Consider the following 57,671-nt stretch of genomic DNA (forward strand, 5'->3'; position numbering starts at 1 on the left):
TGCCCGGCACTGCCGGCAGTGGCGCATCAACTTGGCGCCACCTTCAAGTCGATCCTGAAGAGCCATCATCTCCATTGCCGTTGGGCCGCGCTGCCCGATGAGTCCGTAGTGGGTACCGTGCGCCGGGTCCGAAATCAGAGGCATCACGTTGTGCAGAAACGCGCCCCGCTCCCTGACCATTTTGTTCACCTCAAACAGGTGCTGGTCGTTCACTCCAGGAATCATCACCGAGTTGATTTTGGTGAGGATGCCGCGCGCGCTCAGCATCTCCAGGCCCAGCATCTGCCGCGCGTGCAAGATTCGAGCGGCTTCGATGCCGAAGTAGCGGCGATTTTCATAAAAGATCCATGGATAGATCTTCGCGCCGACTTCCGGGTCGACCATGTTGATGGTGACCGTCACGTGATCAACATTCATTTCGGCAAGCTCGGCGACATGGTCCGGCAGCACGAGCCCATTAGTGGAGACGCACAGCTTTATGTCGGGGATTTCCCTGATGACGCGGTCGAGCGTTGCCTTCGTTTTCTCCCAATCGTAACAGGCATCCCCCGGCCCAGCGATGCCAAGAACCGAAAGCTGCGGAACTTTGTTGGCAACGGCGATGACCTTGCGTAGCGCTTGGTCGGGCGTCAACTTCTCAGACACAACACCAGGCCGGCTCTCGTTGGCGCAATCGTATTTGCGATTGCAATAGTTGCACTGGACATTGCAAGCCGGCGCGACCGCCACATGCATACGCGCGAAATAATGATGCGCTTCCTCCGAAAAGCAGGGGTGATCCTTGATCCTTTCCCAAATAGCCGGATCCCCTTCGCCCGGGCTGGTCGGCGACGAGCCGTAGGAGGACGATGCGCAGCCACCGGATTTCGCGGCTGCCAGAAAACCCTCGGATGTCGTGCTAGTCGGCCCCTCAATCGAAACTGTCGGTGAGGACATCAAACGGCTCCGTTGCTGGTAACGTCGCGGTTCAAGGTGCAAGAGCCATACCAACTGAAAAAAGCGGCTTCAGTTCACTATTCGGGTCGATATCGCATTGTGTCAGGCCGGCGCGACACAATTTTGTCCTGCTTGCGACAGTGCAAGTCCAAATCCGTTCAGAAGCACGAAGCACTCCTTGTCGCGCACAGGGCGCGCAAGACCACTGGCCTGACGATTGGCTCATCAGGCTCTTAGAATTTCCTTCACCTCGATACTATGCCGGCGTATCGCCTAGCCGACTTGTCGCAGCTTGAGGCCGAGAATTCGAGCCGCATTAGCCTGAACCCAGCCGGCCTTCTCCATTGTGTCGATCAGCCGTCACGCTCCGTCCGCCGCGGTCTCAGCCCCCGTCCGGCCGTATCGTTAGAATCGCAAGTGGCTATCTCGTGTTCAGGGGGCGCCGATGCGCCGAACCGGCATCGTGCTGGCCCGTGAGAGCTCGTCGATGACATTGCCACGTTCCGAAAGATTGGTTCCTTCCAGAGGAGAACGCCAAGCACGCAGTTCTCCGGCTCGGACGTTGCCGGGGAAATAGCATTGCGAGATCAGCTCAACTGCCGACGGCGCAAAGCCATGGTTCTCCATATTTCAAGGGTAAGCGCTGTGTCCTTCCAGGAGGACCCGCGATCTGTGGGCCTGCCGATTCTGAGGTGGATCGGAGATCGGCTTGTGTCTGAACTTGAACTTACGATTGACCCTGAGCGGCAGCCTCGGCGTTTTCGAGGGTGATCAACGGCGCTGTTGGTCGGCGGCATTGGTCGATGGACGACAAGGCACGGAGTCATTCCGAGACCCTGGAGCCGACGCGGTGATCTCGGAGGTTGCCCGGCGCTACGGGCTGCGGCCGCGGCGGAACGCTCGCAAGCTTGCGACGTCGGCAGGACAGGCCACTCCCGCCTAGTGGTTTCGGTGGCGCCACCGGAACGACCCGTTGGGCCTATCCGTGCACCAGAGCTCAAGGCCACGGCCTGAGAATCGGCCGCCGCTCACCCTACTTGGTTCCTCAGCCGACTGCGCTAAGAAGGAGAGCAACTTCCGTCGGCGCGAGGATCATTGCGTCGTGGCCAGTGGCGAGTTCCTGCCACGCCCAGCCATCCTGCTTCGCGACCCATTCTCGCGCTCCCGCCATCGGCGGGTGGAGTGGATTAGTGCAGACGACATAGGTTCGGGGTCTGCCGTTGCCGAGCGGGTGCTCGAGCTTAAGTCCGCTTTCGTAGGTGCCTGCCGGATGCGGTGTTATCCGGCGCCGCACCCAGTCCGTGAGCGAGTGTCCCTCGGGAATGCCGAATGCTGTTGGCGGCGGAGTCGGCATGAAGATACCCCGTCCTTCCTCCGCAACCAATTTTCGACGGGCCGCGACGATGTCGGGGGGCATGGTGCTGAATACACTTTGACCGCTCTCGACGATGGCGCTGTCGAGATAAACGAGATGGCTGATATGGTCGGGTATCCGGTCGGCGGCGCCGGTGATGCTGATGCCGCCTAGACTGTGACCGACAAGGATCACATCGCTCAGCTCTTCCGTCACAATGTGGTTGACGATGTCGGTCACGAATGTGTCGGGCGTGATGTCCTTGCACAGCAAACGTGCGCGTTCGCCGACACCTGGTCGGCGTGGTCACGTGGCATCCCATCTTGCGAAGATTGGCAGCCACGTCCCGCCAACACCATCCGCCATGCCAGGCACCATGCACTAGCACATACGTCTTTGCCATGGGTTGTGCCGTTCCACTTGCTCACCGGCCGTTGTGGCTGCCATCCGGCACGATGGCCGGGCGTTGTCCCAAAGGGGCTCGACCACGTGACCGGTGGTAAGTCCGGCGCACAGGGCAGCGCCGTGGCCTGAGGACACCGCTAACGAGTCAAGGAAATTTGAATTGCGAAAGGCCAATATTCACTAGCTCTTTGCAAGTGGATGGAGAGGCTCATGGTGTGCCGCAGTTGCTCGCTGCCGGCATGCTCTTGGCACGGTCCGGCTGATCATCCGAACTTGAACAGGACACCAAAGCCGCCGCGCGGATAGTTCCACTCGATGTCGCCGCCTTTCTCGCACAATATCCGGCAGGTGCCGCATTCCATGCAGCCGTCGGCGGTGATCTCGACTTGACCCTTGTCATTCAACTCATAGCATTTCGCCGGACAGACGTAGGTCAACGCAAGCAAGTTCGCGCTTGGCTTGTCGTGCGGTCGCACTATAATATGGGGGCGGCCGGAATCGACCAGATAGCGGTTCTGGTAAAGTTTGTCCTCGACACGAACCTTCGTCACTGCGATCGTCATCTTGTACCCTCTTCAGCGCCATGCCAATGCCAGGCGGACCGCGTCGCTGACCAACCCCCAGCGCGAGCGCGCGTTGATGAAGGCGGCCGTGGTGTTCTTTTCCTTCTCGATCTTCGGCGTGCCGTCGACACGCATGAAGTTCTGAGCGGCATGCGACATCAGCCGCGGATAGCTGTCAAAAAAGTTGCTGGAATTGGTGTGGAGCAAGGCTGGCATGTCCTTGTATTTCTTAAGATCCTTGATCACAAAGGAGTCATCCAGCATCGTCTTGTAGAGCGCAAGGTTCGCTTTGGTCATAGGACCGTTGCGGCTTTTGACTTTGATGATCGCCTCAGCCGCGACACGACCCGAGGTCATGGCAAGGTTCGAACCCTCACGGTGAATGGCATTGTTCAGTTGCGCTGCGTCGCCGACGATGACCCAACCGTCGCCGAAGAGCTGCGGAATGGCCTTGTAACCACCTTCGGGGATAAGATGGGCGGCATATTCTTTCACCTCCGAGCCAGCGATCAGCGGCCGGATCGAAGGATGGTTTTTCATCGCATCCAGGAGGGCGGACGGGCTCTCCATCGTCGCGGCGAAATCCGAGACCAGGCAGCCGATGCCGAGTGATATCGACTCCTTGTTGGTGTAAAGGAAGCCGAGCCCGGCCATGCTGCGAGAGATCGTGCCCACGGCCTCGATTACGCAGCCTTCATCGCCCTTGACCCCGAACCGCTGGCCAATGACCTCTTCGGGCAAGAAATGCATTTCCTTGACGGCAAGCGCCACGGTCTCCGGCTTCGGCATCTCGCGCAGGCCTGCGCGAGTGCCAAGCAATCCCGACACCCCTTCTGCGAGAACGACCACATTCGCGAAGACCACTCCGCCAGCCCGGTCTGTGCGGACGCCGATCACCTTGCCATTGCCATCACGGACGAGTTCCGTCGCGGTCGTCTCACACAGGACCGTCGCGCCAGCCTCGCGCACCTTGCGGGAAAACCATTTGTCGAACTGGGCGCGAATGATCGTGTAGCGGTTGGGTTTCGCCTCATTGAAGTCGTCCGACCGGTAATGAATTCCGGTGTGAGACGTGTCGTCCAACACCCAAAGTCGCTGTTCGACCAGGTGCCGCTCGAGGGGCGCATCATCCCGGAAGTCCGGGATGATCTTCTCCAGCATGTTCGCGTACATTATGGCACCCTGGACGTTCTTAGAGCCCGGATATTCCCCGCGCTCCAACTGCAGTACCTTCAGCCCCTGGCTTGCCAAAGTGTAAGCAGCTGCGTTTCCAGACATGCCGGCTCCGACCACTATGGCATCGAATTGTTCAATCATGTCCTCTCCCTCAACTCGCAAGCTTGTCTCGACTGTGCGGCGACAGCCGCCGGGTGAAGGCTTCCGTCAGTGCGGGCAGGAAGCGGATTGCATCCGTGACGATCCCGAGGTGGGCGAACTCGAAAATCGGCGCGTTCGGATCGGTGTTGATCGCGACGATGAGATCGGCCCCCTCGACCCCAACTCGGTGCTGGATGGCGCCGGAAATTCCGGCCGCGATGTAAAGCTTCGGTCGAATGGTCTTGCCAGTTTGTCCAATCTGTCGATCAGCCGGCATCCAGCCCTTCTGGACCAAGGGGCGCGAACAGCCATGCTCGGCGCCGATCGCTCGGGCAAGATTCTTCACAAGCTGAAGGTTCTCCGCCGCTCCGAGACCGAGGCCTCCCGCAACCACGACATCCGCATAGGCAAGATTTGCCATTGCCGACTGGTTATCCGGTAGGAAGCCGAGGACTTTGGTGACGATATCGTCCTCAACGAGCGACAGCTTGTGCCGCATGACACGCCCGACCGGCTTATCCACCCGTTGCGGCATAGGCATGACCCTTGGTCGCACCGTCGCCATTTGCGGCCGGTAATTTAGTGTATAGATCGTACACAACAATGAGCCACCAAAAGTCGGACGGGTCGCGGCGAGTGAACCGTCGGAATCTACATCAAGTTCGGTGCAGTCGGCCGTGAGCCCCGTCTGCAGGGTCGTCGCTACCGAGCCTGCAAGATCCCTGCCCAGTGTGGTCGCGCCGAGAAGGAGGATTTCGGGTTTATGGGTATTGACCAGATCCGTGAGCGCCTTGGCGAACGGCTCGTTCCGGTAGTCGGCGAGCGGCGGCGCATCGACGATGTAGACAAGATCCGCCCCGTAAGCGAAGGCCTCGGCAACAGCGTCCTCGACCATCTCGCCCGGCGGTCCCAGCACGACGCCCGCGAGCTGGACTTCAAGCTTGTCGGCCAATTTGCGGCCTTCGCCCAGCAGTTCGAATGATACAGGATGCACATTGCCGCGTTCGAGCTCGAGGAAGACCCACACGTGCCGGTAGTCTTTGAAATGGTCGGGAAGTTCTTTCTTTACACCGGCACGGCCGGGGGCAATGCGAGGGGTGGTTTGGCTTGCGGTCGACATTTTCTGCTCCTGGCCGTCACGTGCCGCTGTTGAAGGCCAGCTCATGTTCCAGCGCCGGCCGGCGGGTTAAGATATCGGCGATGAGTTCATCGGCTATGTCCTGCAAGCCCCTTTCCGCGGTGTCGATCTGCGCCGCCCTTTCTGCCCGTGCGGTGGGGGCGAAAACACGCTTGACGACTGTAGGCGAGCCACGCAGACCGCACCGGGTGAGATCGTCAATGCCGGCGTCGGCTGCAGTCCACTTCACGACTTGCCTGCGCGCCGCGCACAGAGCCTGCTGGAGCGAGCCCCGGCGGATTTCGTTGGTGTCTTCCAGCATGGTAATGAGGCAAGGGAGTCTGCTCTTCAGCAACTGGGTGCCGCCTTCGGCGCGACGCGCGACTTCGATCTCTCGCGTATCGAGATCGATGGAGGCAATCTTCGCGACATAGGTAAGTTGCGATAAATCTAGGCGCTTGGCTATGCCCGGTCCGACCTGGGCGGTATCGCCGTCAATCGTCTGCTTGCCGGTGAAGACGATGTCCGGCCTGCCGAAAGTCTCCCCAATTTTTGCGATTGCTTGCGAAAGAGCAAAGGAAGTCGCCAGCGTATCGGATCCGGCAAAATAGCGGTCCGTCAAGAGAACTGCTCGGTCAGCACCGTAACCGAGCGCCTTTCGCAGCGAGTCCTCCGCCATGGGCGGACCCATTGTGAGCACAGTAACCTCGCCACCATGAACGTCGCGCAGTTTGAGCGCTTCTTCGAGGGCGAACAGGTCGTAAGGATTGATGATGGTCGGAACACCCTGACGCATGATCGTGTTCGTCACCGGGTGCACGCGGATCTGTGCCGAATCCGGCACCTGCTTGATGCAGATTACGATATGCATTGGCGGTTTCTCTAAGCTCCCAGTCCGGATTCGTGCTTGGCGGTTCGCCTCATTGCCTGCATCGTTCATGCCAAGTCGTCTTCCTGCCTCTATTCCAGAAGGTGGCTTCGTTTGCTTCCGAGGAGGCGTCATGAGGACTGGATTTGTCGACTTCTCGACATTGTCGCGTCGCAGCCGTGTCGGGCTCATTACTTTCCGAACCGCTTCAGTGCAGAGTCGAGCGGGACGAAGGCGCGGCCAGGTGCGGGACATATGTTTGGATCGTGGTCCCTTAGCACCTTGAACACACGTTGCGTGAGCGGCGAGGAAGTCGCGAAATCTTCGTAGGCGCGTTCCAGCTTGGCGCGCACCCGCGCGGCGATTACCTGGTTAGGCAGACCGGAGAAATCTTCTTCGGCAAGGTATTGGCCCACGCGCTTCATGATATGGAGCCGCGAGACATTCATCACTTTCGGGTCGTAGGAGACGCCAAGGCAGGCGAAGAAGTCCTCCGCGGCCGACAGGCCCTTCAGTCGCGCTAGGATATCGGTGCGATCGATCGGGCGGCTATCAGCGGAGCAGTTCATTGTATTCTCCCGGCGCGTAATTGTGGTGTCGATGCATTGGTGACATTGCTGACGGCGTGCCGACCTCTGGCACGGCGGCTGGGCAAGAGACTTGGCGATCTCAAGCTTTTCTGAAGTGGTGAAGGCGACCCCGAGTTTGACTGCTCTCCATTGCGCAGGGTCGTCACGTTGAGGAAGACCTCACGGCTCGTCGGCTATTGTGCCGCTCGGACCCGGGCCGGAATGAAGCTGTTCTGCACCTCGCCCGCACAGTCCAGCACTGGGAACGGCCCGTAGCTTCTCGGTGATCGCAGGCAGGACCTCAAGCACGCGGTCTACGTCATCTTCGCCGTTGTCACGCGACAAGGAGAAGCGGACTGCCCCACATGCCGCGTTCATAGCGATCAGAACATGGCTCGGTTCCAGTGAGCCAGAGGCACAGGCGGACCCGGCGGAACAGGCGATTCCCAGCCGGCTCAGGACAATTGGAATTGCATCGCCTTCGATACCTTCGAATCCAATGTTTGCAGTGTTTGGCAATCGCTCTTGCGGATCGCCGTTGATGGATGTGTTTGGGATGCGCTGGATGATCCCGTTCTCAAGGCGGTCGCGCAACCATTTTATTCGTTTTGTCTCGTCCATGAATTTCAAGGCGAGTTCGGCCGCCATGCCCAGTCCGACTATGCCGGGTGTGTTTTCAGTGCCTGCACGCCGGTCGCGCTCTTGGTGCCCACCCTTGATCATGGAGGAGAAGCGCACGCCACGTCTTACATAAAGCGCGCCTATCCCCTTTGGACCATGCAGCTTGTGGGCGGAGAGCGACAGCATGTCGATCGCGGTCGATTTCAGCTCAATCGGAAGCCTTCCGACCGCCTGCACTGCATCAGTGTGGAAAAGCGCGCCGACTTCCCTGGCTAGATCGGCAAGCTTAACCACGGGAAAGATCGTACCGGTCTCATTGTTCGCCCACATTATCGAGACGATTGCCACTTGTGGAGTGAGAGCGGTTCTGTAGGCGTCCAGGTCGAGCCGGCCGTGGTGATCGACTGGGATAATGTGCACCTTGACGCCGCGCGTCTTTTCAAGGTGCGCGCACAACTTCAGAACGGCCGGATGTTCAACCGCGGAAGTCACTATTTCCGTTCGGTCGGGCATCACCTCCAGCGCCGAAAGGATGGCTGTACTGTCGCTTTCAGTCCCGCCCGAGGTGAAGATGATCTCGTCCTCGAATCCCGCGCCGATGAGGGCTTGCAACTGTTGCCTCGCCTTTCTCACGGCTTCAGCAACCGATGCGCCATAGGCGTGCATGGACGAATGATTGCCAAATTGCTCCGTAAAGAAAGGCAACATCGCTCCAACGACTGCAGGATCAACCCGCGTCGTTGCGTTGTTGTCGAGATAGACAGGGTTCATGGGAGTGATCCTTCAACTGCTGAAATGATTCAAGGGTAGGCGGGCCATTGAACCTCTGGCGCATATCGTATCTGGTAAGGTGGGCGGCCGGGCGAGCGATGGCTTGGCTGACCGGTCGCTGTCGACATTGCCCTTTGGTGGCGGCATCTGCCGGGAATTCAGCTGTTTCGGGCAATTTTGTTTGCTTGCCCACGGCAACGATCGATGATCGCGATTTGGCGCATCACCGAACGCAATTGTTCCGGGCCGACAGTGCGTGTCGGCCGGTTCCAGAGCGCCGGCGGTGCCGGTTCGACGCAGTATTCCTTGGCGTCGCTATAGTCGAACATAGCCTGTTCCCTCGCAATCATTTGCAGGACTTGCCGCAGCCGCACGTCTCACGCGCATTGGGGTTATCGAAAACAAAGCCGGATGTTTCGAGCCCAGTGACGAAGTCCACGGTCATGCCGGCTGCATGGGGTTGGGAGCCTCTATCCATGAACACCTTGAGCCCATCTCGCTCGATGATCGCATCGCCCTCACGTGAGACGCTCTCCAGGCCCATTGAGTATTGGAAGCCGGCGCAGCCGCCGGCATGGACCATGATGCGAAATCCTTCCGCCGGCTCGCTGGCGCGGTAAAGAGCGGCCTTGATGGCGGCAACAGCGTTGTCGGTGAGCGTAATCATGGCTCGATTTCTCCTCGGTCCGACGTTTTCGCGGATCATCTCGCATGGACCGTGCCAAAGGGAAGACGTGTCAAAAACCGTAGGACATCCCGACGTCTCTTATGCTCGATTGCTGGGGAGACGTCCGACAACCGACACTTACTGTCGGATTTGTCGCGTCCGCGTCACAGGAAGGGCGCCTGAGTTCGCGATGCACTCACGCGTAAAGCAATGAACAGAGCCAAAGATGTTCAGAGCTTGCCGCGGAGCAACTGGCACGATTTTTGTGAAGCCTTCGTTGCGGCGGCAAAATTGCCGGCCGATTCACCTTTGGGTTGCCCTCGCAATCGAAGAACGAAGGAGAGCAATATGATCCATCAGACCCGCCTTGAGTGGGAAAGCAGCACCGCCGGTGGTACCCGAATGCTCGATCGGCCGATTGGCGCCGACCACCCAACAATCGCTCTCTACCGGCGATTGGCCGCTGACCGCCCGGAGACAGGATTCGACTGGCATGTGCCTGACGATCGATCGCGTCCGCCGTGCACACCCCTGAGGCCCGTTTTTCGATCGATCGTCAAAAGAAGAACGGGGCAGGGGTAAAAACATGGATCAGCGCAAGAAGCGGTCGCCCAACGAAATCCGGCGTGCGTGGGAAGTCTGTCCGAACATTCCCGCGCGTGATTTCGCAGCCCAATTGGCCATTTCGGAAGCGGAACTGGTCGCGGCCCATTGCGGTTTCGGCGCGGCACGCATCGACCCGCGCGTCAATCACGTTCTGACGGGCCTCGAATTCGTGGGCGAAGTGACGGCGCTGACCCGCAATCAAGGTGCCGTGCACGAAAAGATTGGCGTCTTCAACAGAGTGATAACCGGCAACAATCACGCCATGGTCCTTGGTGACGAATTCGACCTTCGCGTCTTCCCGCAAGCTTGGAGGTATGGTTTCGCTGTTGAAAGGCGCCATCGCGGCGGAATCCAGCGCAGTTTGCAATTCTTCGACGCCACCGGCGCAGCAGTGCATAAGGTGCATCTCAGGCCGGTCTCCAACCTTCATGCCTATCGAAAGCTGGTGGCCGAGCTCGTATCCGCCAACCAGGAGCCGACCATGTCGCTTAAGGCGAGAGTAGCCGACCTGGGCGCGAGGACTGCGGACTGGGCCGGCACGGTGGACGACCTACGCGAGCACTGGAGCCGGCTGACTGACGTCAACCTTCTAAAGACGCTCAAGCTCAGCCGCTGCCAGGCTTTGCGCATGGTCGGCCAGGATTACGCTTGGCTGCTCGACAATGCCGCAGTTGGCGCCGTGCTCCAGCGTGCGGCCGAAGACGAATTGCCGATCATGTGCTTCGTCGGCAACCGAGGTTCTATCCAGACCCATTCCGGCTTAATCAAGTCGGTCAAGCAGATCGGGCCGTGCATCCATGTGCTGGACGAAACGTTCCGGCTGCATCTCAGGACCCACCAAATCCGTGAGGTTTGGGCCGTGCGCAAGCCGACCAATGACAGTCACGTCACCTCGCTCGAAGCATATGGGTCCGACGGCAAGATCATCATCCAGTTGTTCGGTGCGCGCAAGGAAGGCGAACGCGAGCGCGACGACTGGCGGGTTCTGGCGGAAAACCTGCCTCGTTTCCCCGACAGCTACATGAGAAAAGACCGATCGTCGTCGGTGGGACGCCGGCGCCCATCTGCCTCCGCAGCCAGTAGCCGGGCATTGAAGCCGAGACCGGGGACACGATGACGCAATAAGCGCGCTGTATTATCGCAACGCGATGAGCAGGAAGCAATTTGGCGCTGCCCCATCGACCGCATGGTTACGACGAAGCCGCGGCCTTTGGGCCGAGCTCAGAGGTGGCAATAGCGTGAACGCCGCCGACCGTCACTCCCCACCAGGCGGTCAGGTTTTGCGGTTCGGGCCGAGCAAAAATACTGTCAAGACAGCGAGGAACGTGGCAACCGCGCTGTAGACAAAGACACTGGCAATACCCGTGTGATCCACCAATAGGCCACCGAAAGTTGTGCCGGCTGCGATGGCCACTTGGAAGGTTATGACCATCAGTACACCAGCGCTCTCGGCCTGTTTCGGAGCGGCGCGTAGCACCATCCATGTCTGCAATCCGACCGGGACCGCGCCAAAAGCAAAGCCCCATACGGCAACTGCAATTGCCGAGGTCAAGGCCGATGCTCCCATAGTCAGGAGCGAGACAGCGGCTACGGCAATGAGCAGGGGCGGCAGGGCCGCGACCGCCTTGAGACTGTGTTTGGTGAGGAATGCGCCGGCTAAATTGCCGAAGACGCCGGCCGTGCCAAAAGCAAGGAACACGAGCGGGATTGACTTCTTTTCGAGCGCAGGAACGCTCTCGAGAAAGGCGCGGATGTAGGCGAAGCTGGCAAAATGGCCGGAAGCGACCAATAGCACGACTAGCACCGCAACCTTCATCGCCGGATTCTTCGCGACATCCAGCGGACTGCGGAATCTGCGCACTTCGATCGGAGGCAGTGGCGGAATGGTTACGAGTTGCACGAGCAGCGCAACGGCACTCACGATTGCGGCGACCTTGAACGAGGCTCGCCATCCCCAAATGTCACCGACATAAGCGCCGATTGGAGCCGCGCAGACGGAGGCGACAGAAACGCCGGTGAGGATGATCGACATGGCGCGCGGCATGAGGTGACTTGGAACCAGCCGCATCGCCAACGCTGCCGAAATAGACCAAAAACCACCAAGCGATATGCCAAGGACGACGCGTGCCGCCAGCAAAACCGGCAGCGACCCCGCAACCTCTGCCAGAACGTTCGACAGGATCAGCAGGAGCGTCATCGCCCAGATGACGACCCTGCGGTCCAGACGCTTTGTCACGATGGCGATTATCGGTGCCGAGATCGCCGCGACGATTGCGGTCGCTGTTAGCGCCTGTCCAGCCGTGCCCGTGGTGATACGGAGATCATGCGCGAGCGGTGTCAGAACGCTGGCGGGCAGAAACTCTGCCGTCACAAGCCCGAAGGTGCCGAAGGAAAGCGAAATGATGGCACCCCATGCAGGGCCAGAACGTTGATAGGGACTTTCTGGGTCAAGCCGATCTCGGTCGAACAAAGCCGCGTCCACTAAATCTGTCGCCGATTCGGTCATGAATGAGTTCTCCGGCTAGGAGCTGTTGCAGCAGGGGTGGCTACATCGCCGGGGATCAAAGCCGCGAGACCTTCCGGCGGCGGCCAGTCGGCATCAGTCGAGGCCTCGGCGCCCGACGCATCCGAGGCCTCATCGGAGGGCCGACGGACCCAACCGTCGACAATGCGGGAGAGTTCTCGGCGCGGTCGCATCGATCGCATTCGTCGAAGTGCGGTCTGTTCACTGCGAACCAAGCAAGCCGAACGCGGTGTCCTCGATCGAGGCCTTGATGGGGGGATGATCGACGATCTCTATATTGCTTTGAAGCAGGAAGTTCCGTCGCCATATGTGGTTATCCTGGCAGCCAGAATTGAGCGGTTGTCGCAAGCACCAAGGCGGTCGCAATGAGTGCAACGAGGCGGAAGTCTGATCGATGGCTGCGGTTCGATGGCCGCGCGATCGACAAAATTGAGGTGATGAGTTATCCCTTTTGAAGCCGTTGCTCCCAATTCTGGGATAAGGTAATTGCAGGCGGTCCCAGCAACGTCGGGCGGCCTTTTTGGTGATCGAATTCATGGGACGACACTCTCGGTCCGTGACGCATCTGCGAATGACTCCGCAAGTTCCGTGCCATCAACGACAAATCTGGCTCTGCTGAGCGGGTGGTGGAGGCACGAGCGTGGGCTATCCCAAGAGCTTGCCGCAAGGTTGTTCGAAGTTGAGGTGCCGGATAGACCGCAAATATGTCGGGCGGCCTGGGGTTGGCCAACACGAAGATGCGCAAGTTCAAAAGGACGAGCTGAACCCTTGCCGATATCCATCCGAGGCTGATCTGGAGAAGGTCAAGAACTGCGTCTTGAAGGCTTCCGCCGCACCGGCAAATGCTAAGCCAAGGTGCTGGGCAAGATGGACAGGGCCATCCAACCCGTCGACTGGACGCTCATTAATGGCGTCGGTGTGGCTCTGTAGCTGGCGAGAAAAACGCCCTGCTGAAAGACAAAAGCTCGTGTGGCCGGCTCTGAAGGACGGCCAGTGAGGCAGGCGAGGAGAGGCTATAGCCCATTCGTGTAGACTGATCTTGTCCCACGGAGGCGGCTAACCACCCCGCCAGACATCATCGAGGGGAGCGCCACTAGGCTTACCCCAAGTGTTGGTCATTTCCACCTGGGTGACCTCGGCCAAGTCACCAAGCCGCTTAGAGCAAGCTTTCGAACTGGATGCTCCCCGGGCACATGATCGGCTAGCTGTGAGCTTTCGGGAGGTTGTCCATTCGGACCGGACCGAGGAGACTGGAGTTACCACGCTTCAGCATCCATCGGAGGATCCGAATGAACATCCATAAGAATGCCCGTCTCACACCGCTGCGTCGAGAGGAGATGGCGCTGTCGGTGATAGAAGGCGCTTTCTCCAAAGCCCATGCGGCGCGTGTCTACGGCGTGTCGGCCAAGATCGTGGCGCGCTGGGTCGAGCGCTACAAGTCCGAAGGGCGGGCCGGCATGATCGACCGTTCCTCGCGGCCCGCCCATATGCCGCAGGCCACCGCTGCGTTGATCGCCGAGCGCATCATGGCGCTGCGGCGGCAACGTTGGACCGGCAAGCACATCGCCCATGAGGTCGGCGTCTCGCCCGCCACCGTTAGCCGGGTTCTCAAGCGTGCCGGACTGTCGCGGTTGCGGGATATCGAACCGGCCGAGCCGATCCGACGCTACGAGCGCGAGCATCCTGGCGAGATGATCCATATCGATATCAAGAAGCTCGGTCGTTTCGAGCGCATCGGTCATCGCATTACCGGCAAGCGCACCGGCAATGCCAGCTCGCGCGGCAGCAGTTGGGAGTTCGTCCATGTCTGCATCGACGACGCCTCCCGCATCGCCTTCTCGCAGATCCTGCCCGACGAGAAAAAAGAAAGCGCCATCGCCTTCCTCAAGGCGGCGGTGGCCTACTACGCCAGCCTCGGCGTCACGATAGCCCGCGTCATGACCGACAACGGCTCCTGCTACAGATCAAAGGCCTTCGCCAAGGCCTGCCGCGATCTCGGCCTCAAGCACGTCAGGACAAGACCCTATACACCCAAGACCAATGGCAAGGCCGAGCGCTTCATCCAGACAGCACTGCGCGAATGGGCTTATGCCATCGCTTATCCGACTTCAGATCACCGCGCCGCAGAGTTGCCGGTCTGGCTGCACAGATACAATTGGCACCGTCCCCACGGGAGCCTAAAGTCCAAAACACCTATCAGTCGCCTCGCTCTAACCGAGGACAACCTGTTGAGGCTCCACAGCTAGCGATCCCACCAGTTGAGTTGCTCCAAGTCGGTGTCTAGCTTTCTACATTCTGTGTCCGACGCTGGACAAGAATGTTGCAATCCCGACCAGCAAGTCAGCGCAGGCGCCACCTGTTGCCCAGCAAACGGCAAGGATTATCGAAAGACGAATTCGGCACGGAGCTTGCACCAACGATTGCATGCAAATGCCGACAGCATCTCATGAACGGTCTCTCGATTCTGGCGCGGTTAAATCGCGGCCGGTTCCAGATCATGTCCCGCCCGAAATGGTGAGGGACTTCAGCCTGTTTACGTCGCCCGGCATGTTGCCGACCGCTAACGGGGATCCGCATGCAGCGGTTGCTTGCGTTCATGCCGGGCCTCCGATCTTTTATTCAACCAGCAACACGCGCGACGGTCGGGGTACCTGGGTCATCACTCGCGCGAGCGACCAGCGCCGGGTGCTGCAGGACACCGAAACGTTTTCCAGCCATCGCAGCATCTTCGCCTCTGTGCTCGGCGAGAGCTGGCCGATGATCCCGCTTGAGCTCGATCCGCCATTCCACGGTGTTTTTCGCTCACTGCTCAATCCGCTGCTTTCGCCAAAGCGGGTAATGGCATTGGAGCCGGCTGTCCGGGAACGAGCGATCAAGCTGATCGACAGGATCGCCGCATCAGGCACGAGCTGCGACATCATGAAGGATTTTGCAGTTCCGTTCGCGGTCAATATCTTCCTTCGCTTTATTGGGCTTTCGGACAACGGACTAGAAACATTTGTCGGCTGGGCTAGAGATCTGCTCCACGGCGATAAGGAGCAACGACCACCCGCAGCCCGGACGATCGTGGCCTTCATCGACGAACTTGCCACCGAGCGCCGCAAGGAGCCGGTCGATGATTTCATGACCTTCATCGTGAAGGCAAAGGTCGAGGGTCGTCTGCTCAGTGACGAAGAAGTCCGTGGCATCGGCGTGCTTGTGTTCGTCGCGGGACTCGACACGGTCTCAGCAGCCATATGCTTCGACTTGGCCCATCTCGCGCGCAACCCCAAAGATCAGGAATTGCTACGAAGCGAACCGGACCGGATTGCCGTCGCTGCGGAAGAATTGCTGCGCGCCTATTCGACCATTCAGATGATCCGAGTGGCAACGAAGGATGTCGACTTCAAAGGCGCGCCGATCCGCAAGGGAGACTATGTTTCCTGTGCCACGATGATTGCCAATCGTGACCCGGCGGAATTCGAATGCCCGAATGAGATCGATCTGGCGCGCGAGGACAACCGGCACGCTGCCTTTGGCTATGGTCCCCATCGTTGTCTTGGCTCACACCTTGCCCGGCGGGAGATTGTCATTGGCCTGGAGGAGTGGCTGGCGCGCATCCCAGCCTTTCGGATCAAGACAGGGACTGAACCTATCACCTTCGGCGGCCATGTGTTCGGGATCGAGAATCTGATCCTGGACTGGTCCTGAAGTTTCAGCCAACGACATTGGAGTTCGCTATGCGTGTCGTCGTACATAAAGCCAGATGCCAGGGTCATGCGCGCTGCTGGGCGCGGGCGCCGAGAGTCTTCAAGCTTGATGACGCCGGCTACATCTTGCCCGGTGATATTGATGTTGCCGATGGGGAGCAACTGCTTGCCTCAAAAGGGGTACGAGCCTGCCCCGAACAAGCTCTGGAAGTTGACGAGCCCCCCGCTAACTCAGTTGTAGAGAGAGACACACGCAAAGTGCAGACTGGCATCGGGAAGGATAAAACAATCATACAATTCGCGACAGACCCTGTCGACCACGCGAAAATTACCGAACTGCGTGACCGAGAGGCGATCCGCAACTGCCTGTATCGGTACTGCCGCGGGATAGACCGCGCCGATGAGGCGGCGCTGCGTAGCGCATACTGGCCCGAAGCGTATGACAGGCACGGTCCCTATTGCGGACCGGCAGAGGACTTCATCCAATTTGCTCTCGGTCTGCCGGGGCACCGTAACATCCATCAAATCACGAACAGCCTGATCGACTTCATCAGTTCAGCAGAGGCCGCGGTCGAGAGCTATTTCACCGCGCTGCAACGCGGACCGGATACAGACCAAGAAATACGTCAGACGCTGCTTTGCGGCCGTTACTGCGATCTGTTTCAGAAGAGGCAGGACGAGTGGCGAATTGCGGAACGGACAGTCGTCTACGATTGGGTTGAGGAGCAAATCCCGCCAGCGATTCTTGAGGCAGATAGGTTCGGCCGGCGACAGCCGATTGGAGCACAACATCCAGACGATCCCATCTACCAGTTGCTCAAGGGTCACATCCCCACCGACCAAGATGGCGTCGAGGGTCCCCAACTGGGAGCTGCATAAGTGGGTAGAAATGGAGGATGAGCGCCCTACGGGAACGACATCTGTGTGGGGCCGCAACTGGCGGTCACTGCAACGATTTGGCTCGGCCCTTCATTCCGCCCAAGGTTGATGGGCTGAGATCACAAGCGGTCATCGTGGAGAAGCTCTCGTGAAACTGGCAGCACGCACCGTAATCATCACAGGCGCTGCGGGCGGGATCGGCCGTGCCCTGGTCGATATCCTTGCCGCGGACGGAGACACTGTAGTTGCGGTGGACCTTCCGGGCAGTGGTGTGGTTGAACTGGCTCGGGATCTCGGGTCGCCGCACGTCGGTCTGGAGTGCGATGTGTCGCGAGAGAAGGACATGCTCTCACTTTTCGGCCAGGTCGAAGCACGGTTCGCGCAAATCGATGTCCTCATCAACAATGCGGCGGTTGGACCCACGATGGATAGGATCATCGACACCGCTGTCGATACCTTCCGACGCGGCGTGACAGTGAACCTTATTGGGCCATTCGTTATGGCCCGGGAAGCGGCGCGGCGCATGAAGCCGGGCGGTGCGATCGTCAATGTGGCTTCGATGGCGGGCGTGGTCGGCAATCCCAGGCGCAACGCCTACGCAGCCTCGAAAGCTGGCGTGATCTCGTTGACAAAGTCCCTTGCATGCGAGTGGGCTATGCGAGGAATCCGCGTCACGGCGGTGGCGCCGGGCTCCGTCCGCACCCCAATGGTCACAGAACTGGCACGCGCTGGCAAAATGGACCTCGCGGCGATACGCCGCCGCGTGCCGATGGGGCGCTTGGCTCGCCCCGACGAGATCGCCAGGGTCGTGCGTTTTCTGAGCAGCACGCAGGCGCGCTACATCACCGGCTCGGTGCTGGCAGTCGACGGAGGCTGGATGTCATTCAACCAGCCGGGGGATGCTCACCCGCCGGTGGATGGTGCGCTCCAAGCCGAGCTCTCCTGTCCGGCCGAATGCACAGATGCGCGAATCGTGCTCGTCACCGGTGGCGCAAAAAGCATTGGCGCGGCCGTCGCTCGCCGCTTTGCCGCGAACGGCGACACCGTCGTGATTGCTGATAAAGATGGCACTGCAGCGGCAGAGCTGGCTACATCGCTCCCCGGCAAGCATCTGGCGAAATCGCTGGACGTGGCCGTCGAGAGCGATGTGGTGTCGATGTTCGAAGAACTGAGGGGACGCTTCGGGTATATCGATGTTCTGGTCAATAGTGCTGATACCGCCGACAGGATTGTGCCTGCGATCGAGCAACTGTCGAAACAGCTCGAACACGTCCTGGATGTCAACCTTACCGGCGCCTTCACCTGCGCGCGCGAAGCGATCAAGGCTATGCGCCCGGGCGGCGTGATCCTCAATCTCGGGTCGATCGACAGCTTTCTGCCGTTCGCGCCGCGCCATGCCTACGGCGCCTCCAAGGCGGGGATGGATATGCTGACCCGTTGCATGGCGGCCGAACTCGGGCCGGTCGGAATTCGGACAGCCACCGTCGCTCCTGGCCACATCCGCACGCCCGCACTTGCTCAGTTGGCCAAAGCCGGCCGCATCGACCTGACAGCAATCGGACGACGCATCCCCATGGGCAGGATGGGACGGCCAGAAGACGTCGCAGATGCATCGTTCTTCCTTGCTTCGTCTGACGCCTCATACATCAACGGCTCGATCCTCTACGTGGACGGCGGCTGGACCTCGTTCGGTGATGCGGGAAACGCCAGCGAACTCTATGACGAATGTTTTGCGGAGGCCGCAGGTTAATTGCCAGGCCTTCGCAGGGCGACCGGCCGAGCATTATGAAGCCTCGGCTCCACGACGCACCTGAGGTGCTTGAGATCCAAGCATGTGCATGCCGAGCACATTCCCGGTCGGCTGACGTGTCTATAACGAGGAGAAATCATGGAATTTGCCACTTTCATTCTGGCCGCCCAGCGTGGCTATCACCAATCCTCAGAAAGCGTCATCCGCAACTCCATCGAACAGGCCGTCGCTTCGGAGCAGGCTGGGTTCAACACCGCGTGGTTTGCTGAGCACCACTTCAACAATTACAGCCTCATACCATCCCCGCTGATGATGGTGGCGCACTGCGCCGGCTTGACAAGCACGATTCGCCTGGGCACTGCCGTCTGCGTGCTGCCGCTTTACCAACCGCAGCGCCTGCTGTCCGAGATCGGCTTCGCCGACATCGTTGCGAACGGCCGTCTCGAGCTCGGCGTAGGCTTGGGATACCAGCAGTTCGAGTTCGAACGGTTCGGCGTGGACATCGATGAGGCGCCGGCCGTCTTTTCGGAATACCTGGACATCATTCTCAAGGGCCTCAACCAAAACGTCTTCGAACACGACGGCCAGTATGAGAAGATCCCCCAACAGCGATTTCGGTCCGCACAGTCCAGCAGCCGACGCCGCCTATCTGGATCGCTGGCGGAGCCGCACGGATGGCTCGGGCCTACCGCGAGGGGCACAATTTTTTTGTCACAGCCTTCCACGACGGCTTAGAGACTTTGACCACACTGCGTGAATCAGTCGAGAGGGCGGCGGCATCCGAGGAAAAGAACGTCACCGACGTCAAGATATCGCTGCTGCGCTGCTGCTATGCCAGCCACGACGAGTTGGAGATCAACAGCTATCTCGACAATGCCCGCTTCCAGCGCCGGCTTTCTGAAGCCCTGCATCAGCGCCGCCAACAGAGCCACGATGGCTACCTGCTGCAGGAGACACCGACCCAGCAGGATCTGTCCTTCGAGACCATGCGCAAAAATTTGCCGATTGGCAGCGTAAATCGCGTGATTGATCGCCTGCTGGAAGAGATCGATATCTTGAAACCGGACCAGATCGCAGTTCAGACTCAATTGGGCGACTTCGACCAAAAGACGATGCTGCGCCAGATCGAGCTCTGGGGCGACAAGATCATCCCTGCGGTCAACAAGGCGCTTTGTCATGCCGGAAGCTGAAGCCGGCCGTTACGATGATGGCTGCCTATCCAGCGCGCAATGGCGTGGGTCCGAGCTAGGGAGGAGCTTCGATCAGCATGTGCTGCCCTGCGTACATTCACGTTCGCTTGAGGAGGTCCAGGCGGGCGAGGTGTTGGCGACGGAGGGGACAGGCCTTTCGTCTGTCGAATTGCGTGATGTCTTGGCCGCAACTTTCCCGTCTACCTCCAGCAGCGTATTCGCTTTGGAGGAGTTGAGCGAGCCCGAGCCGGAACTGGAAGAGGAGCTGCTACGCCGGCTGCTGCTAGCGCATGCTGCGCCGGCCGACCCGGCGAGCGGCCGCTTGGCCAAGATCATCGCCCGGCGTGCGATGCGCACGGACCATCTTTGGCGGGATCTTGGCCTCTCAAATCGCGCTGAGCTCAGCCGCCTGCTTGCCAGACATTTTCCCGCGCTGGCGGCAGGCAACACAGAAAACATGAAATGGAAAAAGTACTTTTACCGCAAGCTGTGTGAGGCCGAAGGCTTTTCGTCATGCACTGCACCCAGTTGTCGGGAATGCCAGGACTTCGAAAGCTGCTTCGGCCCGGAGGAAGTTGAGAGTCGCCTCTCGCCGACCAGGAATGCCGGTTAGTCACTTCGCTTGATCGCAGCTGCGGACAAACGCTTATCGCGGCGCCGTAGTATGGAGGAAGGGATGTTCATCGCCTCGCGATATTTGGTGACGGTACGGCGAGCGACATTGATGCCGGTCTGCTTGAGCTGAGCAACGATGTCTTCGTCGGAAAGTACCTTGTCGAGCGATTCTTCGGCGATGATTGCCTTGATCCGATGGCGGACAGATTTGGCGGAGTGCGCGTCGCCGCCCTCGCAGGATGCGATTGTCGCTGTGAAAAAATACTTCAGCTCGAACACCCCGCGCGGAGTTAACATGTACCTGTTCGAAGCCACCCGGCTTACCGTCGACTGGTGCATTTTGATCCCGTCAGCGACATTTTTGAGACAGAGAGGCCGCAGATGGGCGACGCCGTGTGTAAAAAAGGCATCCTGCTGGCGCACGATTTCGGTCGCAACCTTAAGGATCGTCTTAGCGCGCTGCTCGAGGCAGCTGATCAGCCAGTTCCCTTTTTCCTGGCAATGGTCGAGAAACGCTTTGCCTTCCGGATTTTGATTGGTCAGCTGCGAGATTTCGGCGACATAGGTGTGGTTGATCAACACTTTGGGCAGCGTGGCCGGATCAAGCTCCACCCGCCATCCACCTTCGGACTTGGGCATTACCCAGACGTCCGGTACGATGGTTTCCGGCGTCCCGGACTGGAACCGGTCTCCAGGCTTGGGATCGAGCGCGCGGATTTCGTTCCTCATGTCGAGGAGATCCTCCTCGTCGACTCCGCAACGCTGCTTCAATCCCTGAAAATCCCCCCGTGCAAGCATCTCGAGATTGGCGACCAAAGCTGCCATAGCCGGGTCGAACCGGTCTTGCTGGCGCAGCTGAATCTTCAGGCATTCGCTGAGAGTTCGCGCAAAAATCCCCGGCGGATCAAATTGCTGCAAGATTCCGATGACCCGTTCCACATCAGCTTGCCGAACGTTTAACCTCCTGGCCAGATCGAAAAGGTTTACCTGAAGATAGCCAGTGTCCTCCAGATGGGCGGCGAGCTGTCCGGCAATCAGCCGCTCCTGGGGGGTGAACGGGGTGAGGGCGACCTGGCGGGCGACATGGTCGTGCAATGTTTCGGTGTGGGCGGTAAACTCCTCGACGGCAGGTCGATCGTTGCCGCTACTGCGTTGCGACTTCCATTGCCCGCGCCCGCCAGACGGCCCGCCAATGGGCGATTCGCCGATTTCGCTTCTGCTTTGACTGCTCCGCTGATCCACCCCTGACAGCGGCGAATCGTCGTCAAACGGGTCAGGCTTCAAAACGGGGTTCCTCTCGAGTGCCTGCTGCACGAGCTGATGGAGTTCAGTATGCGTCAATCGCAGCAAGCGAATAGCTTCAATGGCTTGAGGCGATAAGACCATACGTTGCTTCTGGCGTTGAAGCAGGCTTGCTGAGAGATGCATGTTGAACCGTAATCTGCCGAGGATGCTCTAGTGTGTGCTTGGGTTGTGTGAGACTTGCCACTTCTGGGTCATGCCGCCGCCTTCAGTTTGTCGAGAACGTTTTGCGGGGATGAAACGCCATAGGGGTCCGTCTCGCAGTTGTCACAGAAGCCTTCCTCCTCGAACCACTGCTCCACCACGCCATCGTCGATCAGAGCGGCGTATCGCCAGGAGCGCATGCCAAAGCCCAGATTGTCCTTCGCGACCAGCATGCCCATTTTGCGCGTGAACTCGCCCGACCCGTCTGGGATCAGCTCGATCTTCTGCAGCCCCAAGGACTTTCCCCACGCATTCATGACGAAAGCATCGTTGACCGAGACGCAGTAGATCGCGTCAATTCGCAGTTCCAGAAATTGATCATAGAGTTTTTCGAAATCGGGCAGTTGGAAGGTCGAGCAGGTCGGGGTGAAGGCGCCAGGCAGCGAGAACAGGATGACGCGCTTGCCCCCGAAATAATCGTCGGAGGTCTTGTTCTCCCACCGATAAGGATTTGGCCCCCCGATCGACTCATCGCGAACACGCGTGCGAAAGGTCACGAGAGGAACGTTCTTTCTGTCGGTCATTGATTTGCTCCCAGGCCAAAGTGGTACGGTGCATTTTTCGGTTAAACTGAAGCGGCATCGACTTCGGTCGACAGTTCCGGCAGCCTCGCGCCTTGGCGTGGTTGCCTCGGACCGGTCTTGTGCAAGACCGCCCCCGAGCAGGCACGTTTAAAGGCGACGAGCTTCCGCGGAGACGGGGAATTTCGCTCGCGTGCTTTATCGAGCTTTGAGAGGTAGGCATGGTCTGCAACCGTGATTTTGACTGCGTTCTATCGACCGAGTCGCAAGCGCCATGCCAATTGACCCGATGCCTTGGGTTCACTTCGGTTTTTGCAGCAACTTTCGTGTTGTGCAGTAATGCCGGTCGATATTATTGCTCAAGCAGCACTGGAAATTGGGTGCGACTCCGTTCGGCAAACCCGGCCTTTGTCCGAAGCCGGACACGAATGTCGGAAATAGCCAAACGCCAGGATCTGGGGCGGGTTAAGAAACGTTGCCGTGGGCACCGGCTTCAGCACAATTGCGCCACGCGAGCATGGCTCCCAGCGTCAATGCCGTGCAGCAGCGAGACGAAGTCACTGCAGAATATCAACCTCTGCGAAGTCGTTGAAACCCAGCATGTGCGAGCCGTTCGAGGCGCAGATCAAGGCATGCTCGAGGAAGAGCTCGTGCTCTCGGCAGCAAGTGTTGCGACGTCTGACAAGGATCGTCGCGCTTCAAGGAAAAGAACCTGAATGGTGCACGGCTTGTGAAGGCCGGCGCATGGAAATGGCTGGGCTGATCATCCTCCATGAGGGTTGAATGAAGAGCTGGCCCCTATCTCCCTCAGCTGCAACGGGGGGAGGTAGGGCATGTCCGTCTATCGCGCTGGGTAACATTCCTCGGTGAGGCAATAAGGGGGAGCAATTTCTCATTTCGGCAGACACGACCCAGCTCTCCTTTCATGCGCTGATTCCCCCAAGGGAAATCGCGACTCCAGGCTTCCTATGCAGCGAATCGCGGTGCTGTCCGATGTCCGACAATGTCGGATGCGGATCGTAGCTGGGCTAGATCCGTCACTTTGCCTCGATGGTTTCCCACTGGCCTTATATCTGCTTCGCCCCAAATGCGGCGACATAACCTGTGCGGCATCTGTGAATGGATCGACTTCAATCGAGACCTCGGAGGTCCCGATGCGCGAAGGGAGCTTGCCGATATGACGGCCACCATAGCGAACCACGGTCCGGACGACGAGGGGACTTGGATCGGCGGGCCTGCGGCGCTGGGACACCACCGCCTGGCAATCATCGATATCCAGGGCGGCCGTCAGCCGAGGATGCTCCAGGAGGATGGCCGACCTGACTTGGTGCTCGTCTACACGGGTGAGACTTACAACTACCGCGAGCTGCGTCAACAGCTGGCCGGCCTAGTCCATCGCATGAACACGAGCAGTGACACCGAGGTGGTGCTGCACCGCCCCCGCGAGTGGGGCTCTTCGGCGGGTACACTTTTTTCACGAAATCCGTGAATGTTTCTCGCGACATCATCCCGCAATCGGTGGTGCAGCGGGTGAAGAGCCCGTATCCGGCTATCCAGAATGCCGCCTACGACAAAATACTACGTACGCGGTTCACTGCGATGCTGGACGACCTAGTGCCGGCAGTGGCACCGCTGTTGTCCGTCGACAGGTCCCGCGCTTGCTCGGTGCGACCAACAACCTTAAGCGCTAGGGCGTAACCTGACCCTGCAAGATCTCCTCACCGACTATAAGGTGCGCCTCACGATCTGAGACGATGGGACAGGATGGCTAAGGAGGTGCGCCGTCTTGCATGCCCCGCCACCGAGGCGAACCCTCTTGGCTACGCGCGCCACAGCGACGCTCCATATCGTCAGGCCTGCGTCTCATGCTCAGATGAGCCGGTATTTGGCTCTCTCATCAGCAAACCGAGAGAGCCCATGCCAAGACGGAAGCAAGCAAGACGAACGAGCGTCAGAGATATCCTGCGCCTGACCCATAAACAGGGCAGTCCGGTGGGCCAGGTGGCAGAGCAACTGAGGTTCGGCAAGACTTCGGCTTCCACCTATCTGCGGGCGCTGGAGACGGGCTGTCGTGCAGGCCCTGCATGCGGCTTTGAGGACGATGCGATGTTGAAACACCGTCTGTTGCGCCGAATCGGCCGTCGGCCACACGTTGGGTCGTCATCAGGTTCTCGACAGCTTGCCGGTGTCAAATCCAAACCGTGGTCGGCGATCCCCACCAGGGTGGGAAGGCAGCGCTGATATAGCCGAACGTCGATCAAGTCACGATCAACTATTGCCTCATGTCACATGCCCTGCGGGACTGAAAAACGGAGAAGAACATGTGCGATGCAAAACTGAAGACCGTGCTTTCGCTTTTTTCGCCGGTGGCCAGCAAATTAGATGCTCTCTCGTCCAACGGACCAGCGACGGATGCAAATTGCGTTAAGCTAAATACGAACGAGAACCCGTTTCCGTTGCCGAAGAGCGTAATGCAAAGTGCAATTGCTGCGATCGAACACCAGTATCTTTATCCGGAAGACGACAATCTCAGCTTAAGGGCAGCTGCCTCCGATGCTTACGGATTTTCCAAAGATCAGGTGATTGCCGGCAACGGTTCGTCGGAGCTGCTCGGACTCATCTACAGAGCTTTCCTCGCCCCAGGAGATAGAGTGGCGATGCTGTCGCCCGGATTTTCGTTCAACCGTAAACTTGCCATGTTGCAGGGTGCCGAGTTTCTCGAAATCGCATCGAGCGAAGCTCATCCCCTGCCGATAGAAAAACTGCTGTCCGGCCCCGCAAAAGACGCGAAGTTCATTCTGTTGGCTAATCCGAACAATCCGACCGGAACATTCGTGCCGGTGGCCGAAATCGAACGCCTTGTGGAGCAAGCAGATCGCTTGGTCGTCTTGGATGAGGCCTACGTTGACTTCGCACCCGACAATGCCCTGCGCCTCGTCAATAGACATCCGAATCTTTTGATCTTGAGGACTTTTTCAAAGAGCTATGCTGCTGCTGGCGTGCGAGTCGGCTTCGGTTTCGGTCACCCAGAAATCATTGGCAGGCTGCGCAACATCCAGAATGTCTTCAACATGAACGTGATCGGGCAGGCGGTCGGGAAAAGCATTCTTGCGCATCGCCACGCCTACGAAGAGAACCACAGGCACATCAAGCATGAACGACAGCGAGTGACCCTGGCGCTGTTGCAACTTGGCTTTTCCGTAACACCCTCCCACGCAAACTTTTTGCTGGCCCGTGTGCCGGCGGGACAGGAGGGCTCATGCTGGCAAGCCGCGTTGAAAGAGCAGGCGATCCTCATCGCCAGCTTTCCTGACGTAGATTTGAAGAACTGTATTCGCGTCAGCATTGGCACCACAGAGCAGATGGACAAATTCCTTGCTGCCGCCAAACGCGTCTGTATGAGCTTTAAGAAGAATCGCGGTGTGCACAAGCATTAAGTCAATTCACATTAAGCGCCAAGTAATAGGTGCTGATATGTCGCCAGCTATGATGATTAGCGAATAAATAATAGGTAATTTGGAGAACAATTAATTGAAGAAAATTTCCGCTTCGGGCCTGACCTTCGGCATCTTCGATCATCTGGACGAAAACGGCGATGACATCGCACAACAATATGCAGATCGGCTGAGCCTAGCAGAAGCGTGCGATGGCTATGGCTTTTATGCGTATCATCTCGCCGAGCACCACTGTACGCCGCATGGCAGAGGTCCATCACCGAATTTGTTCTTAGCGAGCGTCGCCCAGCGAACCCGCAGTCTTCGTGTTGGTCCCATGGTAATGCTACTTGCGCTCTATCATCCGCTGCGTGCCTTCGAGGAGATCTGCATGCTTGATCAGTTGAGCGGCGGCAGGCTTGAACTCGGCATAGGGCGCGGCTCTGCTCCCACTGAATTGGGATACTTCGGGGTTGCTGTAGAAGCAGCACCAGAACAGTATGCGGAGGCCAGTGAGATTCTCATCAATGCGATGAAAGGCGGGACGCTTTCTTATCAGGGCCGCCACTTTGAGTTGAAAGATGTTCCGCTGACGTTGAGACCTCACCAATATCCCCATCCGCCGACATGGATCGCCACCAATCGACCCGAGCCGGCTAGCTGGGCCGCTGCGAATGGGGCAAACATCGCCTGCGTCGGACCTTCCACTTCTGTTCGCAGCGTTACCGACGCGTTCCGCGCCGCCCGAATTCACGATGCTGACATTGGCCAGCAAGCGCCATTTCTTGGATTGCTCCGAATGGTGGTGATAGGGCGTTCTGAAACAGATGCGTATTTGCTCGCAGCACCTGCCTATGAACGATGGCTCAATAGCTTCAAATTTCTATACGAACTAAATGCCATTTCCACTCCACCAAACTTGCCTTTGAACTTCGATGCAGCAATTGAAAGTGAATTGTGCGTCGTGGGAACGGCAGATTCTGTCCGAAAAGCTCTCCTTGATCAGCTGGAAGAGGCAGGTGCTAATTATCTTCTGTGTCAACTGGCATTTGGGGATTTGCCGCTGGATGCCTCACTATACACCGCATCGGCCATTCGATCCGAAATCATGGCTCGAGTTGCCGCATCGTGAATCCGTCGTGTGATTGGAGGAGCAGCGGCAGCGCTGCTCCTCATTGCGAAACGGTTGTGGGGGCCGGACTCCTGTCAGGTGTAAACCATTGGAGCACGTCCTATCTGATCCAGGTCATATCCTGCGGCTTTGAAGTAGTTGGCACATTCGGCTGGGGTGAAGAGGTCGACGACCGCGCCGAGGCCTTGCCCCTCTGATCTAATCCGGTTTGAAGTTCGTTCTGGCCCATCCAGAGGATCAGGACATGAAACGCAGCCGCTTCTCTGAAGAGCAGATCATCGGAATTTTGAAGAAACACGAGGCCGGGGTATCGGTTGGCGATCTGTGCCGCAAGCACGGGGTCAGCGACGCCTCGATCTACAATTGGAAGGCCCGCTTCGGCGGGATGGATGTCACCGAGGCTCGGCGACCTGAAGGGCTGGAGGACGAGAACACGCGCCTGAAGCGGCTTCTGGCCGACGCCATGCTCGACAATGCCGCGTTGAAGGACCTTGTGGGAAAGAAATGGTGACGCCCGCCGCCAAGCGGAAAGCTGTCGCTCGCCTGAAGGAAGGCTTCGGGATGAGCAAACGGCGGGCGTGTAAAGCCATCGGCTGTTGCCGCATGACGGTTCGCTACCAGACCAGCAGGCCGGACGACCGGGAGGTTCGCGAGCGGATGAAGGCGATCGCGCAGGAGCGTCGCCGGTTCGGCTACCGGCGTCTTCTCGTGATGCTGAGGCGGGAGGGCCTGGTCGTGAACCACAAGAAGCTGTTCCGGCTCTATCGGGAGGAGAAGCTCGCCGTTCGCCGCCGTGGCGGCCGCAAGCGGGCGATCGGGACCAGGGCGCCAATGCTGGTGCCGCTGAGGCCCGACGAGTGCTGGTCGCTCGACTTCGTATCGGACCAGCTCACCGACGGGCGCCGCTTCCGCATCCTGGCCGTCGTCGACGACTGCACGAGACAGTGCCTGGCACTCATCGTTGATACGTCTCTCTCGGGCATGCGGGTTGCCCGCGAATTGGACCGGCTCATCACTAGCGCGGCCGGCCCAGGATGATCGTCAGCGACAATGGCAGCGAGTTCACCTCGAACGCCATCCTCTCCTGGGCGGATCAGAACCGCGTCGAATGGCATTACATTGCGCCCGGCAAGCCGATGCAGAATGGCTTCATCGAGAGCTTCAACGGCCGACTGCGCGATGAACTGCTCAACGAGACGCTGTTCACCTCGCTGGCTCAGGCGCGCGTAGCCATCGCCCTGTGGCACGCCGACTACAACACCGCGCGGCCGCACTCCCAAATCGCCTGGCAGACCCCGGCCAAGTTCGCCAGCACCTTCAATCCGCGACGGTCGCTCGCGCTGCGCTATGCCAAAGGCTCCGCGCCAGCGCCCGTCGCTTCACCCGCCCAGCAGGGCACAACCCACGCCGGAAACGAACTCAAAACTGCTGGGGCAACGTCAGTCCCATAGAGCCTTGATGGTCGGCCTTTGCTCGCAGCAGCGCCTTAGGTTGGGCGAAGGCGTTCTCAATCGGATTGAAGTCGGGACTGTAGGGCGGCAGGTAGAGCAGGCTCGCCTGCGGCCTCAATCGCGCCGCGCAGGGTTCTCCAGGCGGATGTCGCCAATGTCAAATTTGCTGGCATCCATGTCGCCCTCGCTTTCTGGTTCGAGATCGGAAAATCGCCGAATAATCAGCACATCAACCTGCGCCTGAAGGAGCTCACTGCCACTTTCGGCTGGCGGGGTGTGCCGCCCCACAATTAGAATGTCAATTGTCGTGCCAACCGCACAAGCGAAGGCCAGAAAGCCAACATGTGTTCTGCGGCTTAATTAAGAGTCAGCCGATGTCGGCCGAACATCACCTTGTCTCGAAGTCGACGATCCGACAGCAGATTGCGAAAGTTGGCGCGATGCGAAACAAACTGCTGAAGCGCTCAACTTTTATTGATCACGCGTGTTGGACGCGACGCACTCCCGTTCCAATCGGGCTGAGCGCAAATTCTCCCGGTTCACAAAACTGAGTCGCTGGAGTAGTGGGGGCGCAGAGAAATCTCCGGTCGCAGCCTTACCCGGTCAAAACAAGGATACCAATGATGAAGACTCTCGCCGTCTGCTCTGGCGGATTGGACTCCGTTTCCCTTGCTCACATGGTGGCAGCGGAGCACGAACTCACCGGCCTTCTATCTTTCGACTATGGCCAACGGCACAGGAAGGAATTGGGCTTCGCCGCTCTTTGCGCGCAGCGACTGAAGGTCCCGCACCAGATCATCGACATCGGCGAAATTGGCCGTGGCCTTTCCGGCTCAGCGCTGACTAGCAGTATCGACGTGCCGGACGGCCACTACGCCGAAGACACGATGAAGATTACGGTGGTGCCGAACCGCAATGCCATCATGTTGGCAATCGCCTTCGGTCTCGCCGCCGCCCACAGCGCCGAAGCGGTGGCGGCGGCCGTGCATGGTGGGGACCATTTCATCTATCCCGATTGCCGTCCGGCCTTCATTGAAGCTTTCCAGACAATGCAAGACCGCGCGCTCGACGGCTATGCGCAGATACGCCTCTATGCACCGTATGTGAATCTCGGAAAAGCTGACATTGTTGCGGATGGCGCAAGATACGGCACCCCGTTTGCTGAGACCTGGTCCTGTTACAAGGGCGGCGTGCGTCACTGCGGACGATGCGGGACCTGCGTCGAGCGGCGCGAAGCGTTCCATCTCGCCGGGCACGCTGATCCCACCGACTACGAGGACGCCGATTTCTGGCTTGAGGCGCTGCGCAGGAGGCGCGCGTAATGTTCCACATCACCAAGGAATTCCACTTCTCGGCCTCGCATCAGCTCACCTCCTTGCCTCCCAACCATCAATGCGCGCGCCTGCACGGGCATAACTATGTCGTCGTAGTGGAGCTGTCGGCCAAGGAACTGGACGCCCACGGCTTCGTGCGCGACTATCACGATCTGGCGCCGCTCAAACGCTACATTGACGAGAGCTTCGACCATCGGCACCTCAACGACGTGCTGGGACATGAGAAGGTCACGGCGGAATGCCTGGCCAGACATTTCTATGAATGGTGCAAGGCACGTCTGCCGCAGACCGCGGCCGTGCGCGTTAGCGAAACACCGAAAACTTGGGCGGAATACCGTCCGTGACCGACATGCATCCCGCAATCCGTGTGAGCGAGATATTCGGGCCGACTATCCAGGGCGAGGGCGTGCTCATCGGCTTGCCGACGGTGTTCATCAGAACCGGCGGATGTGATTATCGCTGTTCATGGTGCGACAGCCTTCACGCGGTGGACAATCAGTATCGCCATGAATGGCTACCGATGCCGATCGATGCCGTGTGGCAAACCGTCCATGCGCTTTCCGGCGGCAGGCCGGTTATGGTCTCCTTGTCAGGCGGCAACCCGGCCATTCAGCCGTTCGGTCCCCTCATAGAACGCGGCCATCGCGAGGGCTATCGTTTTGCACTGGAAACGCAGGGTTCCGTGGTGAGGGAGTGGTTTGCGGATCTTGACGTGCTGACCCTTAGCCCAAAGCCGCCGTCCAGCGAGATGACCACCCGTTGGGCTGCGTTTGATGCATGCCTCGAAGCGGCGCAAGAGAAGCCGCAAATCGTGCTCAAGCTCGTCGTTTTCGACGAGAGTGACTATGCCTACGCCAAAGAAGTCGCGGCGAGATATCCGCACCTTCCGATCTATCTGCAACCCGGCAATCACACGCCGCCGCGCCCTGGCAGTGAAGACGCCTCTGTCGACTTGGACGGAATAATGATGCGAATGGAATGGCTTGTCGAAAGGGTGACTAGCGACAGGTGGTTCGAAGCCCGCGTGTTGCCGCAGCTGCACGTTCTGCTTTGGGGTAACAAGAGGGCGGTCTAGTCTGCGGCTTGCGTCGCACCGGAAGGCCGGGCTCCAACGGCTTGGCAGGCTCTCTTCGCGTGCCGAGTACAGCCGAGCTTTGTTCGCGTCAGCGGTCTCGCGATTGTGCGGCTGGAAACCGCCCGGACACCCCGCTGCCGGCGTGTGTCACCTTGACTCCGATGAGCTGTCGTCACGCAAAGTTGAAATCCGCAAGAACTGGCCTTCTCGCCCCACCTGCTCCGTCGCAAGCACGTCATCCCCTCATCCTTGTCCAGCTCTTATCGATGTATCTCATTGTCCGGCCTGACGCACGACTGTCAGCATGGGAATGCATCCATTGCGCAAATGCCTTCCATAAAGAAGATCGATTTCCTCACTGGCCCAACGTGAAATATAGCAACGTTTTCGTGGCGTGGGTCGGCTGCGTCGGGAGTAGCGATGAAAACGTATTAGGGTCGCCTGCGTCTCCTTGGGCAGCGAGTGTAAAGTATAGCGATGCGGCCTCCGGCGCGAACGGCAGCCGCGCAGTGATCACCTTCGCCTGTGCCTTTGCGGCGGGGGTCAAGCGCTGGTCTGCTCAAATTTTTTATCGTTTAGCTGGTTGAAACTGCTCCCGTTGCGGGCTGCAGAAGCCGGCCAGCCGAGAAACGGCAGCCGCACTTATGAAAGCACGCCAAGGCATGCGGGCATCTATCAGTTGCAAAGGACAATACTGGCCGCGCCGATTGGCCATCACGCGTCCATTAGGGCAGCCACCAACATCAGTTCGCAAGAGGAGCAAAAGTAATATGTATCGTCGTCACCTGATCAAAGGGTTGGTTGCGCTCGGCGCATGCCGGATTTGCGTTCAAGCCGCCCAAGCGACCAGTGCCCATTGGGGGTACACCGGTCCGGTCGGACCGGAGCACTGGGCTGATCTGGATAAGGAAAATTTCGTATGCTCTGCCGGCACGCAGCAATCGCCGATCAATATCAACAGCGCGGTCAAGGCGGATATCCCGCATATCGCCATCGGCTGGCACAAGGGCGGCGGCAATATGGTGAACAACGGCCACACCATTCAAATCAATATGCCACAAGGCAGCACGCTGACCCGCAGCGATCGTGTCTACGAACTGGTACAGTTCCATTTCCATGCGCCAAGCGAACATCACGTGGCGGGCAAGAGCTTCCCGATGGAGGTGCATTTCGTTCACAAGGACACGCAAAGTGGTACTCTGGGCGTGCTGGGCGTCTTTTTAACGCCCGGCGCGACAAATGCCAGCTTTGCTGCCCTTGCTGCGGCCTTTCCCGAACTGCCGAATGGGGAGGTGACGATCGACGAGGTGAATCCCAACTGGCTTCTGCCAGCCTCGCTTGGCTATTGGACTTATGAGGGCTCACTGACGACGCCGCCGTGCACCGAAAACGTCGAGTGGATGGTGGCGATGGAACCGGTTGACGTTGATCCGGCAGACATCCAGCGATTTGCCTCCCTCTACCCGTCGAACGCGCGCCCTATTCATTCACCCAATCGACGCTTCATCCTGCGCCAGAGTTGAGCGCCGCCCCAGCGGTTCCGCACGGTCCAACATTCTTGGCACAAGTTGGCGCGAAGCCTCCTCTTCCGGTCTGGCGGTCTGACGGCGCTCCCCAAGCTGGCTAGTCTAAATGATAGGGATTCGGTGCCGACACCACTCGTCCCAAAGACGTCGCGGCGAGGTTTGTCTGCAACCCGGCAATCACACGCCGCCCCGCCGTGGTAATGAAGACGTCTCTGTCGAGTCCGACGGAATATGATGCGCATGGAATCGCTGGTAGAAAAGGTGACCAGCGACAGGTGGTTCGAAGCCCGCGTCTTGCCGCAGCTGCACGTTCTACTCTGGGGTAACAAGAGGGTGGTGTATACCTTCTCCTAGCTTCGCCGCCAACTACTCGGTTTTCCGAATTGCTCTCTATATTCTTGAAGACGATGCGTTCGTTAAAGACATGTGCTGCGCACCTGGTGTAAAAGCTGCTCTCATCATGCAGAGGTCAAGCCAGTCGGGCTCATCCGAGGCTATGGCCGTGAGCACTGTTCAGTTCGGCAGAGAGGGCGCTTTTGTACACACTTTGCGATCGTGGCGGCCCCGTGGGCAGATCTGCAAGCTGCCGCGACACTAACCTCTCGAAGCCCGCCCGCCCGCCTGTTGATGCGTGTCTCCCAGTAAGATTCCTGTCCAAGAACGTGATAATCTTCTTGCCAGTGTTGTAGCTGATGTTGCCCTTGATGCCGCAGCCTACCGCGGCGGGACCAAACTCAATGGCAAGCAGGCCGGCTAGGATCGTGCAGCCAGTCGCGAGCCTCGCCCACAACGGGGTCTCACGCGCATGAGGGCGCCGACCATGGGTTCGGCGGTTCGTACGCGTATAACACGTATCTTTCTGAAAAAATCAATGCTCTCGGCTAAGCTACTGAATTATTTGGCTTCCATATAGCGCGTCGGCGGAACCAACTTGTAGACGGGCTATGAAAGGTTAAGCGCGGATGTCTATCGGCCGCCGGCGTTCCCGCTCTGTAAGCCTGCCTGAACTACCCGCGCCGCGGTCAAGCCCCAGGCTCCTGCTCATCCAGCGACCGCCCGATCAATGGCAGGCTGGAAAGACAAGAGCCGATGTCTTCCGATGGTCTCGCCATCAGCTTTGGGCTAACTTCCCCATTCTCCCGCTTCGAGCTCGACACACGGCGGTTTGGATGGCGCACGACAATCTGTGTCGGCTTTGTCGTGTCCGTGACAGACGCCTGAAAGGCCCGTTCGCGCGTTTTGCCGCCGTCTAAGCGGCTGGAATTTAATGACAAAGTTTTTTCTGGGATCGGCCGATCACGCTGGTACGCTTTTTGCGATGCTTGGTGTGAGGCGGCACGAGCTGCCTATCGGCACTTGTGTCGCGGGCAGTCGCGATGATTAGAACGAAGGAAGGAAAGCTATTATGTCAGGTCTGCGTCAGATCGCCTTTTACGGAAAAGGCGGCATCGGCAAGTCCACCACGTCCCAAAATACGCTCGCTGCCCTTGTCGACCTCGGGCAGAGAATCCTCATCGTAGGATGCGACCCCAAAGCCGATTCCACACGCTTGATCCTGAATTCGAAAGCTCAGGATACCGTCCTGGATCTCGCCGCACAGGAAGGTTCGGTGGAAGACCTCGAACTCCAGGACGTGCTCAAGGTGGGCTACAGAGGCATCAAGTGCGTGGAGTCCGGCGGCCCCGAGCCGGGTGTCGGTTGCGCCGGCCGCGGCGTCATCACCTCGATCAATTTCCTCGAGGAGAATGGCGCTTATGACGATGTCGATTATGTCTCCTATGACGTCCTCGGCGACGTGGTATGCGGCGGCTTCGCCATGCCGATCCGCGAAGGCAAGGCCCAGGAGATCTATATCGTCATGTCCGGCGAGATGATGGCGCTCTATGCCGCCAACAACATCGCCAAGGGCATCCTCAAATATGCCCATTCGGGCGGTGTGCGGCTGGGCGGGCTGATCTGCAATGAACGTCAAACCGACCGCGAACTCGATCTGGCCGAAGCACTGGCTGGCCGATTGAATTCCAAGCTCATCCACTTCGTGCCCCGCGACAACATCGTCCAACATGCCGAACTCAGGAAGATGTCGGTGATCCAGTACGCGCCGGACTCAAAGCAGGCAGGGGAATACCGCGCTCTGGCCGAGAAGATCCACGCCAATTCGGGCCAGGGTACGATCCCGACGCCGATCACCATGGAGGAGCTGGAGGAGATGCTGCTCGACTTCGGCATCATGAAGACCGACGAGCAGATGCTTGCCGAGCTTCACTCCAAGGAAGCGGCGAAGGCGGCGGCCCAGTAGTGACATTAGCGCTGCCATGAATCGGCGCGCCTTGCAGAGAACGGCGCCTATTCTTTGAGGCGTCACCCAACCTTGAAAGGGGGACTCATGAGCCGGGAATACGAGAATGACGGTGCTCTTCATGCGAAGCTTATCGAAGAGGTGCTGTCGCATTATCCCGACAAGGCGGCGAAGCGCCGCAAGAAGCACCTCAACGTCGCAAAGAGCGGCAACGAGGCTGGCGGGGAAAGCGAGGTCCTTTCCGAATGCGACGTCAAATCGAACATCAAGTCCATTCCCGGGGTGATGACGATTCGCGGCTGTGCATATGCTGGTTCGAAAGGCGTGGTGTGGGGGCCAGTCAAGGATATGGTCCATATCTCGCACGGCCCGGTCGGCTGCGGCCAATATTCTTGGTCGCAGCGCCGCAACTACTACGTCGGTACAACGGGCGTCGACACGTTCGGGACAATGCAGTTCACCTCCGATTTCCAGGAGAAGGACATCGTCTTCGGCGGCGACAAGAAGCTGGAACAGATCATTGACGAGATTGAAGTCTTGTTTCCGCTCAACAACGGCATCACCGTGCAGTCCGAATGCCCTATCGGCCTGATTGGCGATGACACCGAGGCCGTTTCTCGCAAAAAGACCAAGGAGTATGACAAGACGATCGTGCCGGTACGCTGCGAGGGCTTCCGCGGCGTCTCGCAGTCGCTTGGCCACCACATCGCCAATGATGCAATCCGGGATTGGGTCTTCGACAAAAAGGATGTCAAGTTCGAGGCCGGCCCCTACGACGTCAACGTCATCGGCGACTACAATATCGGCGGCGATGCCTGGGCCTCGCGCATACTGCTTGAGGAGATAGGGCTGCGCGTGGTTGGCAACTGGTCGGGTGACGCCACACTCGCAGAGATCGAGCGCGCCCCGAAGGCTAAGCTCAATCTTATCCACTGCTACCGGTCGATGAATTACATCTGTCGGCATATGGAGGAAAAGTATGGCGTCGCCTGGATGGAGTACAATTTCTTCGGTCCCTCCCAGATCGAAGCCTCTCTGCGCAACATAGCCAAGCATTTTGGGCCGGAAATCGAGGAGAAGACCGAAAAGGTCATTGCCAAGTACAGGCCGCTTGTTGATGCGGTCATCGCCAAGTACCTGTCGCGCCTGGAAGGAAATACCGTGATGCTCTATGTGGGCGGCCTGCGCCCCCGCCACGTCGTCACGGCCTACGAGGACCTCGGCATGGTCATCGTGGGCACCGGCTATGAATTCGCCCACAGCGACGACTATCAGCGCACCGGCCACTACGTGAAGAACGGCACGCTGATCTACGATGACGTGACCGGCTATGAGTTGGAGAAATTCATCGAAGGGATTCGCCCAAATCTGGTCGGCTCGGGAATCAAAGAAAAATACCCGGTGCAGAAGATGGGCATACCGTTCCGCCAGATGCATTCCTGGGATTATTCAGGCCCGTATCACGGCTACGATGGCTTTGCCATTTTCGCACGTGATGTGGATCTCGCCATTAACAACCCGGTCTGGGACCTATTCCACGCGCCTTGGAAAAGAAGCCGGGGCGATGAGCGGGCGATGGCTGCCGAATAAACATTTGCTTCAGCCCCAGTCTCCCACTGAGACGGTGAACTCCCGCGGCCTCTGATCCGCCGGAGCCTGGAACGTCTTGACGTCCTGAGCTGCCGTCCCGCGCAGCCAGATGCAAAAGAGGTAATCATCATGCCGCAGTCGGCTGAAAAAATTCTCGATCACGCTCCCCTGTTCCGCGAGCCGGAATACAGAAAGATGCTCGCTGAGAAGAAGCTAAACTTCGAATGTCCGCACCCCGATGAAATCATTTCCGATCAGCGCGATTTCACCCAGACGTGGGAATACCGCGAAAAGAACCTCGCCCGCAAAGCGCTTGTCGTGAACCCGGCCAAGGCCTGCCAGCCGCTGGGTGCGGTATTCGCTGCCGCCGGCTTCGAGCGAACCATGTCCTTCGTCCACGGCAGCCAAGGTTGCGTCGCCTATTACCGCTCGCACCTGTCGCGCCATTTCAAGGAGCCTGCCGCGGCGGTCTCCTCCTCAATGACCGAGGATGCGGCGGTGTTTGGCGGCCTGAAGAACATGGTCGACGGGCTCGCCAACACCTACCAGCTCTACGACCCCAAGATGATTGCCGTGTCGACGACCTGTATGGCAGAGGTCATTGGCGACGACCTGCACAGCTTCATCCAGAACGCCAAGGACGAAGATTCAGTCCCGCGCGACTTCGACGTGCCCTTTGCCCACACCCCGGCCTTCGTTGGCAGTCATGTCGACGGCTATGACAACATGGTCAAAGGCATTTTGGAGCACTTCTGGAAAGGTCAGGAGCGTACGCAAATCGAAGGAACCATCAACATCATTCCGGGCTTCGACGGCTTCTGCGTCGGCAACAACCGGGAGCTCAAGCGCCTGCTCGATGTAATGGGCGTGTCCTATACATTGATCCAGGATGCCTCTGACCAGTTCGATACGCCTTCGGACGGTGAATACCGCATGTATGACGGGGGCACGAAGATCAACGAGGTGAAGAAGGCCCTCAACGCCGAGGCAACGCTTTCGCTGCAGCATCACAACACCCGAAAGACACTGGGCTATTGCGAGGAGGTCGGGCAGGCGACGGCCTCGTTCCACTATCCGCTCGGCGTTCAGGCGACGGACGAATTCCTGATGGAGGTCGCGGCGATTTCCGGCAAGGAGATTCCCGAGGCAATTCGCCTCGAGCGCGGCCGACTGGTAGACGCCATGGCGGACAGCCAATCCTGGTTGCATGGTAAGAAATACGCCATCTACGGTGATCCCGACTTCGTTCACGCAATGGCCCGCTTTGTCATGGAGACCGGCGGCGAGCCAACCCATTGCCTCGCCACCAATGGCACCTCGGCATGGGAAGCCGATTTGAAGAAGCTGCTAGCATCCTCGCCTTTCGGCAAGGCTGCCCAGGTTTGGGCGGGCAAGGACCTGTGGGCGCTGCGCTCACTGCTCTTTACCGAGCCGGTGGACCTTTTGATCGGCAATTCCTACGGCAAGTACCTGGAGCGCGACACCGGAACACCGCTGATCCGGCTGATGTTTCCGATCTTCGATCGGCACCATCATCACCGCTTTGCGCTCTTTGGCTACCAGGGAGCGTTGCGCGTGCTGACGACGATCCTCGACAAGATCTTCGACAAACTCGATCGCGAGACGAGCGAGACGGGTGTGACGGATTATTCCTATGACCTCACGCGCTAAGAGCCGTGGCCGGCTTTTCGCCGAGGCCATTCCTTGCCCAATGGACTGGGGAGGCTGAGCAATGTCCTCCCTCAGCGCCAAAATCAAGGACGCCTTCGATGAGCCCGCCTGCGATAAGAACCGTGGCAAAGATGCCAAGGCGCGCAAGGAGGGCTGCTCGAAGTCGCTGACACCAGGGGCGGCAGCCGGCGGCTGCGCCTTTGACGGAGCCAAGATCGTCCTGCAGCCGATCACCGACGTTGCGCATCTGGTCCATGCGCCGCTCGCCTGCGAGGGCAATTCTTGGGACAACCGTGGTGCGGTTTCGTCAGGGCCGACCTTGTGGCGGACAAGCTTCACGACCGACCTCACCGAACTCGACCTTGTGATGGGGCAGGGCGAGCGGAAACTCTTCAAGGCGATCCGCGAGATCAAGCACACATACGCGCCGCCGGCGATCTTCGTCTACTCGACTTGCGTAACGGCGCTGATCGGTGACGACATCGAGGCCGTGTGCAAACGCGCCACGGAAAAGTTCGGTTTGGCCGTGGTGCCGATCAATGCGCCTGGCCTGGCAGGCTCCAAGAACCTCGGCAATAAGCTCGCCGCCGAGGCGTTGCTCGATCATGTCATCGGCACGGTCGAACCCGACGACCCCGGACCCTACGACATCAACATCCTTGGCGAATTCAACCTCTCGGGCGAATTCTGGCTTGTAAAGCCGCTCCTCGATCGGCTCGGGATCCGGGTGCGCGCCTGCATTCCCGGCGATGCGCGTTACCGCGACATTGCTTCCGCGCACCGCGCCCGGGCGGCAATGATGGTGTGCTCGACCGCGCTGATCAGTCTTGCCCGCAAGATGGAGGAGCGCTGGGACATCCCGTTCTTCGAGGGCTCCTTCTATGGCATCTCCGACACATCGCAAGCTCTTCGAAACCTTGTCAGGCTGCTGGTGAGGAAGGGCGCCGATCCGGAGATCCTCGAGCGCACAGAGACGCTGATCGCGCAGCAGGAGGCGATCGCGTGGAAGAAACTCGAATCCTACCGGCAAAGGCTCCAAGGCAAGCGCGTGCTGCTCAACACAGGCGGTGTGAAGTCCTGGTCGGTTGTCCATGCGCTGATGGAGATCGGAATCGAGATCGTCGGCACCTCGATCAAGAAATCTACGGTGCAGGACAAGGAGCGCATCAAACAAGTTCTCAAGCACGACAAGCACATGTTCGAATCCATGGCTGCGAGCGAGCTGTACGCCATGCTCTCTGAACACAGGGCCGATATCATGCTGTCGGGCGGTCGCACGCAATTCATTGCGCTCAAGGCCAAGACGCCCTGGCTCGATATCAACCAGGAGCGCCAGCATCCTTATGCCGGCTATGACGGCATGGTGGAACTCGTACGCCAGATCGACCTCGCCATTCACAATCCGATCTGGTCTCAGGTGCGCCAGCCGGCCCCGTGGGATTGCCAGCCTGAGCTGATAGGCGAATTGCCGTGCACGAGGAACGAGACCGCGTACCTGTTTGATGAATTCGCCTGCGCGACGGCACACGAGTGTTGAGGCGACCGATGGCCCGCATCCTTCCCCAGAGCAAATCGGCGGCAGTCAACCCGCTGAAGTCGTCGCAGCCGCTGGGTGCCGCCTTTGCCTTTCTTGGCGTCGACGGTGCGATGCCGCTGTTCCACGGCAGCCAAGGCTGCACAAGCTTTGCGCTCGTTCTCTTCGTGCGGCACTTCAAAGAAGCGATTCCCTTGCAGACTACGGCGATGGATGAGGTGGCGACCATCCTCGGCGCAGCCGACCATCTGGAAGAGGCGATCCTCAACCTCAAGAACCGCACGAAGCCAACGCTGATCGGGGTGTGCACGACCGCGCTGGTGGAGACGCGTGGCGAAGATTGCGCGGGTGATATTGCCAACATCATGCGGAAGCACACGCAACAGCTTGCGGGTACGGAGGTCGTGCTGGCCAACACGCCGGATTTTGACGGCGCGATCGAAGAGGGCTGGGCCAAGGCAGTCACCGCAATGATCGAAGGGATTACGCGCTCGGGCGAACGGGCGCGGCACCCGAAGAAGATCGCAATCCTGCCCGGATGCAACCTCTCTATCGCCGACATCGAGCATATGCGGGACATGGTTGAAAGCTTTGGGCTCAAGCCGGTTATTCTGCCCGACATTTCAGGCTCGCTCGACGGTACGGTTCCTGACCGCTGGGTAGCGACCACATACGGCGGCACCAGCGTCGAAGACATTCGCGAGTTGGGCACGGCCATGCAATGCATCGCCATCGGTGAGCACATGCGCCGCCCGGCGAAAGCGCTGCACGGGTTGACCGGCGTGCCTTACGTGTTGTTCCAGTCACTGACTGGGCTGCAGGACACGGACCGCTTCGTGTCGCTGCTGTCTGCGATTTCGGGCGCGGCGGTACCGGCCCGCGTGCGCCGGCGCCGGGCGCAATTGCAGGACGCGATGCTCGACGGACATTTCCATTTCGGCGGCAAGAAAATTGCCATCGCTGCCGAACCAGACCAGCTGTTCCAACTTGCGACCTTCTTTGCTGGCCTCGGCTCCGAGATAGCCGCGGCCGTCACAACGACCGACAGGTCTAAAATTCTCGAGAAAGTCCCGGCGGTTTCGGTTCAGATCGGCGATCTCGGCGATCTGGAAAGTCTTGCCGTCGGTGCTGACCTGCTTGTCACGCATTCGCACGGGCGCCAAGCATCGGAGCGGCTCCGAATTCCGCTCATGCGCATCGGGTTCCCGGTCTTCGATCGACTAGGCAGCCAGCACAAGCTCGCAATTCTCTATCAGGGCACCCGCGACATGATCTTCGAGGTCGCCAGCATCTTCCAGGCCAACCAACACGCGCCCACTCCTGAGGCGCTTGATCCACTCCGTAATCGAGAAATATCACGATGAACGCTGTTCGCCGCCTCTCGCTGGTCAGTAGTGAGGTTTTCGCCCCGATGCCTGAACGACGTAAGGGCGCATTGCGCGTTGCGATCGCCACTCAGGACATGCAGGACCTCAACGCCCATTTCGGGTCGGCCAGGCGCTTTGCTGTCTACGACGTGACGCGCGAGGAATGGAATCTCGTAGAAGCCGTGGCCTTCGATGACGTGTCCGATGAAAGCGGGGAGCATCGGGCCGAGCGCGATGATCGCATCACGCCAAAGGTGGATGCGCTCAAGGGCTGTCAGATCCTGTTTTGTCTGGCAATTGGCGGCCCTTCGGCAGCCAAGCTTGTCGCGGCAAAAATCCACCCGATCAAAGTGGCGGAGCCCCAATCGATCCCACAGGTGCTCTTGCGCACGCAGATGATGCTCAGGACGTGTCCTCCGCCTTGGCTGCGCAAGGTGCTGGCGCGAGCGGGCATTGCCGAAAAGAAACCGTCCTTCGAGGACGAGGACTGAAAAGAGGAGGACGCCAATGCCTGACCCCGCAATCCCCCCAGCTGTCGCCGAAGACGAGGCGGCTCTTTGCACCCCGTTCGTCAAATGCCTCGTGCGGCTGATCCGTTCTCAGGATTCCTATGGCTCGTGGGAACGCAAAGCGGACGCTGAGCTGCTGGGCGACTTCATCATTACCAAGGAACAGCGCCGAGGGATCCCAATCATCGGAGATCCCGATCCCGACGTGCTGTGGAGGCTCGACAAGTACTACGCCGCCATCGGGCTTGCGATCGAGGAGCGCTGCGGCCTTATGGCATCGCCGATGATCCAGGTGAGCCATGAGGGTTTTGGTCGGGTGCTTTTCACGACCGGACGGCTGGTCGTTTTGTCCAAAACGCTGCGCGATGTCCACCGGTTTGGCTTCGAGACGCTCCTGAAGCTCGCCACGGCCGGTACGAAGCTGGTCGACGATGCGATTTCAGTCATCGAAACCTTTCCCCACGTGGCGCTGGCATGATGGGCGCGATTTTCGAGAAAGGCCATCATGACGGACCCGAGAAACTATGTTGGCCAGTCCCCTCGATCCAGGGACTCGAGGCCGACCAGGTTGTTGGGGTATCGCCGATGAAGAAGCCGCTGGTCCTGATCTGCTCGCAAGATGCCGAGTTCTATCTGCTCTACAGCCACATACTGGAGGTTGACGGTTTCAGCAGTGAGACGGCAGACGGCGCGAAGGCTGCGCTGGCCTTGGCCGAACAACGGGAGCTTCAGGCCGTAGTGCTGGATTGCGACCCAGCCAGCATAAACGGGTCCGCAATTTGCGCCCACCTCAAGCGGGAACCGCGCACCACCGACCTGCCTATCATCGCCCTGATCGCGCCTGGCGCCGAGCACCAGCACCTCGATCTCTTGAAGGCAGGCGTTGAGAGCTTTGTGCGGCCGGTGGCTCCGGCCAAGCTGCTCGACTGCCTGCGGGCGAGGCTCGGGCTGACCAAGCGTGGTCCGAACGGGGTTGAAAACGACAGTTGGATTTGTTGTGGAGGCCTGGAGATGAAGCTCGATGCCCATCGGGTTCGCGGTAATGGCCACGACATCCATCTCGGACGGATCGATTTCAACGTGCTGCGGCTTATGATTGAGGCCCCCGGCAAGGTCTTCAGCCGGGACGGGCTTATCGGGGCGGCCTGGCTGCCCAACATTCATGTCGGTGCACGCACCGTCGATGTCCATATCAGCCGAATCAGGAGGGCGCTGAAAACGGCCTTGCCCGGCAGCGTCATTCGCACCGTCAGGTCGGCCGGCTACTCGCTCGAGAAGCCGGACGACTGAAATCGGTGATCGAACGTGGTGCCGCTCTCTCTTCCTCCTGAGAGCGGTGTTGCCGCTTTGAGGCGCTCCTAACGAAGACCAGGAGAAGCAGGCAAATGGAATTTAAAAGCATATTCAGTGTGACGGGTGCTGATCATTCTGATGAGGACCTCACAACAGCTGCCGGACTGTGTGCCGAGGTCGGCGCGCACCTATCGGTACTCATTATACCGCCTCCATTGCTCTTGATGTTGTCTCCGCCCCCCGAATGGAATACAGGACGTGCACAGGCAATTGCAGTACCGAACTATCGATTTCAGCAAATCGAGAAATTTTCACAGGACGTGACCAGAATGGAAAGACGGTCCGCGGATATCCTCAAAAGGCTGAAAGCTATGTCGCTTTCCTGTGACGTTGACACCGACTATTGCGATCCGGCTAGCCTCGGTGAAGTGGCACGACAGCGGGCGCTCTGCGCTGACCTGACGATCGTTGGAGGAGACCTCCTCAACGATGAGACTCTCGGACCTCCTGTTGTCAACGGCTGCTTGTTCGATAGCGGAAAGCCGGTGCTCATCGTGCCGAAGGGCGTTAAGGCGACGCTGTCGCCTCGACGCGTGCTGGTCGGCTGGGATTCGCGTGTAGAGGCCTCGCGTGCGGTTCGGGAAGCTCTTAGTATCCTATCCGCTGCCAAGGAAGTCTGTGTCGCTATGGTCGATCCAAAGGCGCAAAACAACGGGAAAGGCGCGCAGTCTGGAGCTGACATCGCTGCCTATCTTACTCGGCACGGTGCTCGGGTCTCCGTTGACCTGCTTAAGAGCGCCGGCAAATCGGCGGGCACAGTGCTGACCCAGCACGCGAACGACATCTGTGCTGACATGATGGTTATGGGTGCTTATGGCAGCCGTGGGCTGCGTGAGCGGATTTTCGGCGGTCCGCCGAGCTGGAGCTTTGGGAAGACCACATTGCCGCTGTTTTTGGCTCGCTGATCAGCTCCGTAGGAACACCGATCAGGTCGTAGGACCGCCAACCAGTCCGAAGTCGTCGTCGGTTACCGGTCGGATTGCGGAGACATGGCTGGATCCGCGAACATCTTGCGACGCTTGTCAGAGCCAAACCGGACGCCTCGACTGCTTCACGACGCTCTCGTGAACCAACTCGTGCGAGATCGTCCGCAACGGGCAGTAAAGACGAACGGCTGCAGCAGACCGCAGCCAAGCCACAGGGCGGGTGTACCAGGAGACCCCGCCTCGTGCGCGAACCCTGTTGGAAGGCCCCTTATCAGTACCCGGACGCGCGTCAAATCGGCGGCTGTCCCTGTCAGCCTGCGGTGTGCAAGGGCCGCTGCCGCGGAGCTTCCCCTGCCCGATCGTCGGGCGTGCGACAATGTCGGATTCCAGACGAGCTGGAACTGCGCGAACTCGTTGGTTTGACAGGTCTTTATCCGGCACGCCGCATGCATGGGAGTCTCCGAAAGCATTAAGAGCCGTTATCCATGGTTACGCCCCTCGAAAGAAAGAGCCGCTTCCGTCGTGGCAGGGAAACAGCCACTCCTGGGGTGGAGGCCGGCGCTAGAAGCCGCCGTAAGATCCGGAAGAGCCGCGCGACAGCATCACACACTTTCCTTCTGCTCTTGGGTTCGGATCACGCCGCGCCGCTGTCGATGCCGCCGACATTGAGCCCAAGACCTGGAAGGCGGCACACGCTTTTGCTGTCCTCTCAGTCGGGACCGCGGCTCAAGCATGCCTGTGAGGTTCGCATTGCTCAATGCCCGGCAATCGACGTCAACATGCCGCTGAGTTGGAAAACACTCCTAGAGGAGTAAGGATAAGTGGACCTCTTTTGTATTGGTGTGGGTGCTGGACCATCTAATTTGAGCCTTGCGTGTCAGATACAGGAAGAGATTGCGCAAGGGGCACTGTTCCTGGACCGGGAGGTCGATTTCCGAGGACATCCAGGCAGCGCTTTCGATTGCGCGGAGCTCCAGGTCGGCCACTTCCAGGATCTGGTTACTCTGGTCAATCCGCGATCAGCCTACACATTCGTAAACTACCTCCACGAGAACGGGCGTCTTTACAATTTCCTCAATGCGCAATTTCACGGGGTGCTTAGAGCCGAGTTCGCCCAATATCTCAACTGGGCGTTCCAGAAGAATCCGCTTGTCCGTGGCGGCGAGGCCGTTCGCGAAATCCGCTTTGACGGCGAGTTTCGCGTGCGGACGGACAACGCGGTCCTTGATGCAAGAAACCTCGTCATCGACATAGGCAAGCAGGCGCAAATTCCGCCTCAGTTTCATGGCTGGACTGGACCCAACCTGTTCCACTCATCTGAGTTGGCCCACATCAATCCTGAGGTGCAAAAAAAGCATGTCTGCGTTGTTGGCGGCGGACAGTCGGGAGCCGAGCTGCTACTGCACCTTGTCGGCCGGCCGAAAGAACGGCGGCCCGCGGCGATCACATGGGTCTTGACGCGCGAGATGCCTTTCGACGACCACGCGTTCACAAACGGGCTGTTCACGCCATGCTTCTCGGATCGTTTTGCTGCGATGAGCGAGGTGCATCGACAGCTGTTCCTGCGGCGTTTCGCGCTTGCCTCCGAGGGCATTTCAGAAAGCAAGTTGCGCGCGGTCTATCAGGCGCTCTACCACCACGCCTTTCTCGAGCCACACCAATGCGAGATCACATTGCGGCCAAGTTGCAACGTGTCGCGCTGCATCAATGCCGGAGCAGGGCACAGGCTCACGCTGCAACGCGGCTTGGACAACATCGGAGAAGTAACCGCCGATATCGTCATCCTGGCCACCGGGTACGAGAAACCGCTGCCGGGTTTCCTAGAACCGATCGCAGATCGCCTCGAACAGATCGGCAATGAGCTCGCCATCGGCGAGGATTTTTCGGTGTACTGGGACGGACCGCGAGACCGACGCCTTTTCGTTCAGAACGCCTGCCTTGGACAGCGCGGGCTGGCTGATCCGAACTTTGGGCTGCTGGCCTGGCGAGCGCGCCGCATCCTTGACAGCCTTCTGCGGCGCGCGCCATGCGCCAATCCCGAGCATCTAGGGTTCATCAACCGTCCCTTGACGGAGTGCTGGCCCGACCTCGGAGTCGAACAAATGGGCAGCGGGATATGATTCGTCGATATTGATGATCGGCGGTGGCATTCAGGAAAGATTTCCGCCTCTGGCGGCAAAAGCGGGACGAGCAATATTCCTACGGCGTCAGATCGCTCTGCTCGCGCTTGAGCAAGGTAGCGTCGCGCGACTCCTGCTTGGCGTGAAACAGCAAAGGGCATTCAATCACGATGCAGCTTTACGTGCTGTCGGGCTCAACGCCACGTGGATCGAGCCCAACGCCGCCGTTGGCAACCGCGACGCGAATTATGACGCCGGGCCACATGCGGCGGTGGCTGCAAGGGTACCGAGCCTCTCCCGCACTTTCGACCCCATCGCCGAAGTGCGACTACTCCAGGACGCCGAAGCCGGTCTTATCGCCAGCGGGCCAGCCAAACTCTCACCTTCCTAAACGGCAGCCGCTAAGGTGAGCCGTCGAAAGCCGACATTCAGGTTAACGTCAGCTGGCCGTGTTAGGGCTCGCTTATTCAAGGCGGTACCGGCGCTTGCCGAAGCTAAGAAGGGTTGGCATGCCCTTTGCCGTGCTTGATGTGCGGCAACACGGTGAGAGCTCCGCTGAAGCAAGCGAGAGGGAGCAATGCCCTCGAGACCGTGTCCGATTTTGACTGGAAAATATTCCGCGACAAAAGAGACGAAAGGTGTGGAATGACTTTGGACACCAAGATGGAACTGCGTATGGGGTCCCCGGCTCCTGCGCTGAAAGTGGAGAACTGGCTGCGTGGCGAGCCCCTCACGAGCCTTCGGCCCGGCAAGGTCTACCTCGTTGAATTTTGGGCGACTTGGTGCCGACCATGTGTCCACGCCATGCCCCATTTGATCGAACTGCAGGAGAAATATAAAGACAGCGGATTTGAGATTATCGGAGTCGCAGCTTGCGAAAAGGCTGCAACCGCGGACGAAGCGCGGACCAACGTGGATGCCTGGCTGACCGAGAAGTTCCCGAATCTGAATTATCGGACAGCGTTCGATTGCACTGGCGAAATGAAAAAGCTCTGGCTGGAACCCAGCTCTTCGTTCGGGATTCCCACCTCGTTCGTGGTCGACCGCGACGGCCACATCGCTTATATCGGCCACCCGGCACCTCTCGATGACGTTTTGCCGAAAGTCCTTAACGGCAGCTGGCGCAGCAGCTATGAAGCGAAAGCCGTCGATGCAAAGCGAATCTCGCGTGTGCGCGAATCGTCGCTGAGTCAGCCGATATACGCCAAACTTGGGCCGGCGATGCAGGACGAGGATTGGGCAGCGGCACTATTGGCCATCGAAGAAGGCCTCGCCGTGATGCCAGACTCTTTTGATTTTCGGCGGGTTCATGCGGATATTCTGCTTCACAAGCTGCGCGACATCAAAACCGGCTTGCCGCTTATGCGCGAATTGGTCGAGGACGCGATCAACAAAAAGTTCGAAGCGATGTCTTGGGTGGTGATGGCGCTGAACCAACTCTTCCATCCCACGATCGACAACTCCCATCTTCCGCATGATGATCGCTTTGCGATGGGCAAGGAGCTCTCCGAACAGATCCTGGAACTTAATCCTCCGCAAGGCGATGGAGACTTTAAATTCGGGTGTTACTTTCCGGTCGCTCAGTATTATTACGAGAGCGGCAACAAGGACCGGGCGATCGAGTTGATCGAGGTGGCAATCAAATCGCTGGACCATTCGGAGCCAGTGCCGGACCAAACCAAACAGCGCTACCTCACCTCGTTGCTCCAAGCCCTGGCCAACTACACGGGTGAGCCTGCCTGTCACGCGGGTCTCTGTGTGGCTCCGCAAAACAAGACTTCCGAAACTCAAAACGCTGTCACTTCCTGAGCAAGGATCGCGAAGGGCATGACAATTGGAATTGAACACCGGCAAATCCGCCCGCCCAGGCGCACTTCGCAGCAATAACGTCGATGCCGCAAAAGTGCGCGGCTTGCGGCAGGTGGAATTTCCATTGCGTTTACCTCGGGTCGAACCGCGGCGCAGGCGTTCGCGCCGCGGTGAAAGGTCTCGCATTGGTGGACGTGCTCGAGGTCGGCCACGGGACACTGTTGCGTGGGATCGGCTCGCCCAAGCCATTCCCCGCCCACGCAAGCGCCCGAACCACACATCGCAGAAAAAGAGATCGTCCTTCAAGAGGAGTACTGAAATTGGGGAAAAGCGAAATTCCTCATGAACCGGTTGGCCCTGCTGTCCACGGGGACGGCGAGGCCCTTGCTTCCCCGTTCGTCAAATGCCTCCTGCGGCTCATTCGTACTCAGGATTCCTTCGGCTTATGGGAAGGCCATTCGGATGCCGAGCTGCTGGCCGAGTTCATCATCACCAAGCAACAGCAACGTGCGGTACCCTTTGGCGGCGATCCCGATCCTGACGCGCTGTGGAGGCTCGACATGTTTTACACCGCCGTAGCGCTTGCGATCGAGGAGCGCTCCGGCGTGTCGACGTCGCCGACAATAGAAATGAAACCCGTGGGGGCTTCCGGCGGTTGGGCGTTCTGTCGAGACGTCCACCGGTTCGGCTTCGAGACTTTCCGCAAACTTGCTGAGGCCGGTACGAAACTGGTCGACGATGCGACTGCAGCCATTGAAGCCTAGCCCGAGATGGAGCGCATCAAGAAACCATTGTTCCAGAAAGGATCTATGTCAGACCTAGATAGGATGAGGAAAAAAGTCTGAAAGCTCCAGTTGCGTGCAGCTATTGCCAAGATGGCATTGCAGGACCTCGTCGAGGGTCTGCCGGGCAAGTGGGCCGACATACAGGAAGTCGCCGAGAAAACCCAAGCCGTTTATGCCGAGTTGGATGTTGCCAAGAGAGAACTCGCTTCAATGAAGAATTTAGGATGATGCGCACATTCACCACCCGTGACGGCTCCATTTGGATGCCGCCGTACCTGACCTCCATCGATAGCAAACCTGCATCGGCTGCTGCCGTTGTTTCAAGGTCTGCTCGCGCGATGTCATGCATCTTCACGGCGTTGATGATGCGGGTGAAATCCTCGGCCCCTGCGATGACGAGGACGACGATTTCGACGGCAAGCTCAATCGCATGATCATGGTTGTCGATGATGCCGGCCGCTGCATCGGCTGCGGAGCCTGCGGCCGCGTCTGCCCCAAGAACTGCCAGACGCATGTTGCGGCCGACGAGCTCGCAACATGATCTGGCGAAAACCAGGGGAGCGGCGTGCACTTCATCTTTTTGTCGGCTCGTGGGGCTGGTCCTGTGCAGCAATGCGTCGATGGTTTACTTCGCTTTGGATTCGCTCCGTGTGGCAGTCGTCACGACGCTGGCCTGTTCGCTGCTGCTTCAGGCCGGCTCCTTCGGCCGCGTGCTCTTTCTGATCTGGCAGTCCTCTAGCCGCGCTCGTGGAACTCGCCACAGGGGCCAGCATGCCGATGGTTACAGGAAAGCTCGGGTACCAGTCGTCTGACTCTGATCAACTGCGGAATGCAATTTTCAGCTGTGTCCCGGCTTGGTCGAATGCCCAGCATGTGCTGCTGCTTTGATGCGCGGATGACAGGATCAGTGCTCAGACCCACACCAATTTTGGTCACCCTCTGATGACTGAGCTGATCGTATAGGGAATCTGTGTTCGGCTAACACGCGACCATACCCCTGGGCTGACCGGTGCGTAGCCGGTTCAGGTACTTTTTTGCTGGAGATAGCATGCTGGAAAAATTCGAACGTTATCCGCTCACCTTTGGACCCACGCCGATCGAGAGGCTCGACCGCCTCGGCAAGCATCTGGGCGACAAGGTGGAAATCTACGTCAAACGCGAGGACTGCAACTCCGGTCTCGCGTTCGGCGGAAACAAGCTGCGCAAGCTCGAATACATTGTGCCCGACGCGATCGCGTCAGATGCCGATACGCTCGTCACAATCGGTGGCGTGCAGTCCAACCATACGCGCATGGTCGCTGCGGTCGCCGCCAAGATCGGCATGAAATGCCTCCTGGTCCAGGAGAGCTGGGTCCCACATGATGATGCTGTCTACGACCGGGTCGGCAATATCCTCTTGAGCCGCATCATGGGGGCAGAGGTGCGCCTGGTTGACGAGGGCTTTGACATCGGCATCCGCCGCAGCTGGGAAAAGGCACTTTATGAAGTCAAGGCAAGGGGCGGCAGGCCATATGCGATACCTGCCGGCGCCTCTGTCCACAAATACGGCGGCCTGGGCTATGTGGGGTTCGCTGAGGAGGTGCGTGCCCAGGAAGAGCAGCTTGGGTTTGCCTTCGACTATATCGTCGTCTGTACGGTGACTGGTTCAACCCACGGCGGCATGCTCGTCGGGTTCGCCAAGGATGGTCGACAGCGCAACGTGATCGGTATCGATGCCTCCGCCATGCCCGCCAAGACCAAGGCGCAGGTGCTCGGCATCGCCCAAAATACAGCGAAGCTCGTCCACCTCGGAGCGGAAATTGTCGAGGCAGACGTGGTGTTGTTCATGGACTACGCGTACCCGGGTTATGGCGTTCCATCGGAGGAAACCAAAGAGGCAATCCGTTTGTGCGCGCGGCTCGAGGGCATGATTACGGACCCCGTTTACGAGGGCAAATCGATGCAAGGGATGATCGACCTCGTCCAGAGGGGCTTCTTTCCACAGGGATCGAGGGTCCTCTACGCACATCTAGGCGGCGCGCCGGCGATCAACGGGTACGGCTACACCTTTCGCAACGGCTGACGTTCGGCAGTCTGCGATTCCGCGGTCGCGCTCGAACGTGGGTAGGTAGCGTCGTTCGAGCGCTTGGCTGGAGAAGTGGAGGCAGCGACGGGCATCCACTAATTGGTACCATTACGTGCTGTCGGGGCTCAACGCCACGCGCATTGAGCGCATGCCGCCGTTGGCAACCGCGAGGCGAATTTTGACTCCGGGGCAAGAATCCACACGCGGCGGTGGCGGCACGAGGACCAAGCCGGCGAGTTCGCGCTTTCGAACTGGCGCCAAACTGCCACTGCTCGAGGACCGAGGCCAGTCTAATCACAGGCGAGCCGTCCAAGCTCTCAAGAGATAGGGCGAAACCCGACAGCGGCAGAAGACATGTCGGGTTCACGACAATCGGCCGCATTTAGCCTCGTGGAGAATTTCAAAGCATTTCCCGCCGCTTACCGGAGCTGAGGGAATTGGCACCTCCGTTGCAGCTTGATGTGCGGCAACACGGTGAGAGCTTCGCTGAAGCAAGCCAGAGGGAGCGATGCCCTCGAGACCGTGTCCGATTTTGACGGGAAAATATTCCGCGACAAAAGAGACGAAAGGTGTGGAATGACTTTGGACACCAAGATGGAACTGCGTATGGGGTCCCCGGCTCCTGCGATCAAAGTGGAGAACTGGCTGCGTGGCGAGCCCCTCACGAACTTTCGGCCCGGCAAGGTCTACCTCGTTGAGTTTTGGGCGACTTGGTGCGGACCATGTGTCGACGCCATGCCCCATTTGATCGAACTGCAGGAGAAATATGAAGGCAGCGGATTTGAGGCGGTCGGAGTTGCCGCCTGCGAACAGGGTCCTACCGCAGACGAGGCGCGGACCAACGTGGATGCCTGGCTGACCGAGAAGTTCCCGAATCTGAATTATCGTATCGGGTTCGATTACATTGGCGAAATGAACAAGCTCTGGATGGATCCCAGCTCTTCGATTGGGATTCCCACCTCGTTCGTGGTCGACCGCGACGGCCACATCGCTTTTATCGGCCACCCGGCGGAACTCGATGACGTTTTGCCGAAAGTCCTTAACGGCAGCTGGCGCAGCAGCTATGAAGCGAAAGCCGCCGATGCAAAGCGCATCGCGCATAACCAACTTGCAGCGCGCGAAATGTCGCTTACCGGGCCGATATACGCCAAACTTGAGCCGGCGATGCAGGCCGAGAATTGGACGGCGGCGCTCTTGGCCATCGAAGAAGGCCTCGCCTTGATGCCAGACTCTTTTGATTTTCGGCAGATTCATGCGGATCTTCTGCTTCACAAGCTGCGCGACATCAAGACCGGCATGCCGGTCATGCGAGAATTGGTCGAGGACGCGATCGACAAAACGTCCGACGCGGTGTCGTGGATGGCCTTGGCCCTCAACCAACTCTTCGATCCCACGATGGACAATTCCCATCTTCCGCGCGCGGAGCGCTTTGCGATGGGCAACGAGCTCTCGGAACAGATACTGGCACTCAATCCCCCGAACGGCGATGGCCCGTTTAAATACCGCCGGTACCTCCCGGTAGCTCAGTATTATTACGAGAGCGGCAACAAAGATCGCGCAATCGAGTTGATCGAGGTGGCACTGAAATCGGTGGACCGGCTGGGGCCAATTCCGGACCACACCAAACAGTACTATCTTACCCCATTGCTCGAAGCACTGGCCAACTACACGGGTGAGCCTGCCTGTCACGCGGATCTTTGTGTGGCTCCGCAAAAGAAGGCACCCGAAACTCAAAACGCAGTCACTTCCTGAGCAAGAATCGCGAAGGGACTGACAATTGGAATTGAACACTGGCCAATCCGCCCATCGAAGCTCTCTTCGCAGCAAGTATGTCGATGCAGCAGGGCGGCGGCTTGCGGCAGGTTGGATTTCAATTGCGTTGACCACCGGTCGGATCGCGGCGCAGACGATGTGCGCCGCGAATTCGCGCCGCAGGTCTCGCACTCGTGGACATGTCGAGGTCGGCCACGGGGCACTCTTGGGGTTGGCCCGCCCAAGCCATTCGTCGGCCACGCAAGCGGACCCGGAGTGGGCATCGCAGGAAAAGGAAATCGTACCTCGAAGACGAAGACTGAAATGACGAACAACGAAATTCCTCCGGTTGGCCCTGCTGTCAACAATGACGAAGAAGCCCTTGCTTCCCCGTTCGTCAAATGCCTCCTGCGGCTCATTCGTACTCAGGATTCCTTCGGCTTATGGGAAGGCCATTCGGATGCCGAGCTGCTGGCCGAGTTCATCATCACCAAGCAACAGCAACGTGCGGTACCCTTTGGCGGCGATCCTCGATCCTGACGCGCTGTGGAGGCTCGACATGTTTTACACCGCCGTAGCGCTTGCGATCGAGGAGCGCTCCGGCGTGTCGACGTCGCCAATAATTGGAATGAAGCCCCTGCGGGCTTCCAGCGGTTGGGCGTTCTGTCGAGACGTCCACCGGTTCGGCTTCGAGACTTTCCGCAAACTTGCTGAGGCCGGTACGAAACTGGTCGACGATGCGACTGCAGCCATTGAAGCCTAGCCCGAGATGGAGCGCATCAACAAAACCATTGTTCCAGGAAGGATCTATGTCAGACCTAGATAAGATGAGGAAGAAAGTCCGAAAGCTCCAGTTGCGTGCAGCTATTGCCAAGATGGCATTGCAGGACCTTGTCGAGGGTCTGCCGGGCAAGTGGGCCGACATACAGGAAGTCGCCGAGAAAACCCAAGCCGTTTATGCCGAGTTGGATGTTGCCAAGAGAGAACTCGCTTCAATGAAGAATTTAGGATGATGCGCACATTCACCACCCGTGACGGCTCCATTTGGATGCCGTCGTACCTGACCTCCATCGATAGCAAGACCTGCATCGGCTGCTGCCGTTGTTTCAAGGTCTGCTCGCGCGATGTGATGCATCTTCACGGCGTTGATGATGCGGGTGAAATCCTCGGCCCCTGCGATGACGAGGACGACGATTTCGACGGCAAGCTCAATCGCATGATCATGGTTGTCGAAGATGCCGGCCGCTGCATAGGCTGCGGAGCCTGCGGCCGCGTCTGCCCCAAGAACTGCCAGACGCATGTTGCGGCCGACCAGCTCGCAACATGATCTGGCGAAAACCAGGAGAACGGCGTTGCACTTCATCTTTTTGTCGGCTCGTGGGGCTGGTCCTGTGCAGCAATGCGTCGATGGTTTACTTCGCTTTGGATTCTCCGTGTGGCAGTCGTCACGACGCTGGCCTGTTCGCTGCTGCTTCAGGCCGGCTACTTCGGCCGCGTGCTCTTTCTGAGCTGGTCATGCGGCTTGGCGCAAAGCAAGCTTCTTGTGCTCGCGCAGGTCATCCATGTTGATGTAGCGGTTGGCCTCCATCCAGTTTTCGTTGGTTTCGACGGCCAGCGCCCTGACCAGGCGCAGGCAGCTTTCGGCGTTCGGGAAGATGCGCACGACATAGGTGCGCCGGCGGATTTCCTCGTTGAGGCGTTCCAGCATGTTGGTGGACTTCAGGTGCTTGTGGTGCTGGCGCGGCAGGCAAAAGAAGGTCAGCGTGCATTCGATGGTCTCCTCTCCCCAGCTCGTCAGTCGCGGATAGCGGCCCGACCATTTGGCAAGCCATGCGGCGAGATCGGCCTTGGCCTCGGCGAGATCGCGCGGTCGTAGAGCCAGCGCAACTCCTGCAGGCAATCATCGCCACGATTTCTCGGCAGGTGATCGAGCGCGTTCCTGAGGCACGTAGCAGCGCTGCCAGGCGGGCTTCGGGGATCACCCCGCCGATCGCCGCCACCAGGCTGGCATGATCGTCGGACACGACCAGTTCGACGCCCCTGAGCCCGCGCGCCTTCAGCGCGACGAGGAAATCCCTCCAGGCCGAGCGGCTTTCGCGATTAGCCATCTCGACGGCCAAGATCTGGCGCCGGCCGTCCCAATCGATGCCGACAGCGATCAGCACCGCCTGGCTCATGACGACGCCGCCCGACGCGATCGCGCCAGATGCCCGATACGCTCGTCACAACCGGTGGCGTGCAGTCCAACCATACGCGCATGGTCGCTGCGGTCGCCGCCAAGACCGGCATGAGATGCCTCCTGGTCCAGGAGAGCTGGGTCCCACATGGACATCCGCGCCTGGTTCAGCCCTAGCGGTGAAGGCATGGCAGCAAGCTCAGCGCCGCTAAACAACACATCGCCAAGGCATGCGAACATTGCATGCTCTCTCGCTCGAACACGCCGCGGCGGGGGCGCTCGTCTCCACGTAGAAGGACCAGATTTGCCATCGAGCCTTCTCCTGTTCACGGCAAATTTCACCCTAAATGCACCGCCGCCTCGGAGATTGGCCCCAGCAGATGTCCGTAGGCAATCATTCTCTGACGTTGCCGAGCGGCGGAACTGGGCGCCATATTCCTTTACCATCAGACGGACCCGGTTCTCGACGTCGCGGCTGATAGCGACAAGGCAGGTGCCAGCGGGAGGATGGCGTTCCAGCGGCCCGCCCCAGTTCGAAATACGACTAACCGTCACGGAAGACTTAACTTGGCAGTTCGGCCACCGTCTACGACAAAAATCTGGCCGGTGACGAATGCAGCTTCGTCGGAGGCAATCCATGCGACCATGGCGGCAACTTCCTCAACGCGGCCTGTTCGGCCCAACGGATGAATGGTACCAAGCCGTTCCAGTGCCTTCTCGGGCAAAGCGGCGACGAAATCGACATTGAGATCCGTATCGATCCAACCAGGCGCTACGCCATTGCAGCGCACCCCGTCTTGCCCGCCGTCCACCGCTACGGCGCGTGTAAGGCCATGCAGCCCAGCCTTCGAGGCACAATATGCCGCGTGCCCTGGGTTAGAGGCCAATCCCTCTATCGAGCCAACATTGACGATTGAGCCACGGCTTCTGCGAAGATGAGGCATGGCGCGACGGATCAGCAGGAAAGGAGCATCAAGATTCAGCGCCATTGTGCGTCGCCACTCGTCAAGCCCGGTATCATCTACCCTTGCTTCAACCATGCACCCAGCGTTGTTGACCAGGATATCGAGGCGGCCAGCCTGTCGAACGACATGGTCAATTACCATGTTCGGAACGCCGGGGTCGCAAAGGTCCGCGACTATCCCTTCTCTATGACCGGTCGCCTCGAGCTGAACCGCAAATACTCTGGCCCCGTCGCTGGCAAGTCTGTCGGCGATTGCCGCCCCAATGCCGCGGCTAGCCCCGGTCACTAAGGCGACCTTCCCCATAAAACGCTTCATTCGGCTGCCCTTTCGCCATTCACCGTTACAAGCATGCCGACGCGAGACGCACGCGCAGGCCGGTTTAATCCGGACACCTTCTCCCGCGTGGTCAAGGCCTACTCCACCCCGTCGGCGATGCGACCATTAAGCGGCCGCAAGATGAATAGGCGTCTCTGACTCCGAAGGCCCAACCTGATGGCCGTGCGCGACGCACGAGCCCGGTCCGGCGCCGCGATTCGTTGCTCTTAGTCGATTTGAACTGAAATGCGAGCATCTGCGCTGACGCTTCTTTCTTCGTTAGGTGCCCGGGCTTTGTCCCATACCACCATGATTTCATGGGTTTCAAAGGCATCCTCAGAACATGTTTAGTAACACCCTGTATATTGATGCCAATTCAGCTGCGATGGACCCATATGCCTGAACGAATTGGCCCGTAAGCCCTTCTTGCTATCAAACCCTTTTATGCTTTCTCCTCGGCCCGCCCTGCGATCGTGCCTTCAGGACATTGCTTTGCGGAGCCGCACAGAGGGCGCCGTAATAAACCTCCTCACCCTTGTAGTTGGCTAAGGCCTGCAGCAAGTTCGGTAGAAGGTGTTGTTTCAGCTCGTCCAGCATAGGGTCCGCACTGTCCAGCGATTTCAGTGCGAACTCGATTAGCTCAATCGCACGATCTTGGTTGCCGCTCTCGTGATAGTATCGAGCCACCGCCGGATAAGTCCGGAACTTGTGGCCGTCGCCTTGGAGTGGATTGCGTGCCAGGATATGCTCGGCCAACTCTTTGCCGAGCGCGAAGCGCTCATGAGACGGAAAGTGCGAGTGGTCGTGCGCCGGACCGAAAAGTTGGTCTAATGTTGCCAGCAGCCAATGCTCGGAGTTCCTTTCGATCGCGTCGCGAGCCAATTGGCGTATGACAGGCAACCCGGCCGGCATGTCTTGCATTCTGTGAAGCAATACATGCGCCTGAGCCAAGCGGAAGTTGATGTCGTCGGGCATCAAGGCGCTGCCCTCTTCGACTGCTGAGAGTGCCGTCTCCCAGTCCTCTTTTCTCACTGCGGCCCAAAATCTCCTATTAATTGACTTGGTCAACGCTTGTTCGCGCTCGGCGATCCGCTTCGAGTCGACTTTCGATGCGTCGCTGGTGCGCCAGCGGCCGTTGAGCACTCTCGCCAAGACCTCGTTAAGTCGAGTAGCGTGACCGATATAGGCGATACGACCGTCTGCATCGATTACAAACAAGATCGGAAATTCGCCAGAAAAGCTTGCTTCCATCCAACGCTTTTTCATTTGGCCCGTATGGTCGAACGCGATCGGAAAATTCAGGTTCGAGCACTTTTCGGTCAACCACGCGTCCAGCTTGACCCGCGCCTCAACCGTCGATAGCGCGCCTTCATGAGCCGCGACCACGATGACCTCGAGCCCACTGTGCTTGAACCTTTCCTGCATCTGCATCAGATGGTGCATCGCCGCCGCACATGGTTCACTCCCAGTTGCCCAAAATTCGACGACGTATACTTTGCCGGGCTGGAAATGTGCGATGGGCTCGCCGCGCACCCAAGTCTCCACATTGATCGAAGGAGCCGGCGACCCCATCTGCAAAACCATATTGCTCTCCAACGCCATCCCAAAGCTGCGCGGCTTTATGGCAAGCTGTTCCCTGAGAGACGGTGCACCGAGTCGACTGAAAGGAGGCCTCTATCGTCAGGCGGGCTTCGATGCAGTCAGCCGTCAATCAGTTTTGCCGCATTTCAACCAGCAAAGGCCGTGCCAGCGCGCTGAACGCCCGCTGACGGCATTAATTTACCTTTGAAAACATCCATGTGTAATGATGCGGACATTTTTGTCAGGTGTTTGTTTCGAATCCGCCATTTTGTCAGTTGCTGTCGGTCTGGGCGTTTAGAGTCCTCGCGCCAGACTGCGATGGGGCAGCAGCACCTGAATACAGACCTGCCACTGAGAATTTCCTCCATCTGAGACTAGAGTCAGGGTCCTTGATTACGGACTGATGAAGACAAAGCGATTTACGGAAGAGCAGA

49 protein-coding genes and 11 pseudogenes (2 of these 60 running past the window's edge) are annotated in these 57,671 nt (G+C 59.0%); 42 read left to right on the forward strand and 18 right to left on the reverse strand.

The genetic code is table 11. The annotated features are described in order from the left end of the window. From nifB to EJ067_RS18810, 11 genes are all read right to left on the reverse strand, one after another. Positions 1–936 carry the 5' portion of a nitrogenase cofactor biosynthesis protein NifB gene (gene nifB / locus EJ067_RS18765; RefSeq protein WP_024505233.1) on the reverse strand. 546 nt of this gene lie to the left of the window's left edge, so the window shows 936 of its 1,482 coding nt (coding positions 1–936); its start codon is at positions 934–936; its stop codon lies off the left edge, out of view. 273 nt (positions 937–1,209) lie between these two features. Beyond that, on the reverse strand, positions 1,210–1,281 hold the full coding sequence (locus EJ067_RS34960) for a helix-turn-helix domain-containing protein (protein ID WP_245467364.1): 72 nt from the start codon (positions 1,279–1,281) through the stop codon (positions 1,210–1,212). 700 nt (positions 1,282–1,981) lie between these two features. After that, positions 1,982–2,563: an alpha/beta fold hydrolase gene (locus tag EJ067_RS18775; protein ID WP_287152319.1), complete on the reverse strand. Its 582-nt coding sequence runs from the start codon at positions 2,561–2,563 to the stop codon at positions 1,982–1,984. Positions 2,564–2,958: 395 nt separating this feature from the next. Beyond that, positions 2,959–3,258 carry a ferredoxin family protein gene (locus EJ067_RS18780; protein ID WP_024505235.1) on the reverse strand — a complete coding sequence of 100 codons (300 nt, stop codon included), beginning with the start codon at positions 3,256–3,258 and terminating at the stop codon, positions 2,959–2,961. A gap of 12 nt (positions 3,259–3,270) precedes the next feature. After that, a complete protein-coding gene (locus EJ067_RS18785; protein ID WP_126080604.1) occupies positions 3,271–4,575 on the reverse strand; it encodes an FAD-binding protein in 1,305 nt (434 codons plus the stop codon). 10 nt (positions 4,576–4,585) lie between these two features. Beyond that, on the reverse strand, positions 4,586–5,695 hold the full coding sequence (locus tag EJ067_RS18790; RefSeq protein WP_126063815.1) for an electron transfer flavoprotein subunit alpha/FixB family protein: 1,110 nt from the start codon (positions 5,693–5,695) through the stop codon (positions 4,586–4,588). A gap of 16 nt (positions 5,696–5,711) precedes the next feature. Further along, the gene (locus EJ067_RS18795) at positions 5,712–6,563 is read right to left on the reverse strand and encodes an electron transfer flavoprotein subunit beta/FixA family protein (protein ID WP_126063816.1); all 852 of its coding nucleotides are present in this window, start codon (positions 6,561–6,563) and stop codon (positions 5,712–5,714) included. Between the two features lie 188 nt (positions 6,564–6,751). Further along, entirely contained in the window at positions 6,752–7,129 is a 378-nt protein-coding gene (gene nifW / locus EJ067_RS18800; protein ID WP_024505239.1) for a nitrogenase stabilizing/protective protein NifW, read from the reverse strand. 180 nt (positions 7,130–7,309) lie between these two features. Further along, positions 7,310–8,521 carry a cysteine desulfurase NifS gene (nifS, locus tag EJ067_RS18805; protein ID WP_126063817.1) on the reverse strand — a complete coding sequence of 404 codons (1,212 nt, stop codon included), beginning with the start codon at positions 8,519–8,521 and terminating at the stop codon, positions 7,310–7,312. A 158-nt stretch (positions 8,522–8,679) separates the two neighbouring features. Then, positions 8,680–8,850 carry a hypothetical protein gene (locus tag EJ067_RS34630; protein WP_165349961.1) on the reverse strand — a complete coding sequence of 57 codons (171 nt, stop codon included), beginning with the start codon at positions 8,848–8,850 and terminating at the stop codon, positions 8,680–8,682. A gap of 17 nt (positions 8,851–8,867) precedes the next feature. Then, the gene (locus EJ067_RS18810; protein WP_029356570.1) at positions 8,868–9,188 is read right to left on the reverse strand and encodes an iron-sulfur cluster assembly accessory protein; all 321 of its coding nucleotides are present in this window, start codon (positions 9,186–9,188) and stop codon (positions 8,868–8,870) included. A 586-nt stretch (positions 9,189–9,774) separates the two neighbouring features. Between EJ067_RS18810 and EJ067_RS18815 the strand changes: the two genes are divergently transcribed. Then, on the forward strand, positions 9,775–10,911 hold the full coding sequence (locus tag EJ067_RS18815) for a ChuX/HutX family heme-like substrate-binding protein (protein ID WP_126063818.1): 1,137 nt from the start codon (positions 9,775–9,777) through the stop codon (positions 10,909–10,911). A gap of 156 nt (positions 10,912–11,067) precedes the next feature. Here EJ067_RS18815 and EJ067_RS18820 read toward each other — a convergent pair whose 3' ends face one another. Beyond that, a complete protein-coding gene (locus EJ067_RS18820; protein WP_126063819.1) occupies positions 11,068–12,300 on the reverse strand; it encodes an MFS transporter in 1,233 nt (410 codons plus the stop codon). 1,307 nt (positions 12,301–13,607) lie between these two features. Between EJ067_RS18820 and EJ067_RS18825 the strand changes: the two genes are divergently transcribed. The 7 genes and pseudogenes from EJ067_RS18825 (at position 13,608) to EJ067_RS18850 (ending at position 20,439) form a co-directional block, all read left to right on the forward strand. Then, positions 13,608–14,564, forward strand: coding sequence for an IS481 family transposase (locus tag EJ067_RS18825; protein WP_126063820.1), 957 nt, complete (start codon positions 13,608–13,610; stop codon positions 14,562–14,564). Between the two features lie 265 nt (positions 14,565–14,829). Continuing rightward, entirely contained in the window at positions 14,830–16,008 is a 1,179-nt protein-coding gene (locus tag EJ067_RS18830) for a cytochrome P450 (protein WP_164759124.1), read from the forward strand. Between the two features lie 29 nt (positions 16,009–16,037). Continuing rightward, positions 16,038–16,160 (forward strand): annotated as a pseudogene (locus EJ067_RS35395) (ferredoxin); the annotation flags it as partial. Positions 16,161–16,298: 138 nt separating this feature from the next. Next, positions 16,299–16,886, forward strand: coding sequence for a nuclear transport factor 2 family protein (locus EJ067_RS18835; RefSeq protein WP_126083656.1), 588 nt, complete (start codon positions 16,299–16,301; stop codon positions 16,884–16,886). Positions 16,887–17,034: 148 nt separating this feature from the next. Continuing rightward, on the forward strand, positions 17,035–18,636 hold the full coding sequence (locus EJ067_RS18840) for an SDR family oxidoreductase (RefSeq protein WP_063169384.1): 1,602 nt from the start codon (positions 17,035–17,037) through the stop codon (positions 18,634–18,636). A gap of 138 nt (positions 18,637–18,774) precedes the next feature. Further along, positions 18,775–19,826: pseudogene (locus EJ067_RS18845) on the forward strand (LLM class flavin-dependent oxidoreductase). Next, on the forward strand, positions 19,813–20,439 hold the full coding sequence (locus EJ067_RS18850) for a nitrogen fixation protein NifQ (protein WP_029356557.1): 627 nt from the start codon (positions 19,813–19,815) through the stop codon (positions 20,437–20,439). Before EJ067_RS18845 ends, EJ067_RS18850 begins: the two are co-directional and overlap by 14 nt. Here EJ067_RS18850 and rpoN read toward each other — a convergent pair. Next, positions 20,436–21,869 (reverse strand): RNA polymerase factor sigma-54, encoded by a 1,434-nt coding sequence (gene rpoN, locus EJ067_RS18855; RefSeq protein WP_126087040.1) that lies wholly within the window; start codon positions 21,867–21,869, stop codon positions 20,436–20,438. The genes EJ067_RS18850 and rpoN overlap by 4 nt on opposite strands. 68 nt (positions 21,870–21,937) lie before the next feature. Then, the gene (locus tag EJ067_RS18860) at positions 21,938–22,471 is read right to left on the reverse strand and encodes a peroxiredoxin (protein ID WP_029356553.1); all 534 of its coding nucleotides are present in this window, start codon (positions 22,469–22,471) and stop codon (positions 21,938–21,940) included. Positions 22,472–23,645: 1,174 nt separating this feature from the next. Here EJ067_RS18860 and EJ067_RS18865 point away from each other — a divergent pair. From EJ067_RS18865 to EJ067_RS18880, 4 genes and pseudogenes are all read left to right on the forward strand, one after another. Then, a complete protein-coding gene (locus tag EJ067_RS18865; protein ID WP_206437555.1) occupies positions 23,646–23,957 on the forward strand; it encodes a hypothetical protein in 312 nt (103 codons plus the stop codon). Between the two features lie 832 nt (positions 23,958–24,789). Further along, a complete protein-coding gene (gene hisC, locus EJ067_RS18870; protein WP_126063823.1) occupies positions 24,790–25,905 on the forward strand; it encodes a histidinol-phosphate transaminase in 1,116 nt (371 codons plus the stop codon). A gap of 94 nt (positions 25,906–25,999) precedes the next feature. Next, on the forward strand, positions 26,000–27,034 hold the full coding sequence (locus tag EJ067_RS18875) for an LLM class flavin-dependent oxidoreductase (RefSeq protein WP_095484287.1): 1,035 nt from the start codon (positions 26,000–26,002) through the stop codon (positions 27,032–27,034). 244 nt (positions 27,035–27,278) lie between these two features. Next, positions 27,279–28,485, forward strand: a pseudogene (locus EJ067_RS18880) (IS3 family transposase). 10 nt (positions 28,486–28,495) lie between these two features. Here the strand turns inward: EJ067_RS18880 and EJ067_RS18885 are convergent. After that, positions 28,496–28,591: pseudogene (locus EJ067_RS18885) on the reverse strand (transposase); the annotation flags it as partial. Positions 28,592–29,108: 517 nt separating this feature from the next. Here EJ067_RS18885 and queC point away from each other — a divergent pair. From queC to EJ067_RS35410, 27 genes and pseudogenes are all read left to right on the forward strand, one after another. After that, a complete protein-coding gene (gene queC / locus EJ067_RS18890) occupies positions 29,109–29,807 on the forward strand; it encodes a 7-cyano-7-deazaguanine synthase QueC (protein ID WP_063170389.1) in 699 nt (232 codons plus the stop codon). Beyond that, entirely contained in the window at positions 29,807–30,163 is a 357-nt protein-coding gene (queD, locus tag EJ067_RS18895) for a 6-carboxytetrahydropterin synthase QueD (RefSeq protein WP_126063824.1), read from the forward strand. Before queC ends, queD begins: the two co-directional genes overlap by 1 nt. A gap of 5 nt (positions 30,164–30,168) precedes the next feature. Next, complete coding sequence (queE, locus tag EJ067_RS18900; protein WP_164752747.1) at positions 30,169–30,894, forward strand: 7-carboxy-7-deazaguanine synthase QueE; 726 nt, start codon at positions 30,169–30,171, stop codon at positions 30,892–30,894. Between the two features lie 770 nt (positions 30,895–31,664). Continuing rightward, on the forward strand, positions 31,665–32,417 hold the full coding sequence (locus tag EJ067_RS18905) for a carbonic anhydrase (protein ID WP_126063825.1): 753 nt from the start codon (positions 31,665–31,667) through the stop codon (positions 32,415–32,417). A gap of 160 nt (positions 32,418–32,577) precedes the next feature. Further along, positions 32,578–32,774: pseudogene (locus EJ067_RS35400) on the forward strand (7-carboxy-7-deazaguanine synthase QueE); the annotation flags it as partial. A 1,051-nt stretch (positions 32,775–33,825) separates the two neighbouring features. Next, positions 33,826–34,719 carry a nitrogenase iron protein gene (gene nifH, locus EJ067_RS18915; RefSeq protein WP_024505261.1) on the forward strand — a complete coding sequence of 298 codons (894 nt, stop codon included), beginning with the start codon at positions 33,826–33,828 and terminating at the stop codon, positions 34,717–34,719. 87 nt (positions 34,720–34,806) lie between these two features. Beyond that, positions 34,807–36,309, forward strand: coding sequence for a nitrogenase molybdenum-iron protein alpha chain (gene nifD / locus EJ067_RS18920; protein ID WP_024505262.1), 1,503 nt, complete (start codon positions 34,807–34,809; stop codon positions 36,307–36,309). A 129-nt stretch (positions 36,310–36,438) separates the two neighbouring features. After that, entirely contained in the window at positions 36,439–37,980 is a 1,542-nt protein-coding gene (gene nifK / locus EJ067_RS18925) for a nitrogenase molybdenum-iron protein subunit beta (protein ID WP_126063826.1), read from the forward strand. Between the two features lie 61 nt (positions 37,981–38,041). Then, positions 38,042–39,517 carry a nitrogenase iron-molybdenum cofactor biosynthesis protein NifE gene (nifE, locus tag EJ067_RS18930; RefSeq protein ID WP_095489376.1) on the forward strand — a complete coding sequence of 492 codons (1,476 nt, stop codon included), beginning with the start codon at positions 38,042–38,044 and terminating at the stop codon, positions 39,515–39,517. A gap of 8 nt (positions 39,518–39,525) precedes the next feature. Beyond that, entirely contained in the window at positions 39,526–40,878 is a 1,353-nt protein-coding gene (nifN, locus tag EJ067_RS18935) for a nitrogenase iron-molybdenum cofactor biosynthesis protein NifN (protein WP_126063827.1), read from the forward strand. Then, positions 40,875–41,372 (forward strand): nitrogen fixation protein NifX, encoded by a 498-nt coding sequence (gene nifX, locus EJ067_RS18940; RefSeq protein WP_063169371.1) that lies wholly within the window; start codon positions 40,875–40,877, stop codon positions 41,370–41,372. The genes nifN and nifX overlap by 4 nt, the downstream gene beginning before the upstream one ends. A 16-nt stretch (positions 41,373–41,388) precedes the next feature. Beyond that, positions 41,389–41,868, forward strand: coding sequence for a NifX-associated nitrogen fixation protein (locus tag EJ067_RS18945; RefSeq protein WP_024505267.1), 480 nt, complete (start codon positions 41,389–41,391; stop codon positions 41,866–41,868). A gap of 107 nt (positions 41,869–41,975) precedes the next feature. Further along, positions 41,976–42,680, forward strand: coding sequence for a response regulator transcription factor (locus EJ067_RS18950; protein WP_245467988.1), 705 nt, complete (start codon positions 41,976–41,978; stop codon positions 42,678–42,680). A 95-nt stretch (positions 42,681–42,775) separates the two neighbouring features. Then, positions 42,776–43,648, forward strand: a complete 873-nt coding sequence (locus EJ067_RS18955; protein WP_126087041.1) for a universal stress protein — start codon at positions 42,776–42,778, stop codon at positions 43,646–43,648. Positions 43,649–44,490: 842 nt separating this feature from the next. After that, complete coding sequence (locus EJ067_RS18960) at positions 44,491–45,789, forward strand: SidA/IucD/PvdA family monooxygenase (RefSeq protein ID WP_063169368.1); 1,299 nt, start codon at positions 44,491–44,493, stop codon at positions 45,787–45,789. A 10-nt stretch (positions 45,790–45,799) separates the two neighbouring features. After that, on the forward strand, positions 45,800–46,180 hold the full coding sequence (locus tag EJ067_RS18965) for a hypothetical protein (RefSeq protein ID WP_126080606.1): 381 nt from the start codon (positions 45,800–45,802) through the stop codon (positions 46,178–46,180). Between the two features lie 272 nt (positions 46,181–46,452). Next, positions 46,453–47,598, forward strand: a complete 1,146-nt coding sequence (locus EJ067_RS18970) for a TlpA disulfide reductase family protein (RefSeq protein WP_063170388.1) — start codon at positions 46,453–46,455, stop codon at positions 47,596–47,598. Between the two features lie 320 nt (positions 47,599–47,918). Continuing rightward, positions 47,919–48,362, forward strand: a complete 444-nt coding sequence (locus EJ067_RS18975) for a DUF269 domain-containing protein (RefSeq protein ID WP_245458601.1) — start codon at positions 47,919–47,921, stop codon at positions 48,360–48,362. A 90-nt stretch (positions 48,363–48,452) separates the two neighbouring features. Continuing rightward, positions 48,453–48,611, forward strand: coding sequence for a CCE_0567 family metalloprotein (locus tag EJ067_RS18980; RefSeq protein ID WP_224571204.1), 159 nt, complete (start codon positions 48,453–48,455; stop codon positions 48,609–48,611). Next, positions 48,608–48,924, forward strand: a pseudogene (gene fdxB, locus EJ067_RS18985) (ferredoxin III, nif-specific). Before EJ067_RS18980 ends, fdxB (EJ067_RS18985) begins: the two are co-directional and overlap by 4 nt. Before the next feature lie 79 nt (positions 48,925–49,003). Further along, the gene (locus EJ067_RS35405; protein WP_127394248.1) at positions 49,004–49,195 is read left to right on the forward strand and encodes an exopolysaccharide production repressor protein; all 192 of its coding nucleotides are present in this window, start codon (positions 49,004–49,006) and stop codon (positions 49,193–49,195) included. A 236-nt stretch (positions 49,196–49,431) separates the two neighbouring features. After that, positions 49,432–50,445 carry a 1-aminocyclopropane-1-carboxylate deaminase gene (locus EJ067_RS18995; RefSeq protein WP_024505903.1) on the forward strand — a complete coding sequence of 338 codons (1,014 nt, stop codon included), beginning with the start codon at positions 49,432–49,434 and terminating at the stop codon, positions 50,443–50,445. Between the two features lie 597 nt (positions 50,446–51,042). Next, on the forward strand, positions 51,043–52,200 hold the full coding sequence (locus EJ067_RS19000; RefSeq protein ID WP_126080608.1) for a TlpA disulfide reductase family protein: 1,158 nt from the start codon (positions 51,043–51,045) through the stop codon (positions 52,198–52,200). A 324-nt stretch (positions 52,201–52,524) separates the two neighbouring features. Then, positions 52,525–52,963 (forward strand): annotated as a pseudogene (locus tag EJ067_RS19005) (DUF269 domain-containing protein). Positions 52,964–53,009: 46 nt separating this feature from the next. After that, entirely contained in the window at positions 53,010–53,213 is a 204-nt protein-coding gene (locus tag EJ067_RS19010; protein ID WP_063169367.1) for a CCE_0567 family metalloprotein, read from the forward strand. Beyond that, the gene (gene fdxB, locus EJ067_RS19015) at positions 53,210–53,527 is read left to right on the forward strand and encodes a ferredoxin III, nif-specific (protein ID WP_189343318.1); all 318 of its coding nucleotides are present in this window, start codon (positions 53,210–53,212) and stop codon (positions 53,525–53,527) included. The genes EJ067_RS19010 and fdxB (EJ067_RS19015) overlap by 4 nt, the downstream gene beginning before the upstream one ends. Before the next feature lie 72 nt (positions 53,528–53,599). Next, positions 53,600–53,677, forward strand: a pseudogene (locus tag EJ067_RS35410) (hypothetical protein); the annotation flags it as partial. Positions 53,678–53,713: 36 nt separating this feature from the next. Here the strand turns inward: EJ067_RS35410 and EJ067_RS19025 are convergent. Further along, positions 53,714–54,386: pseudogene (locus EJ067_RS19025) on the reverse strand (transposase); the annotation flags it as partial. Between the two features lie 26 nt (positions 54,387–54,412). On the opposite strand from EJ067_RS19025, the pseudogene EJ067_RS19030 reads away from it, so the two are divergent. After that, a pseudogene (locus EJ067_RS19030) lies at positions 54,413–54,526 on the forward strand (aminocyclopropane-1-carboxylate deaminase/D-cysteine desulfhydrase family protein); the annotation flags it as partial. A gap of 401 nt (positions 54,527–54,927) precedes the next feature. Here EJ067_RS19030 and EJ067_RS19035 read toward each other — a convergent pair. Continuing rightward, positions 54,928–55,656, reverse strand: coding sequence for an SDR family oxidoreductase (locus EJ067_RS19035; protein WP_126080609.1), 729 nt, complete (start codon positions 55,654–55,656; stop codon positions 54,928–54,930). A gap of 432 nt (positions 55,657–56,088) precedes the next feature. After that, positions 56,089–57,189, reverse strand: a complete 1,101-nt coding sequence (locus EJ067_RS19040; protein ID WP_348526306.1) for a redoxin domain-containing protein — start codon at positions 57,187–57,189, stop codon at positions 56,089–56,091. Between EJ067_RS19040 and EJ067_RS34635 the strand changes: the two genes are divergently transcribed. Further along, entirely contained in the window at positions 57,173–57,445 is a 273-nt protein-coding gene (locus EJ067_RS34635; protein WP_189353850.1) for a hypothetical protein, read from the forward strand. The genes EJ067_RS19040 and EJ067_RS34635 overlap by 17 nt on opposite strands. A gap of 195 nt (positions 57,446–57,640) precedes the next feature. Continuing rightward, positions 57,641–57,671: pseudogene (locus EJ067_RS19045) on the forward strand (transposase) (its annotated part continues 412 nt past the right edge of the window); the annotation flags it as partial.

Origin of the sequence: Mesorhizobium sp. M1D.F.Ca.ET.043.01.1.1, from assembly GCF_003952385.1 — a bacterium.
In the GTDB taxonomy this organism is placed as follows: Bacteria; Pseudomonadota; Alphaproteobacteria; order Rhizobiales; family Rhizobiaceae; genus Mesorhizobium.

Bases quoted from the DNA above. Each gene is read 5' to 3' on its own strand.
- nifK (WP_126063826.1), top strand. From the start codon at position 36,439: ATGCCGCAGTCGGCTGAAAAAATTCTCGATCACGCTCCCCTGTTCCGC.
- EJ067_RS18825 (WP_126063820.1), top strand. From the start codon at position 13,608: ATGAACATCCATAAGAATGCCCGTCTCACACCGCTGCGTCGAGAGGAG.
- EJ067_RS18785 (WP_126080604.1), bottom strand. From the start codon at position 4,575: ATGATTGAACAATTCGATGCCATAGTGGTCGGAGCCGGCATGTCTGGA.
- nifX (WP_063169371.1), top strand. From the start codon at position 40,875: ATGAACGCTGTTCGCCGCCTCTCGCTGGTCAGTAGTGAGGTTTTCGCC.
- hisC (WP_126063823.1), top strand. From the start codon at position 24,790: ATGTGCGATGCAAAACTGAAGACCGTGCTTTCGCTTTTTTCGCCGGTG.
- EJ067_RS18820 (WP_126063819.1), bottom strand. From the start codon at position 12,300: ATGACCGAATCGGCGACAGATTTAGTGGACGCGGCTTTGTTCGACCGA.
- EJ067_RS18780 (WP_024505235.1), bottom strand. From the start codon at position 3,258: ATGACGATCGCAGTGACGAAGGTTCGTGTCGAGGACAAACTTTACCAG.
- EJ067_RS18830 (WP_164759124.1), top strand. From the start codon at position 14,830: ATGGTGAGGGACTTCAGCCTGTTTACGTCGCCCGGCATGTTGCCGACC.
- EJ067_RS18850 (WP_029356557.1), top strand. From the start codon at position 19,813: ATGCCGGAAGCTGAAGCCGGCCGTTACGATGATGGCTGCCTATCCAGC.
- queE (WP_164752747.1), top strand. From the start codon at position 30,169: ATGCATCCCGCAATCCGTGTGAGCGAGATATTCGGGCCGACTATCCAG.
- nifH (WP_024505261.1), top strand. From the start codon at position 33,826: ATGTCAGGTCTGCGTCAGATCGCCTTTTACGGAAAAGGCGGCATCGGC.
- EJ067_RS34630 (WP_165349961.1), bottom strand. From the start codon at position 8,850: ATGTTCGACTATAGCGACGCCAAGGAATACTGCGTCGAACCGGCACCG.
- nifW (WP_024505239.1), bottom strand. From the start codon at position 7,129: ATGAACTGCTCCGCTGATAGCCGCCCGATCGATCGCACCGATATCCTA.
- nifN (WP_126063827.1), top strand. From the start codon at position 39,526: ATGGCCCGCATCCTTCCCCAGAGCAAATCGGCGGCAGTCAACCCGCTG.
- EJ067_RS18945 (WP_024505267.1), top strand. From the start codon at position 41,389: ATGCCTGACCCCGCAATCCCCCCAGCTGTCGCCGAAGACGAGGCGGCT.
- EJ067_RS34635 (WP_189353850.1), top strand. From the start codon at position 57,173: ATGGGCTCGCCGCGCACCCAAGTCTCCACATTGATCGAAGGAGCCGGC.
- EJ067_RS18790 (WP_126063815.1), bottom strand. From the start codon at position 5,695: ATGTCGACCGCAAGCCAAACCACCCCTCGCATTGCCCCCGGCCGTGCC.
- EJ067_RS18970 (WP_063170388.1), top strand. From the start codon at position 46,453: ATGGAACTGCGTATGGGGTCCCCGGCTCCTGCGCTGAAAGTGGAGAAC.
- EJ067_RS18905 (WP_126063825.1), top strand. From the start codon at position 31,665: ATGTATCGTCGTCACCTGATCAAAGGGTTGGTTGCGCTCGGCGCATGC.
- EJ067_RS18815 (WP_126063818.1), top strand. From the start codon at position 9,775: ATGGATCAGCGCAAGAAGCGGTCGCCCAACGAAATCCGGCGTGCGTGG.
- EJ067_RS19010 (WP_063169367.1), top strand. From the start codon at position 53,010: ATGTCAGACCTAGATAAGATGAGGAAGAAAGTCCGAAAGCTCCAGTTG.
- EJ067_RS18865 (WP_206437555.1), top strand. From the start codon at position 23,646: ATGACGGCCACCATAGCGAACCACGGTCCGGACGACGAGGGGACTTGG.
- EJ067_RS18860 (WP_029356553.1), bottom strand. From the start codon at position 22,471: ATGACCGACAGAAAGAACGTTCCTCTCGTGACCTTTCGCACGCGTGTT.
- nifD (WP_024505262.1), top strand. From the start codon at position 34,807: ATGAGCCGGGAATACGAGAATGACGGTGCTCTTCATGCGAAGCTTATC.
- EJ067_RS19035 (WP_126080609.1), bottom strand. From the start codon at position 55,656: ATGAAGCGTTTTATGGGGAAGGTCGCCTTAGTGACCGGGGCTAGCCGC.
- EJ067_RS18955 (WP_126087041.1), top strand. From the start codon at position 42,776: ATGGAATTTAAAAGCATATTCAGTGTGACGGGTGCTGATCATTCTGAT.
- queC (WP_063170389.1), top strand. From the start codon at position 29,109: ATGAAGACTCTCGCCGTCTGCTCTGGCGGATTGGACTCCGTTTCCCTT.
- queD (WP_126063824.1), top strand. From the start codon at position 29,807: ATGTTCCACATCACCAAGGAATTCCACTTCTCGGCCTCGCATCAGCTC.
- nifS (WP_126063817.1), bottom strand. From the start codon at position 8,521: ATGAACCCTGTCTATCTCGACAACAACGCAACGACGCGGGTTGATCCT.
- EJ067_RS19000 (WP_126080608.1), top strand. From the start codon at position 51,043: ATGGAACTGCGTATGGGGTCCCCGGCTCCTGCGATCAAAGTGGAGAAC.
- EJ067_RS18810 (WP_029356570.1), bottom strand. From the start codon at position 9,188: ATGATTACGCTCACCGACAACGCTGTTGCCGCCATCAAGGCCGCTCTT.
- EJ067_RS18950 (WP_245467988.1), top strand. From the start codon at position 41,976: ATGAAGAAGCCGCTGGTCCTGATCTGCTCGCAAGATGCCGAGTTCTAT.
- EJ067_RS18995 (WP_024505903.1), top strand. From the start codon at position 49,432: ATGCTGGAAAAATTCGAACGTTATCCGCTCACCTTTGGACCCACGCCG.
- nifE (WP_095489376.1), top strand. From the start codon at position 38,042: ATGTCCTCCCTCAGCGCCAAAATCAAGGACGCCTTCGATGAGCCCGCC.
- EJ067_RS18795 (WP_126063816.1), bottom strand. From the start codon at position 6,563: ATGCATATCGTAATCTGCATCAAGCAGGTGCCGGATTCGGCACAGATC.
- EJ067_RS35405 (WP_127394248.1), top strand. From the start codon at position 49,004: ATGGTTTACTTCGCTTTGGATTCGCTCCGTGTGGCAGTCGTCACGACG.
- fdxB (WP_189343318.1), top strand. From the start codon at position 53,210: ATGATGCGCACATTCACCACCCGTGACGGCTCCATTTGGATGCCGTCG.
- rpoN (WP_126087040.1), bottom strand. From the start codon at position 21,869: ATGCATCTCTCAGCAAGCCTGCTTCAACGCCAGAAGCAACGTATGGTC.